The sequence below is a fragment of the Synechococcus sp. CS-205 genome (genome assembly GCF_025128255.1).
Lineage (GTDB): Bacteria > Cyanobacteriota > Cyanobacteriia > PCC-6307 > Cyanobiaceae > Regnicoccus_A.
The window spans coordinates 1-55,893 of sequence record NZ_JAHLZB010000024.1; the positions used below are offsets into that span (position 1 = coordinate 1).

52 protein-coding genes and 2 tRNA genes (1 of these 54 only partly in view) are annotated in these 55,893 nt (G+C 68.2%); 23 read left to right on the plus strand and 31 right to left on the minus strand.

The genetic code is table 11. From position 1 onward, the window contains the following. Positions 1-341: 341 nt before the first annotated feature. A complete protein-coding gene (locus KQ297_RS05195; protein WP_259738483.1) occupies positions 342-1,565 on the minus strand; it encodes a tyrosine-protein kinase domain-containing protein in 1,224 nt (407 codons plus the stop codon). A gap of 11 nt (positions 1,566-1,576) precedes the next feature. Between KQ297_RS05195 and KQ297_RS05200 the strand changes: the two genes are divergently transcribed. Further along, positions 1,577-3,295, plus strand: a complete 1,719-nt coding sequence (locus KQ297_RS05200; RefSeq protein ID WP_259738484.1) for a nucleoside-diphosphate sugar epimerase/dehydratase — start codon at positions 1,577-1,579, stop codon at positions 3,293-3,295. Here the strand turns inward: KQ297_RS05200 and KQ297_RS05205 are convergent. Next, positions 3,225-3,677 (minus strand): hypothetical protein, encoded by a 453-nt coding sequence (locus KQ297_RS05205; RefSeq protein WP_259738485.1) that lies wholly within the window; start codon positions 3,675-3,677, stop codon positions 3,225-3,227. The genes KQ297_RS05200 and KQ297_RS05205 overlap by 71 nt on opposite strands. Positions 3,678-3,766: 89 nt before the next feature. After that, the gene (gene polA / locus KQ297_RS05210) at positions 3,767-6,646 is read right to left on the minus strand and encodes a DNA polymerase I (RefSeq protein ID WP_259738486.1); all 2,880 of its coding nucleotides are present in this window, start codon (positions 6,644-6,646) and stop codon (positions 3,767-3,769) included. A 57-nt stretch (positions 6,647-6,703) separates the two neighbouring features. On the opposite strand from polA, the gene KQ297_RS05215 reads away from it, so the two are divergent. Together KQ297_RS05215 and KQ297_RS05220 are read left to right on the plus strand one after the other, a co-directional pair. Next, complete coding sequence (locus tag KQ297_RS05215; protein WP_185466126.1) at positions 6,704-6,946, plus strand: hypothetical protein; 243 nt, start codon at positions 6,704-6,706, stop codon at positions 6,944-6,946. A gap of 23 nt (positions 6,947-6,969) precedes the next feature. After that, entirely contained in the window at positions 6,970-8,295 is a 1,326-nt protein-coding gene (locus KQ297_RS05220; RefSeq protein ID WP_259738487.1) for a sodium:proton antiporter, read from the plus strand. Here the strand turns inward: KQ297_RS05220 and gltX are convergent. The 6 genes from gltX to KQ297_RS05250 form a co-directional block, all read right to left on the minus strand. Next, on the minus strand, positions 8,286-9,752 hold the full coding sequence (gene gltX, locus KQ297_RS05225; RefSeq protein WP_259738488.1) for a glutamate--tRNA ligase: 1,467 nt from the start codon (positions 9,750-9,752) through the stop codon (positions 8,286-8,288). The two genes, KQ297_RS05220 and gltX, sit on opposite strands and share 10 nt — an antisense overlap. A gap of 24 nt (positions 9,753-9,776) precedes the next feature. Continuing rightward, positions 9,777-9,850 (minus strand) — tRNA-Asp (locus tag KQ297_RS05230). Positions 9,851-9,973: 123 nt separating this feature from the next. Beyond that, positions 9,974-10,162: a hyperconserved protein Hcp gene (locus KQ297_RS05235; protein ID WP_006043540.1), complete on the minus strand. Its 189-nt coding sequence runs from the start codon at positions 10,160-10,162 to the stop codon at positions 9,974-9,976. Between the two features lie 36 nt (positions 10,163-10,198). Continuing rightward, positions 10,199-10,271 (minus strand) — tRNA-Trp (locus KQ297_RS05240). 64 nt (positions 10,272-10,335) lie between these two features. Beyond that, positions 10,336-10,866: a 50S ribosomal protein L19 gene (gene rplS, locus KQ297_RS05245; RefSeq protein WP_259738489.1), complete on the minus strand. Its 531-nt coding sequence runs from the start codon at positions 10,864-10,866 to the stop codon at positions 10,336-10,338. Positions 10,867-10,908: 42 nt separating this feature from the next. Beyond that, positions 10,909-11,232 (minus strand): peptidase, encoded by a 324-nt coding sequence (locus KQ297_RS05250; protein WP_259738490.1) that lies wholly within the window; start codon positions 11,230-11,232, stop codon positions 10,909-10,911. A gap of 60 nt (positions 11,233-11,292) precedes the next feature. Between KQ297_RS05250 and map the strand changes: the two genes are divergently transcribed. Beyond that, positions 11,293-12,156, plus strand: coding sequence for a type I methionyl aminopeptidase (map, locus tag KQ297_RS05255; protein WP_259738491.1), 864 nt, complete (start codon positions 11,293-11,295; stop codon positions 12,154-12,156). Between the two features lie 25 nt (positions 12,157-12,181). On the opposite strand, the gene KQ297_RS05260 is transcribed toward map, so the two are convergent. Beyond that, positions 12,182-12,934, minus strand: a complete 753-nt coding sequence (locus KQ297_RS05260; RefSeq protein WP_259738492.1) for an NAD-dependent epimerase/dehydratase family protein — start codon at positions 12,932-12,934, stop codon at positions 12,182-12,184. A gap of 89 nt (positions 12,935-13,023) precedes the next feature. Between KQ297_RS05260 and ebsA the strand changes: the two genes are divergently transcribed. From ebsA to KQ297_RS05275, 3 genes are read left to right on the plus strand one after another with little or no spacing between them, the layout of a single operon-like run. After that, positions 13,024-13,461: a type IV pilus biogenesis protein EbsA gene (gene ebsA / locus KQ297_RS05265; RefSeq protein ID WP_259738493.1), complete on the plus strand. Its 438-nt coding sequence runs from the start codon at positions 13,024-13,026 to the stop codon at positions 13,459-13,461. Positions 13,462-13,495: 34 nt separating this feature from the next. Beyond that, the gene (locus tag KQ297_RS05270; RefSeq protein WP_259738494.1) at positions 13,496-14,593 is read left to right on the plus strand and encodes a phosphotransacetylase family protein; all 1,098 of its coding nucleotides are present in this window, start codon (positions 13,496-13,498) and stop codon (positions 14,591-14,593) included. A gap of 55 nt (positions 14,594-14,648) precedes the next feature. Further along, entirely contained in the window at positions 14,649-15,161 is a 513-nt protein-coding gene (locus tag KQ297_RS05275) for a DNA recombination-mediator protein A (protein ID WP_185474803.1), read from the plus strand. On the opposite strand, the gene KQ297_RS05280 is transcribed toward KQ297_RS05275, so the two are convergent. Then, on the minus strand, positions 15,139-15,588 hold the full coding sequence (locus KQ297_RS05280) for an NfeD family protein (protein WP_259738495.1): 450 nt from the start codon (positions 15,586-15,588) through the stop codon (positions 15,139-15,141). The two genes, KQ297_RS05275 and KQ297_RS05280, sit on opposite strands and share 23 nt — an antisense overlap. Positions 15,589-15,691: 103 nt before the next feature. Here KQ297_RS05280 and KQ297_RS05285 point away from each other — a divergent pair, with 103 nt between their 5' ends. Beyond that, positions 15,692-16,600: an SPFH domain-containing protein gene (locus KQ297_RS05285; protein ID WP_185466144.1), complete on the plus strand. Its 909-nt coding sequence runs from the start codon at positions 15,692-15,694 to the stop codon at positions 16,598-16,600. 12 nt (positions 16,601-16,612) lie between these two features. On the opposite strand, the gene KQ297_RS05290 is transcribed toward KQ297_RS05285, so the two are convergent. Next, on the minus strand, positions 16,613-17,044 hold the full coding sequence (locus KQ297_RS05290) for an MAPEG family protein (protein ID WP_259738496.1): 432 nt from the start codon (positions 17,042-17,044) through the stop codon (positions 16,613-16,615). A 65-nt stretch (positions 17,045-17,109) separates the two neighbouring features. Here KQ297_RS05290 and KQ297_RS05295 point away from each other — a divergent pair, with 65 nt between their 5' ends. From KQ297_RS05295 to ggt, 3 genes are read left to right on the plus strand one after another with little or no spacing between them, the layout of a single operon-like run. Further along, a complete protein-coding gene (locus KQ297_RS05295; protein WP_259738497.1) occupies positions 17,110-17,601 on the plus strand; it encodes a YajQ family cyclic di-GMP-binding protein in 492 nt (163 codons plus the stop codon). A 9-nt stretch (positions 17,602-17,610) separates the two neighbouring features. After that, entirely contained in the window at positions 17,611-21,354 is a 3,744-nt protein-coding gene (locus KQ297_RS05300; RefSeq protein WP_259738498.1) for a hydantoinase B/oxoprolinase family protein, read from the plus strand. After that, a complete protein-coding gene (gene ggt, locus KQ297_RS05305) occupies positions 21,341-23,116 on the plus strand; it encodes a gamma-glutamyltransferase (RefSeq protein WP_259738499.1) in 1,776 nt (591 codons plus the stop codon). The genes KQ297_RS05300 and ggt overlap by 14 nt, the downstream gene beginning before the upstream one ends. A 60-nt stretch (positions 23,117-23,176) precedes the next feature. Here ggt and KQ297_RS05310 read toward each other — a convergent pair whose 3' ends face one another. Next, entirely contained in the window at positions 23,177-23,695 is a 519-nt protein-coding gene (locus KQ297_RS05310; RefSeq protein WP_259738500.1) for an HdeD family acid-resistance protein, read from the minus strand. Positions 23,696-23,837: 142 nt separating this feature from the next. Here KQ297_RS05310 and KQ297_RS05315 point away from each other — a divergent pair, with 142 nt between their 5' ends. The 8 genes from KQ297_RS05315 to ilvD are packed head-to-tail and all read left to right on the plus strand — an operon-like array spanning position 23,838 to position 31,670. Beyond that, complete coding sequence (locus KQ297_RS05315) at positions 23,838-24,335, plus strand: DUF2231 domain-containing protein (protein WP_259738501.1); 498 nt, start codon at positions 23,838-23,840, stop codon at positions 24,333-24,335. Then, a complete protein-coding gene (locus KQ297_RS05320) occupies positions 24,335-24,910 on the plus strand; it encodes a DUF2231 domain-containing protein (protein ID WP_259738502.1) in 576 nt (191 codons plus the stop codon). The genes KQ297_RS05315 and KQ297_RS05320 overlap by 1 nt, the downstream gene beginning before the upstream one ends. Further along, on the plus strand, positions 24,907-25,809 hold the full coding sequence (locus tag KQ297_RS05325) for a cytochrome c oxidase subunit II (RefSeq protein ID WP_185466160.1): 903 nt from the start codon (positions 24,907-24,909) through the stop codon (positions 25,807-25,809). Before KQ297_RS05320 ends, KQ297_RS05325 begins: the two co-directional genes overlap by 4 nt. A 4-nt stretch (positions 25,810-25,813) precedes the next feature. Continuing rightward, a complete protein-coding gene (locus tag KQ297_RS05330) occupies positions 25,814-27,505 on the plus strand; it encodes a cbb3-type cytochrome c oxidase subunit I (protein WP_185466162.1) in 1,692 nt (563 codons plus the stop codon). Between the two features lie 3 nt (positions 27,506-27,508). Next, a complete protein-coding gene (locus KQ297_RS05335) occupies positions 27,509-28,108 on the plus strand; it encodes a heme-copper oxidase subunit III (RefSeq protein WP_259738503.1) in 600 nt (199 codons plus the stop codon). Further along, positions 28,105-29,607 carry a GMC oxidoreductase gene (locus KQ297_RS05340; RefSeq protein ID WP_259738504.1) on the plus strand — a complete coding sequence of 501 codons (1,503 nt, stop codon included), beginning with the start codon at positions 28,105-28,107 and terminating at the stop codon, positions 29,605-29,607. Before KQ297_RS05335 ends, KQ297_RS05340 begins: the two co-directional genes overlap by 4 nt. 36 nt (positions 29,608-29,643) lie before the next feature. After that, on the plus strand, positions 29,644-29,937 hold the full coding sequence (locus tag KQ297_RS05345) for a hypothetical protein (protein WP_259738505.1): 294 nt from the start codon (positions 29,644-29,646) through the stop codon (positions 29,935-29,937). Between the two features lie 50 nt (positions 29,938-29,987). Continuing rightward, on the plus strand, positions 29,988-31,670 hold the full coding sequence (gene ilvD, locus KQ297_RS05350; protein ID WP_259738506.1) for a dihydroxy-acid dehydratase: 1,683 nt from the start codon (positions 29,988-29,990) through the stop codon (positions 31,668-31,670). Here ilvD and KQ297_RS05355 read toward each other — a convergent pair. The 7 genes from KQ297_RS05355 to glpX form a co-directional block, all read right to left on the minus strand. Then, positions 31,654-32,052 carry a hypothetical protein gene (locus KQ297_RS05355; protein ID WP_259738507.1) on the minus strand — a complete coding sequence of 133 codons (399 nt, stop codon included), beginning with the start codon at positions 32,050-32,052 and terminating at the stop codon, positions 31,654-31,656. The two genes, ilvD and KQ297_RS05355, sit on opposite strands and share 17 nt — an antisense overlap. Position 32,053: 1 nt before the next feature. Next, positions 32,054-32,608, minus strand: a complete 555-nt coding sequence (locus KQ297_RS05360; RefSeq protein ID WP_259738702.1) for a CIA30 family protein — start codon at positions 32,606-32,608, stop codon at positions 32,054-32,056. A gap of 14 nt (positions 32,609-32,622) precedes the next feature. Next, positions 32,623-33,354, minus strand: coding sequence for a 6-phosphogluconolactonase (gene pgl / locus KQ297_RS05365; RefSeq protein WP_259738508.1), 732 nt, complete (start codon positions 33,352-33,354; stop codon positions 32,623-32,625). Next, positions 33,354-34,769 carry an NADP-dependent phosphogluconate dehydrogenase gene (gene gndA / locus KQ297_RS05370; RefSeq protein ID WP_259738509.1) on the minus strand — a complete coding sequence of 472 codons (1,416 nt, stop codon included), beginning with the start codon at positions 34,767-34,769 and terminating at the stop codon, positions 33,354-33,356. The genes pgl and gndA overlap by 1 nt, the downstream gene beginning before the upstream one ends. Before the next feature lie 87 nt (positions 34,770-34,856). Further along, the gene (locus tag KQ297_RS05375) at positions 34,857-36,152 is read right to left on the minus strand and encodes a glucose-1-phosphate adenylyltransferase (protein WP_259738510.1); all 1,296 of its coding nucleotides are present in this window, start codon (positions 36,150-36,152) and stop codon (positions 34,857-34,859) included. 121 nt (positions 36,153-36,273) lie between these two features. Next, entirely contained in the window at positions 36,274-37,584 is a 1,311-nt protein-coding gene (locus KQ297_RS05380) for a glutamyl-tRNA reductase (protein ID WP_259738511.1), read from the minus strand. A gap of 10 nt (positions 37,585-37,594) precedes the next feature. After that, the gene (glpX, locus tag KQ297_RS05385) at positions 37,595-38,599 is read right to left on the minus strand and encodes a class II fructose-bisphosphatase (protein ID WP_185466184.1); all 1,005 of its coding nucleotides are present in this window, start codon (positions 38,597-38,599) and stop codon (positions 37,595-37,597) included. Positions 38,600-38,764: 165 nt separating this feature from the next. Here glpX and rpe point away from each other — a divergent pair, with 165 nt between their 5' ends. Beyond that, complete coding sequence (rpe, locus tag KQ297_RS05390) at positions 38,765-39,448, plus strand: ribulose-phosphate 3-epimerase (RefSeq protein WP_185466186.1); 684 nt, start codon at positions 38,765-38,767, stop codon at positions 39,446-39,448. Between the two features lie 84 nt (positions 39,449-39,532). Here the strand turns inward: rpe and ccsB are convergent, their stop codons facing one another. From ccsB to KQ297_RS05425, 7 genes are all read right to left on the minus strand, one after another. Then, the gene (gene ccsB / locus KQ297_RS05395; RefSeq protein ID WP_185466188.1) at positions 39,533-40,447 is read right to left on the minus strand and encodes a c-type cytochrome biogenesis protein CcsB; all 915 of its coding nucleotides are present in this window, start codon (positions 40,445-40,447) and stop codon (positions 39,533-39,535) included. 55 nt (positions 40,448-40,502) lie between these two features. Further along, positions 40,503-41,621 carry an LptF/LptG family permease gene (locus KQ297_RS05400; RefSeq protein ID WP_259738703.1) on the minus strand — a complete coding sequence of 373 codons (1,119 nt, stop codon included), beginning with the start codon at positions 41,619-41,621 and terminating at the stop codon, positions 40,503-40,505. A gap of 83 nt (positions 41,622-41,704) precedes the next feature. After that, positions 41,705-42,433 (minus strand): LPS export ABC transporter ATP-binding protein, encoded by a 729-nt coding sequence (gene lptB, locus KQ297_RS05405; protein ID WP_259738512.1) that lies wholly within the window; start codon positions 42,431-42,433, stop codon positions 41,705-41,707. Further along, entirely contained in the window at positions 42,430-42,966 is a 537-nt protein-coding gene (locus KQ297_RS05410; protein WP_259738513.1) for an LptA/OstA family protein, read from the minus strand. The genes lptB and KQ297_RS05410 overlap by 4 nt, the downstream gene beginning before the upstream one ends. A gap of 8 nt (positions 42,967-42,974) precedes the next feature. Beyond that, positions 42,975-43,352, minus strand: coding sequence for a DUF309 domain-containing protein (locus KQ297_RS05415; protein ID WP_399251351.1), 378 nt, complete (start codon positions 43,350-43,352; stop codon positions 42,975-42,977). A 5-nt stretch (positions 43,353-43,357) separates the two neighbouring features. Continuing rightward, a complete protein-coding gene (typA, locus tag KQ297_RS05420; protein ID WP_259738515.1) occupies positions 43,358-45,163 on the minus strand; it encodes a translational GTPase TypA in 1,806 nt (601 codons plus the stop codon). Between the two features lie 172 nt (positions 45,164-45,335). Beyond that, positions 45,336-46,082, minus strand: coding sequence for a D-alanyl-D-alanine carboxypeptidase family protein (locus KQ297_RS05425; RefSeq protein ID WP_259738516.1), 747 nt, complete (start codon positions 46,080-46,082; stop codon positions 45,336-45,338). A 119-nt stretch (positions 46,083-46,201) separates the two neighbouring features. Between KQ297_RS05425 and chlP the strand changes: the two genes are divergently transcribed. Continuing rightward, a complete protein-coding gene (gene chlP / locus KQ297_RS05430; protein ID WP_259738517.1) occupies positions 46,202-47,611 on the plus strand; it encodes a geranylgeranyl reductase in 1,410 nt (469 codons plus the stop codon). Positions 47,612-47,644: 33 nt separating this feature from the next. On the opposite strand, the gene glyS is transcribed toward chlP, so the two are convergent. Further along, complete coding sequence (glyS, locus tag KQ297_RS05435) at positions 47,645-49,813, minus strand: glycine--tRNA ligase subunit beta (protein WP_259738518.1); 2,169 nt, start codon at positions 49,811-49,813, stop codon at positions 47,645-47,647. Between the two features lie 88 nt (positions 49,814-49,901). Here glyS and sir point away from each other — a divergent pair, with 88 nt between their 5' ends. Both sir and KQ297_RS05445 read left to right on the plus strand, forming a co-directional pair. Continuing rightward, positions 49,902-51,764 (plus strand): sulfite reductase, ferredoxin dependent, encoded by a 1,863-nt coding sequence (gene sir, locus KQ297_RS05440; protein WP_259738519.1) that lies wholly within the window; start codon positions 49,902-49,904, stop codon positions 51,762-51,764. After that, a complete protein-coding gene (locus KQ297_RS05445) occupies positions 51,764-52,141 on the plus strand; it encodes a hypothetical protein (protein ID WP_259738520.1) in 378 nt (125 codons plus the stop codon). The genes sir and KQ297_RS05445 overlap by 1 nt, the downstream gene beginning before the upstream one ends. Here the strand turns inward: KQ297_RS05445 and KQ297_RS05450 are convergent. The 3 genes in view from KQ297_RS05450 to KQ297_RS05460 are tightly spaced (at most 22 nt apart) and all read right to left on the minus strand, a layout consistent with a single transcriptional unit that may run on beyond the window. Continuing rightward, on the minus strand, positions 52,111-52,857 hold the full coding sequence (locus KQ297_RS05450; RefSeq protein WP_259738521.1) for a M15 family metallopeptidase: 747 nt from the start codon (positions 52,855-52,857) through the stop codon (positions 52,111-52,113). The genes KQ297_RS05445 and KQ297_RS05450 overlap by 31 nt on opposite strands. 22 nt (positions 52,858-52,879) lie before the next feature. Next, the gene (gene recG / locus KQ297_RS05455) at positions 52,880-55,450 is read right to left on the minus strand and encodes an ATP-dependent DNA helicase RecG (protein ID WP_259738522.1); all 2,571 of its coding nucleotides are present in this window, start codon (positions 55,448-55,450) and stop codon (positions 52,880-52,882) included. Beyond that, a protein-coding gene (locus KQ297_RS05460) for a hypothetical protein (protein WP_259738523.1) crosses the window boundary here: on the minus strand, positions 55,408-55,893 show its end. It continues 750 nt past the right edge of the window; 486 of the gene's 1,236 nt are visible here — the last part of the coding sequence; its start codon lies off the right edge, out of view — the gene reads right to left on this strand; it ends in the stop codon at positions 55,408-55,410. Before KQ297_RS05460 ends, recG begins: the two co-directional genes overlap by 43 nt.

Below are 55,893 nucleotides of genomic sequence, written 5' to 3' on the forward strand. Positions count from 1 at the left end.
CCGGCTGCCAGGGACGGAAGGACTTGGGCTTCTGCATGCCCCATTGTCTCAGCCAGAACCATTGCAGTCACTGGGATCTGGGCAGATTCAGGGGCGTCTGTGGAGAGATCGGGGCGGGATCTACGCGCGACAGGCTCCTAGCCCATCGGTTCCCGAAAAATTCGGAGGTGAAGACGGAATTGAGATCCAAGGGTCGGAAAACTTTCTCAACCTAATGAAACGTCTCAAGGTGTTTTTGTGCTATGCTCTGTATGCAGGTTCATGAACTGGTTCCTAGACATTCGCTTGGGATTGTCTTTTGAGGACGTTCCGTAAGATCTGTACCTACGGGAAGCCGATGGTTAGCCCCGGAGCCAGTTCTTCAGTGCTTTCTTCCAGCGCTTTCTGTTCTCCTTGCTGGGCAGGATGGTTGCTACTCCCTTCGCCTCGACTGCTTCGGCATCGCTGTCCGAGTTGTAGTAGTTGTAAGCCGTACTTGGATCCAAGGCTGAGGCCCCATCGGTGTAGCTGCCGTAGCCATACTTGCTATAGCCGTAGATACTGCTCTTCTCGCCGGTAGCGCTGCGGGCATTGGTCACTACCCCCAGCAAAGGAGCACCAGCGGAGCGGATCCGATCAATGGCCTGTTGCGGCAGTTGCCTGTCCACCTTGTTCAGGCCCACCACCAGCAGAATGCCGTCAAGGTTTTCCGCCAGCAGGGAGGCATCGGCCAGGCCCAGGGCAGGCGGGGTGTCGTAGAGGATCAGGTCGTAGGCGCCGGAGGCGGCGATGTCCTGCACCAGCTGCCCCATCCGTGCGGAGCTCAGCAGACGCGGCGGGTCGGGCACACGACGGCCGGCGGTGAGCACCTGCCAGCTGGTGTGGTCGGGCAAAGTCTGCAACAACGAGCGCCAGTCGGACCCCTCCTCGGTGAGCAGGTTCGAGAGCCCGCTGAGATTGTTCAGGCCGAGGCGGTGGTGCACCTGCGGCTGGCGCATGTCGGCATCCACCAGCAGCACACGCTTTCCCAGTTCACTCAGGGTTTTGGCCAGCAGAACGATCAGCAAACTCTTGCCCTCCGAGGGTACCGAGCTGCTTACCGCTACCGATTTCACCGGACGGTCGCTGTTCAGGAAGCGCAGGCTGGTGTAGAGATTCCGGAACGCCTCCTGGTAGGTGAAGCGCTGGTAGCCGGCCATGCCGGTCTGCTGGGCATCAAGGTCCGCCAGCAGGAAGCGCTTGTCCCGTCGCACCCCTTCGAAGAAGGAGATGTAGGGGATGTGCCCCAGCAGGGGCACCTTCAGATCCTCACGCACTTCACCCGGCGTGTGGAACACATGATCGAGGCGATCCCGCACCAAGGCCACACCACCTCCGGCCACCACACCCAGCAGCAGGCCCTGCAGCAGTCCTCGGCCCAGGCGGGGTTCCACAGGAATGGGATTGACTTCCGCCGGGCTGATCACCTTCCAGGGCACGTTGTTCTGGGCGATCTCCAGTTGGAACTGGTCGCGGGTGCTCTGGTAGCTGGCCAGGTTGCCCTGGGCGATCTCCAGTTTCCTCTGCAGGTCTTCGTACTGGCGCAACAGGGCTGGCGGTGCTGTTGCTGCTGTTGGTCTCCACCCTCTTCGGAACGGGCGAACTCCCGTTCCGCGGTTTCTGGCTGCTGTTCTGGCTGCTGCTCTCCGCGAGCCTGATCATCAGCCGCATCGTCATGCGCGACCTGCTGCGGCTCTGGCTGGCCAGGCGATCCTTCGCCATCAGTCCGGATCAGGGTCCAGGACGGAACCAGCGGCTGCCCACCCTGGTGTATGGGGCCGGTCAGGCGGCGGCTCAGCTGCTGGCCGACCTGCGGTATCAGAGCCGGTACGAGCTACAAGGCATTCTCGACGACGACCCGGCCCTGTGGGGGCGCCGCCTGGAGGGGTTGCCCATTCACTCACCCGACCAGCTGAGCCAGCTGATCAAGCACCATGGCATTCAGCAGATACTGTTGGCGATCCCTTCGGCCACGCGCCGCCGCCGTCGGGAGCTGGTGGATCAGTGCACCGCCTTTGGGCTGTCGGTGCTCTCGATTCCTTCCCTGGCCCGCATCGCTGCCGGGGAGGAGGTGGTCACCGACCTGCGGCCAGTGGCGATCGAGGATCTGCTCGGTCGCGAGACCTGCAAGCCTGACCCGTCCCTGCTGCGTGCCGCCGTGGCCGGGAAGGTGGTGCTGGTCACCGGCGCCGGTGGCTCGATCGGCTCGGAGCTCTGCCGCCAGATCCACCGCCAGCAGCCTCGTCGCCTGGTGCTGCTGGAGCGCAGTGAGCTGGCCCTCTACGAGCTCGAGCAGGAGCTCAGCAGCCTTCGCCAGGTCCTAAGGCACCCCCTGCCCGGCCTTGTCCCGGTCCTGGGGGACGTGGGCGATCGCCGGCGCCTGGCGAAGCTTTGCCATGACCATGGCGTGCAGGTGCTCTTCCATGCCGCCGCCTACAAGCATGTGCCCCTGGTGGAGGCGAACCCCTGCGCCGGGGTCGCCAACAACGTGCATGGCACCAGGGCGGCCCTGGAGGTGGCCTTCAGCTGCGGCCTGGAGCGCTTCGTCCTGATCTCCACCGACAAGGCCGTCCGTCCCACCAACGTGATGGGCGCCAGCAAGCGGGTCTGCGAACTGCTCGTGCAGGCCGCCGCCGCCCGCATGGCGGCCGCGGGGAAAGGGCCCATCTGCTCGATGGTGCGCTTCGGCAACGTGCTGGGCTCCTCGGGGTCTGTGGTGCCCCACTTCCGCCGCGAGATCGCCGCCGGTGGGCCGCTCACCGTGACCCATCCGCAGATCACCCGCTACTTCATGACGATTCCCGAGGCGGTCGAGCTCGTGCTGCAGTCCAGTGGCATGGCCCGTGGCGGGGAGGTGTTCGTGCTCGACATGGGCGAACCCGTGCGGATCCTGGATCTGGCCCGCCAGATGATCCGTCTCTCGGGCTTCACGATCCGCGACGACGCCCATCCCGATGGGGAGATCGCCATCGCCTTCACCGGCCTGCGTCCGGGCGAGAAGCTCTATGAGGAGCTGCTGATCCAGGAGAGCGATCAGCCCACCGACCATCCCCTGATCCGCAAGGCCAACGAGGACTTCCTTGCTCCCGAGCAGCTGGAACCCCTGGTCGAGGAGCTGCAGCACGTCCTGGAGGAATGGGACGACCTGCGCCTGATTCCTGCCCTGCGGGCTCTGGTGAGGGACTACCAGCCCCTGACCGGCCCCGTCAGCAAGAGTCGTACCACCTCCTGCCATCCTGCCGGCGAGTCCGGGATCGCCCTGCTTCCCGCCGGCTGAACTCACCCACGCTCGGGTTGGCCACCACCGGATCCACATGGGCCACCTGCTGCCAGAGCTCGCGCTCCGCCCAGCGCACTGTGTGGCTGATCCGATCTTGCTTCGACACATGGCACCAGCGGTTGCCGCCGCAGGCCGGGCAGAACAGCTCCTCCAGCCATTCGTTGCTGAGCACCAGCACCGGGTAGGCCTGGATCACCAGCCGCGCTTTCTTGTCGCTCATGCCCCGCTGCTTGAGCTGCTCGGGGCTGAGCAGGTGCAGAAAGTACTTGCGGCCGTTGCCAAGGAGGCGCTGCTCGGGGTGGGCTGGGCAGAACAGCTCTCTCCGTTTCGGTCGGCGGTTGCGCTGTGGCGATTCAGGCTCCGGAAGCGCTGATGGCATCGAAGGCGGCATCGGGGACTGGTGGACTCACCTGAATCTGATTATCAACGGAATCCGGCGTGACCGGCACGGACCGGCTGCCGCTCCCCTCACTTCGCCTCCATCCAGTTCGGCCCCACCCCCGTGTCCACCAGCAGTGGCACCCGCAGGCGCACGGCGTTCTCCATCACCTGCTTCACCGCCGCCAGCACCGGCTCGAGCGCCTCGGGGGCGGCCTCCAGCACCAGTTCGTCGTGCACCTGCAGCAGCAGCCGCGCCGGCAGGCCCGAGGTCCGCAGCTGCCGGTCGAGCTGCACCATCGCCAGCTTGATGATGTCGGCGCTGGAGCCCTGGATCGGGGCATTGGCCGCCGCCCGCAGCTGCTGGGCCTCCATCCCGGCCCGGCGGGCCACCTCCAGCTCGATCTCCTCCGGCGGCTTGCCCTTCAGCCGCCCCAGGCCGCCTGGGTCGAAGGCGAACGGGCGCCGCCGCCCCAGGATCGTCTCCACGTAGCCGCGGCTGAGGGCCAGCCGCTCCTGCAGCTCCAGGAAGGCGAACACCTTCGGGTAGCGCTGCTTGTACTTGGCCAGGAACTCCTTGGCCTCGGCCTGGCTGACGCCGGTTTCGCGCGCGAAGCGCTGGGCGCCCATGCCGTAGATCACACCGAAGTTGATCGTCTTGCCCAGGCGCCGCTCCTCGGGCGTCACCTCGTCCTTGTCCAGCAGCAGCCGGGCCGTGAGGGCGTGCACGTCGTCGCCGCTGGCGTAGGCCGCCACCAGCACCTCCTCGCCCGAGAGGTGGGTGAGGATGCGCAGCTCGATCTGGGAGTAGTCGGCACTGATCAGCTGCCAGCCCTCCTGGGGGAGGAACGCCTGGCGGATGCGGCGGCTGAACTCGGTGCGGATGGGGATGTTCTGCAGGTTCGGGTTGCTGCTCGACAGGCGGCCGGTGGCCGTCACGGCCTGGTTGAAGTCGGTGTGCACCCGCCCGGTTTCGGGCTCCACCAGGGCCGGCAGGGCATCCACGTAGGTGCTCTTGAGCTTGCTGAGGGTGCGGTGCTCCAGCACCAGTGGCACCACCGGATGGTCGCCGGCAAGCTTCTCGAGCACGGCGGCATCGGTGCTCCAGCCGGTCTTGGTCCTGCGCGATTTCTTGCGCTCGAGACCAAGCGTCTCGAACAGCAGCTCACCCAGCTGCTTGGGGGAGGCCAGGTTGAAGTCGACCCCGGCGGCCTCGCGGGCACCGGCCTCGAGGCTGGCGAGGGTGCCCGCCAGTTCTTCGCTCAGGGTCGCCAGATAGGGCTTGTCGATGCGGATGCCGGTGGCCTCCATCCGCGCCAGCACCGGCTCCAGCGGCAGTTCCACCTGATCGAGCAGTTTCGGCAGAGCTTCCCCCAGCTCCTGCAGTTGGCCGCGCAGCAGCGGCGTCAGCCGCCAGGTGAGATGCACATCCATGGCGCAGTAGCGGGCGGCGGCCTCGATCGGCACCGCCGCGAAGGTCTCCCCCTTGGCCACCAGCGCGCTGAAGCCGGTGGGCGTGAAGCCGAAATTGCGCTCCGCCAACACCTCCAGCCCGTGCTTGGCATTGGCATCGCGCAGGTAATCCGCCAGCAGGGTGTCCATCACCACCCCCTCCAGGCTGAGGCCGTGGCGCAGCAGGATCAGCCGGTCGTATTTGGCGTTCTGCAGGGTCTTCGGGTGCCGGGCGCTCTCGAGCCAGGGGGCCAGGGCTCCAATGACCTGATCAAGCGGCAACTGGGGCAGTGGTGGCTGGTGCGCGATCGGGATGTAGGCCAGCTCGCTGACCCCTTCGCCCCAGCAGAGCCCCACCCCCACCAGCTCGGCCTGGAAGGGGTTCAGCGAGGTGGTCTCGGTGTCGAGGGCGATCGGCCGGGCGGGATCGGTGGCGGCCATCAGTCGCACCAGCAGGGCTTTGAGCTGCGCCGGGGTCTGGATGATCTCGGGCTCCAGGGTTGGCGGGGCGTCGTCTGGAGCCGCCGCTGAGGGCTCGGTGGATTCAGCCGGCTGCTCGGGACTGGCGGGGGAGGCAGATGGCTCCTGGGCCCGGTGGTCGGCGGAGAAGGCCCGCTCGAAGGCCCCCAGCTGCCGGGCCAGGCTGTGCAGCTCCAGCTCCTCCAGCCGCTGGGCCAGGGCCGCGGCGTCCACGTCGCCGAGGGTCAGCCGCGGTTCGGCCGGCAGGGGGATGTCCACCAGGATCTCGGCGAGCATGCGCGAGCGGTAGGCGTTGTCGCGGTCGGTTTCGAGCTTCGTCTTGAGGGCGCCCTTCTGCTGATCCAGCGCCGCGTAGATGCCATCGAGGTTGAGGTGGGCCTTCAGCAGCGTGATCGCGGTCTTGGGGCCCACGCCCTTCACCCCGGGGATGTTGTCGCTGGCATCGCCGGTGAGGGCCTTGAGGTCCACCACCTCCTCCGGCGGCACCCCGAGCTTGGCGATCACGCCCTCGCGGCGGATCGTCAGCGGGCCTGAGCTCTTGGCATAAGGGCCGCCGCCCATGTACAGCACGGCGATGTCGCGGGCGTCGTCCACCAGCTGGAAGAGGTCGCGATCACCCGAGAGGATCCGCACCCGCCAGCCCGCGTCGGCGGCCCGGTTGGCCAGGGTGCCGAGCACGTCATCGGCCTCATAGCCGGGGGCCATGCACAGGGGCAGATCCATCGCCCCCGCCAGGATCTCCTGCAGGTTGGCCAGATCAGCGAAGAACTGCTCCGGCGCCTCATCCCGGTGGGCCTTGTAGCTGGCGTCGGCCTCGTGGCGGAAGGTGGGCTCGGCCGTGTCGAAGGCGATCACCACCCCCTGGGGGGTCAGCCCCTTCACGTTCTCCAGCAGGGCCTTCAGGAAGCCGTAGGTGACGCTGGTGGGCACCCCCTCCCTAGTGCTCAGGCCCCCCTCGCCCCCCTTGGCGAAGGCATAGAAGCTGCGGAAGGCCAGGGAATGGCCATCCACGAGCAGCAGCATCGGTGCTTCGGCCATCCCCGTCCCAATCCCCATGCCGGCTGGGGCATTCTGGGGGGCAACGGTCGTGCCGCCATGACGCGCCAACCCCGCCGCTATGCCATCCACCTGCTCCTGGCCGGAGGGCACCGGGAACTGGTGCACTTCCCCACGCTCGAAGCCTTTCAGCAGTGGTACGGCACCGTGCTCAACGCCGGTCCGCCCGAGGCCTTCATCAATGTGCCGATCAACGACCTGGAGGGGGAATACCTGGTGCTGCGTCCGAGCAGCGTGATCGGCATCCGGGTCGAGCCGAGGTACACCGCCCTCGACGACTGAGTCCATGGTGGTTGAATCGTGCCATGACTGATGCCCCCGAGAGGCTCCAGCTGCTCTGGGGGATCACCGTCTTCTCCGGTGCCCTGGCCCAGCTCGCCTCCCTGCTCACCGGCCTGCCGTCGGTGGTGCTGCTGCTGGCCTCCGGTCTGTTGATCGGCCGCTCGGGGCTGGGGCTGGTGGACCCCTTCGCCCTGGGCAGTGGCCTGGAAACCATCGTGGGGCTGCTGGTCAGCCTGGTGCTGTTCGACGGGGGGCTCAAGCTCAGCCTCCCCGGCACCACCACCCGCCAGGCGGTGCTGCGGATCGTGCTGGTGCGGCTGCTGGTGGCCCTTCCCGCCGGCCTGCTGGCGGCCCACTGGCTCGCCGGTCTGAGCTGGCAGCTGGCGGCGGTGTACAGCGCGATCGTGCTGGGCACGGGCCCCACCGTGGTCACCCCCCTGATTCAGCAGATGCGTCTGGCGCCTCCCCTGGGCGATGTGCTGGAGGGGGAGGGGCTGGTGCTGGAGCCCGTCGGCGCCGTTCTGGCCCTGCTGCTGCTGGAGCTGGTGCTCACCGACCGCTACGACTGGCAGGATCTCGCCCTGGAGCTGCTGCAGCGGCTCGGCTTCGGCGTAGCGGTGGGTGCCCTGAGCGGCTTCCTGCTGGCGGTGCTGCTGCGGCGGCTGCCCGTGGATCCTGAGAGCGGTCTGCGCCTGCAGCTCACCCTGGGGGTGATGTTCCTGATGTTCACCGGTTGTGAGGTGGTGATGCCCGAATCGGGCCTGCCCGCCGCCGTGATGGCCGGGGTGCTGGTGGGCCGCTTCGCCGACACCGACGCCGCCATGCTCGACGACCTGATCCGCCAGCTGGCCCAGCTGGCGATCAGCATCCTCTTCCCGCTGCTGGCCGCCGACGTGGCCTGGGCGGATCTCAGCCCCCTCGGCTGGGGTGGCGTGGCCTGCGTGCTCACCCTGATGCTGCTGGTGCGGCCCGTGGCCATGCAGATCGCCACCTTCGGTCTGCCCCTGAGTGGCGCCCAGAAGGTGCTGCTGAGCTGGCTGGCCCCGCGCGGAATCGTCACCGCCGCTGTGGCCAGCCTGTTTGCCCTGCGGCTCTATGAAGCGGGCGTGGAAGGGGCCGGAGCGCTGCAGGGTCTGGTGTTCCTCACGATCCTGATGACCGTGGGCCTTCAGGGATTTACCGCGACTCCCTTGGCGGGCCTGCTGGGCCTGCGCCTCACCGTGGAGGAGATGGAGGAGGAGGAGCGCCAGCGGGAGGAAGCCAAGGATCAACAGCTATCTGCTGCTGGGGTCATCCCCGCAACGGCTGCGGCCAGTCAGGCCTTGCCCATGGAGAACCCTCAGCCCTGAGCGAGGGCCTGGCGCAGCCTTGCCCGGTCTTCACCGCTGGCGTGCAGCAGCCGCCAGGTGGTGATCAGATCCGGACCCTGCAGGCTGCCCAGCAGGCCCGCCCGCAGGCTCTTCATCAGCACCCCCTTCTTCACCCCGGCGGCGCTGGCCGCCTCGGCCAGCAGGCTTTTGGCCTGCTCAACGCTCAGCTCCGGGGAGTCGGCGGAGTCGCTGGCGTCGCGTCCCTCAAGCCGCTCGAGCACAGCCGTGAGGGCCGCGGTGGCTCCATCGGCCTGCAGCTGCTGGCGGGCGCCCTCGTCGGGCTCGGGCCGCTCGAAGAACGGCCGGGCCTGCTCGACCCCATCGCGCAGCGTGGTGAGGGAGGGGCCGAGCAGCTCGCAGAGCTCCTGCTCCCAGGCCTCAGGGCTGGCGCCTGGCGCACTCCAGCCTTCTGCCTGCCAGAGCGGAACCAGGGCCTCGCGCAGCTCAGTGGGGGCCAGCTCATGCAGCACCTGGGCGTTCAGCCAGTTGAGCTTGTCCCAGTCGAAGCGAGCACCGGCCCGGTTGACCCGATCGAAGTCGAACGCCGCGGCGGCCTGCTCGAGCGTGAACCGCTCCCCCATGCCCTCCGGCGGCGACCAGCCCAGCAGGGTCATGTAGTTGGCGAGGGCCTCGGCGGTGTAGCCCATGGCGCGGAACTCACCCACCGAGGTGACACCATCGCGCTTGGAGAGCTTGCGGCCCTCCTGGTTGAGGATCAGGGGCGTGTGGGCGAAGACGGGCAGCGGCAGGCCGAGGGCCTCGTAGAGCAGCAGCTGCTTGGCCGTGTTGGCGATGTGGTCCTCGCCGCGGATCACGTGGCTGATGGCCATGGCGGCATCGTCGACCACCACCACCAGGTTGTAGAGCGGGTCGCCGATGCGATCGGCTGGCGCCCGCCGGGCGATCACCATGTCGCCCCCCAGGTCGCTGCCGCTCCAGCGCATCTCCCCGCGCACCAGGTCGCTCCAGCCGATCGTGGCGCCGTCGTCGATGCGGAAGCGCACCACCGCGTCGCGGCCTTCGGCGATGAACGCCTGCTGCTGCTCGGGCGTCAGATGCCGGTGCCGGTTGTCGTAGCGGGGGGCCGAGCCGCTGGCCTTCTGCCGCTCACGCATCTGCTCCAGCTCGGCTTCCGAGGCATAGCAGCGGTAGGCGTGCCCCGAGGCGAGCAGCTGGGCGATGGCAGCGCGGTGGACCTCGATCCGCTCGCTCTGGATCACCGGGTCGTCGTCCCAGCTGAGGCCCAGCCAGGCCAGACCATCGAGGATGTTGGCGGTGTAGTCCGGTCTGGAGCGCTCCCGGTCGGTGTCTTCGATGCGCAGCAGGAACGCTCCACCGTGATGGCGGGCGAACAGCCAGTTGAAGACCGCCGTGCGGGCGGTGCCGATGTGCAGGGTTCCCGTGGGGCTGGGAGCCAGACGAACCCGAACCGTCACCGGCAGATGCTCATGAGAGTGAAACGGGACTGACGGGATTCGAACCCGCAACTTCCGCCGTGACAGGGCGGTGCTCTAACCGGTTGAACTACAGTCCCAGATGGCCAGGGGCTGAAGGGCGAAAACCCTGGCCTGATCTGGCTTCTGGCGTCGTGACGACGACCAGAGAAGTATCCACTGCCGCTAGCCCCGCCGTCAACCGGCTGGCAAGCAGGCGAGCTCTAAGGGCGGAAGCCGGCGGGTTCGATCAGGCGCACCTGATTGCCCCTGGCGGTGAATTCCCGGCCCTGATCGCTCTGGACCACCACGCGGCCCCCGGATTTGACCCGGATGACCCTCGCGCGCACCCAGCCGAGAGCCGCAGACTCCAGCACCTTGACCACATCACCGGGTTGTAGATCCAACTCCATGTCCGGAACCAGGAAAGAGCAGGAAGGGGCATCGAGCGCGCCGTGGAGGACTTGAACCCCCGACATCAGGTTTTGGAGACCTGCGTTCTACCAGCTGAACTAACGGCGCATGACGATGCCCCTTCAGCCGGTGCACGAAGTGGCACCGGCATGGGCCAATGAACGATGAAGCTTCAGCGATCGAAGCGTTGCTTCACGCGGGTAGCTTTCCCCACACGGTCGCGCAGGTAGAAAAGTTTGGCTCGCCTCACTTTACCGCGACGCTCCACCTTGACGGTGGCGACCTGGGGGCTGTGCAGCAGGAAGACCCGCTCCACACCCACACCCTGGAAGATCCGGCGCACGGTGATGGTTTCGTTCATCCCGCCGTGGCGCTTGGCGATCACCACCCCTTCGTAGGGCTGGATGCGCTGCTTGTTGCCCTCGCTGATGCGCACGCCGACGCGCACCGTGTCGCCCACGTAGATCTCGGGCAGATCGCTCTTGAGCTGCTCGGCTTCAAGGGCCTTGATCAGGTCCTGGGCGCTCAGCTTGCCGGTGCGAGCCGGGGTCACGGCGGGCTTCTCCTCCACGGCCGTGGCGGCGACGGCCTCGACCACGTCCGTCTGATCAACGTCCGTCTGATCCACGCTCGTCTCATCCATGTTGGTGTCGTCCTTCAGTGCGGCCTTCGGTTCGGCGCTGTCGTTCAAATCGGCTGCCATCCCAGAATTGCGATCGCCCGGCCAAACAACCACTGTAACGGCTCATGTTCCCCCATCCTCCCGGGTCTCGGTCCTCTCTGCCCGGCTGCGCTGGCGGCTCCAGCCCTGCAGGGCCAGGCCGCTGCCGGTGATCAGCATCCAGAGCAACCCCAGGCCATTGAGCGCCACATAGAGCGTTTCGCCCGCAGGAGAGAGCCATTCGCCTTCGTGCAGCACCATCAGCACGTGCACCTGATCGCGGCTGAGCCCGCCCCAGTCGCGCAGCAGGCGGTAGCCCATGCCGCTGGTCACGGTGATCAGCAGGGGCAGCACCACCACCGGCCCGATCAGGGCATGCCAGCGGCGCAGCCGGGCCAGGACCTGCATGGTGCTCAGCAGCGATCAGGAAAGTTGATAGCTTGAATCCTGGAATGCCCGGCACCGTCAATGAATCTGTTCGCTGACCTGCTGGCGAGTACCCCGGGCCGCGCCGCCACCAGTGCTGCCTCATCCGTCACCAGCACCGGTCCGCGCATCCAGAAGGGACGACGGGGCGTGGAGATCAAATCGGCCCGCGAAATCCAGGTGATGCGCCAGGCCAGCCGCATCGTGGCCACGGTGCTGCGGGAGATCATGGAGATGGCCGCTCCGGGCCTGACCACCGCCGACCTCGACCGCCACGCCGAGCAACGCATCCGCGAGATGGGCGCCACCCCGAGCTTCAAGGGCTACCACGGTTTTCCAGCCAGCATCTGCGCCAGCATCAACAACCAGGTGGTGCATGGCATCCCCAGCGCCAGGCAGCTGATCAAGGAGGGTGACCTGGTCAAGATCGACACCGGCGCCTACTTCGAGGGCTACCACGGCGACAGTTGCGTGAGCATCTGCGTGGGTGCCTGCTCCGAGGACACCACCCGCCTCAGCCGCGTGGCCCAGGAATCGCTGATGCGTGGCCTCGGCAAGATCAAGGCGGGCAACACTCTGCTCGACATCGCCGGCGCCGTGCAGGACCACGTCGAGGCCCACGGCTACAGCGTGGTGGAGGACTACACCGGCCATGGCGTGGGCCGCAACCTGCACGAGGAGCCGTCGGTGTTCAACTTCCGCACCAGCGACCTGCCCAACCTCAAGCTCCGCGCCGGCATGACCCTGGCTGTCGAGCCGATCCTCAATGCCGGCAGCAAGAAGTGCCGCACCCTGCGCGACCAATGGACGGTGGTCACCGTGGATGGTTCGCTCTCGGCCCAGTGGGAGCACACGATCGTGGTCACCTCCGACGGCTGCGAGATCCTCACCGACCGCGACTTCTGAGCCCGTGACTCAGGATCCTTGATCCTCAGACAGCGGCCCTGCTGAACAGGCTTCCGTACACGTGGCGCAGGGCCATCTGCAGCGGCACCAGCACCAGCGTGAGCGGATTGGGGGTCACGATGATCAGGCCGAAGCCCCGCCGGGCCTGGGCGATCACCTGGCCGGCCACGAAGCCCGGGCTCATCACTCCGAAGGGATTGAGGGCGGAGCGGAACGGTCCGAGCACCAGGCGCCGGATCCGGCAGGGATTCTCCCCCTGATGGTCGAGGACCCGCAGGCTGATCAGCTGGCCGAGCAGGCGCTTGCTGATCTCATAAAGCGGGCTGAGGGCCGGCAGCAGCTCCGCTTCCGAGGTGTTCACCCACACCTCCCGGCAGGGGCCGCCGGCGGGCGCTTCGCCCAGCCCCAGGAACAGCTCCAGCAGCCGCCAGGCGCTGAGGGCGTTCACCTCCAGGCTGCGCGCCATCGCCGCGGCGCTGCGGTCGCCGTAGACGTTCACGCCGTGGTTGATCACCAGGATCTCGACCTCGCGCAGCAGTGGTTCCAGCTGCTGCTCCTCACCGCAGCACCAGACCACGCTGCGCAGGGCGATCGGCCTGCCCTCCCCGTCCTGCAGAACCACGGGCTCCGTGGCGGTGGTCAGGGCGATCAGCTCGGCCCCCTGGTCATGCAGAGCCCGCAGCAGGGCCGTGCCCAGGGCGCCGCTGGCCCCGGTCACCGCCACCCTGCGTCCCCGCAGGGGCAGCAGCACTGAGGCGGTCTGACCAGGTCCAGGCAAGGTGGGGATGGGGCATTCTTTGCAGGGGAATCATCCGTGATCTCGGAGCTTCCCGGCTTGCCTGATCGTTGTTCCCCCTCTCGCCTCCCTTGGGTCAGTTCTTCCGCTTCGGTGCCGCCCCCTCCAGTGCCACCACCGCCAGCCAGGACCCGGGACTGGTGGCTCTCTATGCGCCCTACTGCGGCGGCGTGACGCGTGAGGCCTGGTTGATCCAGGCGCTTGATCGCCTCACCCTCGGGGAACTCGATGGGGTGCGGCGTCTGCGGCCGGAAGGGGAGCATCCCTTCCAGCTGCGCTGGCAGGCGGGGCTCGCTCCCCAGGAGACCAGCCACTGTGAGCTCGGCTTCCCGGCCTCGCCTGAGCTCAGCTACCGCTTCGAACTGCCCACCCACCAGCTGGTGCGCTGGCTGATGGACCTGCTGGAGCAGCAGAGCGGCCAGGTGTTCGAGGCGTCGGCCTGCGATCTGCCCGAGAGCTTCTGGCGCTGGCTGCTGCTGGGGGAGTCCCCGCAGGCCACCGCCGCATAGATTGACGGCCCAGCGCCCAGCCCGAGGTCATTCCATGAGCAGCACCCTGCTGATCGGATCCTGTGATCCCTTCAGCGGCAAGTCCGCCCTGGTGCTCGGCCTGACCCGGACCCTGGCGCAGAAGGGCTTCCCGGTCCGCTACGGCAAGCCCCTGGCCACCAGCGTGCGTGCCGCCCGCCCGGGGGAGGCTCTCTCCCAGGGCTGTCTCGACGACGACGTCCGCTTCATCGGCAACATCCTCGGCCTGCCCGAGGCGCATCTGCTGCCCTCCCTGCATCTGCTCGAGGCCTCCACGGCCCAGGACCGGCTGCTGCGCGGCGACCTGGATCCCGGTGAGGGCTTCGCCCGTCTGCGTGACCAGCTGGCGGCCTACCCCGATGGCCTCACCCTGCTGGAGGGCACCGGCACCCTCAGCGAAGGCCTGCTCTATGGCCTCAGCCTGCCCCAGCTGGCCCGGGGACTGGACGCTCCCGTGGTGCTGGTTCACCTCTGGGACGACAGCCGCAGCGTTGATCCGCTGCTCGCGGCCCGCCAGCAGCTGCAGGACCAGCTGGCCGGCGTGGTGCTCAACGCCGTCGACCCCGACGCCGCGGAGCGCCTGCGGGCCGACGTGGTGCCGGCCCTCGAGCAGCTGGGCCTGCCGGTGTTCGGTGTGATGCCCCGCAGTCCGCTGCTGCGCAGCGTCACCGTGGAGGAGCTGGTGGAGCGCCTCGAGGCCCGGGTGCTCTGCTGCCACGAGCGGCTCGATCTGCTGGTGGAAACCCTTTCGATCGGTGCGATGAACGTCAACTCCGCCATGGAGTTCTTCCGCCGTCGCCGCAACATGGCCGTGGTCACCGGTGCCGACCGCACCGACATCCAGCTGGCGGCCCTGGAGGCCTCCACCCAGTGCCTGATCCTCACCGGGGCCGGTGAACCGCTCCCCCAGCTGATCAGCCGCGCCGAGGAGCTCGAGGTGCCGATCCTCAAGGTGGAACAGGACACCCTGACCACGGTGGAAGTGATCGAGCGCGCCTTCGGTCATGTGCGCCTGCACGAGACCGTCAAGGCCAGTTACGCCATTCGCCTGGTGGAGGAGCACTGCCGTTTCGATCGCCTCTACGCGCGACTCGGACTGGCGGTGCAGGGCTGAACCATGGGCCCCGCAAGGGCGCTGCTAGTTTCCCCCCATCGGATGCATTCACGAGGTGACCCGGTCCCTTGATCTGCCGGCCCTCGACCGGATCGACACGCTGGCGCAGGAGCTGGCCCTGCTCCAGGATCGCGGCAAGCGCCGCATCGCCATCCTCGGCAGCCGCCATGTCCCGGCCGTCTCGATCCACCTGGTGGAGCTGGTGGCCCGCTCCCTGGCCCAGGAGGGTCACAACCTGATCACCTCCGGCTCCCAGGGGGTGAATGCGGCGGTGATCCGTGGGGTGATCAGTGTCGATCCGGCCCGGCTCACCGTGCTCCTGCCCCAGAGCCTCGAGCGCCAGCCCAGAGAGTCACGGGAGCAGATCGAGCGGGTGCTGCATCTGGTCGAGAAGCCCGAGCACGACGAGCTGCCCCTGCCGATGGCCAGCAGCCTCTGCAACCAGGAGATCATCGGTCGCTGCGACCAACTCATCTGCTACGCCTTCCACGACAGTGAGACCCTGCTCTCCAGCTGCCGCACCGCCGAAGACATGAACAAGGTGGTCAGCCTGATGTTCTTCGACTGAGGGCCGCGAGCACCTGCAGGCGGGTCCCCTCCCGCCGCAGCACGGTCACCTCCTCCCCTGCCTGGGGGGCCGGCCCCCGGCCGTTCTCCAGCAGCTCTGCCGCCCAGCTCTGGCCCTGCCAGCGCACACGACCCCGCCCGCGCCCGTCGAAGGGCTGGATCACCTCCGCCCGCTCGCTGCCGGGCTCACTGAGGGCATCGGGTGCCGGCCGGCCCCGCAGCGACCAGCGTCTCAGCCCCACGTAGCCCCCCAGGAAGATCAGGCTGAACAGCGCCAGCTGGATCCCGGCAGCGAGGGGCAGCAGCGCCGAGATGGCCGAGAGCAGCAGCGCCGCCACCCCACCGATCACGAATCCATCCACGCTGGGGAAGATCAGCTCCAGCAGCAGCAACACCCCGCCACCGGCCAGCCAGATCAGGGGATGCATCACAACAGCGCGGGGGTCTCCAGTCTGCGGCGGAGGGTCTTCCTAGGCTGAAGCCGGCTCCGATCGGGCCGCTGTTCCGTTCTGCGCTGCGGCGCCTGCTGCCATGGAAGGTCTGTTCTCCATCCCCGCCCTGGTGCTTCTGGCCGTGCTCGGCGCCAGCGGGGTGAAGGTCACCAGCGGGGGGCGCTCCCGGCTGGTGGAGCGGCTCGGCCGCTACGACCGCGAGCTGCAGCCGGGCCTCTCCTTCGTGCTGCCGGGTCTGGAGCGGGTGGTCAGCAACCAGTCGCTGAAGGAGCGGGTGCTCGACATCCCCCCCCAGCAGTGCATCACCCGCGACAACGTCTCGATCACCGTCGATGCGGTGGTCTACTGGCAGCTGCTGCAGCACGCCAAGGCCCACTACGGCGTGGATGATCTGCAGGCGGCGATGGTGAACCTGGTGCTCACCCAGATCCGCGCCGAGATGGGCAAGCTCGACCTCGATCAGACCTTCACCACCCGCCAGGACGTCAATGAGATGCTGCTGCGGGAGCTCGACCAGGCCACCGACCCCTGGGGCGTGAAGGTGACCCGGGTGGAGCTGCGCGACATCATGCCCTCGCCGGGCGTGCAGCAGGCGATGGAGATGCAGATGAGCGCCGAGCGGGAGAAGCGGGCGGCGGTGCTGCGCTCGGAAGGGCAGCGGGAAGCGGAGGTGAATGCCGCCAAGGGCCGCGCCGAGGCCCTGGTGCTCGATGCCAAGGCCCAGCAGGAGGCGCTGCTGCTCGATGCCGAGGCCCAGGCCAAGCAGCAGGAGATGCTGGCCATGGCCCGCGGCCACGCCGCCGCCGAGCTGGCCCGGCTGATCGAGGCCAGCCCGTCGGGTTCCGAAGCGCTGCGGCTGCTGCTCGCCCAGGACTGGATGGAGATGGGCGAGCAGCTGGGCAAGGCTCCCGGCGGCAGTGTGCTGATGGTGGATCCCCAGAGTCCTGCCGCCCTGCTGGCGGCCCTGCGGGGGTTGCAGAAGGGCTGAGGCGTTCCGGGTTCAGGCTGCCAGCACGGCCCTGAGGCCTTCCAGGTAGAGCAGGGCCGTGCTGAGCAGGGCCCCCGCCCAGCAGAGGGAGCGCAGCAGCGGCACATCGCCCACGTAGGCGCCGATGTAGGCCAGCCGCAGCAGCGGTTGCAGCAGGGCCGCCACGGTCACCGGCAGGCCGCCCGCCCCCGCCTGCAGGCAGAGCAGGCAGGCCGGCGCGTGCAGGGTGAAGGCCTCGAAGCTGTTCTGGTGCGCCCAGCTGGCCCGCTGACCCCAGGCCGGCAGCCGCTCGAACATCGCCCGCGGCGCCGCCAGATCGGCCGGGGTGAAGTCGGCGCTGGCCCGCCCGGCCCCCAGGGGCACCAGGCTGAGGACCACCACCGCCCCCGAGAGCAACAGCGACCAGGCCAGGGCGGGGGCGGCGGCGAAGAGGGCGGCGGGCATCGGCAGCGGAGCGCAGCAGGGCCTCTTTTCTAGGATTGAGCCCGATCCGAGCGCAGCCGCTGCCCATGGCCGACACCTACTCCTTCGACGTGGTTTCCGATTTCGACCGGCAGGAACTCGTGAATGCCGTGGACCAGGTGCGACGCGAGGTGGGCCAGCGCTACGACCTCAAGGACTCCAAGACCGAGATCGAGCTGGAGGAGGGCAGCCTCACCATCACCACCGCCAGTGACATGACCCTCGAGGCGGTGGCCGACGTGCTGCGCCAGAAGGCCACCAAACGCCAGCTCTCGCTGAAGATCTTCGATTTCCAGACCCCTGAGCCCGTGGGCGGCAACCGCCTCCAGCAGGTGGTGAAGTTGCGCAAGGGGCTCAGCCAGGAGCTGGCCAAGTCGCTCAGCAAGACCGTCCGCGACCGGATCAAGAAGGTGACGGTGGCGATCCAGGGCGAGAGCCTGCGGGTCACCGGCAAGAACAAGGACGACCTGCAGCAGGTGATCCAGATCCTGCGCGCCGAAGACCCGGAGGTGCCGCTCCAGTTCGAGAACTACCGCTGAGGCCCCTGGGTGAGCGCAGTTGAGAGCCCTCAGCAGCCGGGCACCCAGCGGGGCTGGAGCTTCTGGATCGACCGCGGCGGCACCTTCACCGATCTGGTCGGCCTGGGACCCAGCGGCGAACTGGTGGTGCGCAAGGTGCTCTCCCAGCAGCCTGCGCTGGCTGGTGAGCCGGCGGTGGTCGCCATCCGTGAACTGCTGGGGGTGGCCCCCGGCCAACGGCTGCCGGCGGGGGCGGTGAGCGAGGTGCGGCTGGGAACCACGGTGGCCACCAATGCGCTGCTGGAAGACCGGGGGGCTCCCACCCTGTTGCTGATCAGCAGCGGTTTCGCCGACGCCCCCTGGATCGGGGACCAGCATCGCCCGGATCTGTTTGCCCTCCATGTCCAGCGCCCGGCTCCCCGCTACGGGCGGGTGCTGGAGGTGGAGGGGCGCCTGGCGGCGGATGGCAGCGAACTCCAGCCCCTGGGCCTTGATGCCGCCCTGGAGAAGGCCCTGCTGGAGGCGCGCGCCGAGGGCTTCAGCAGTTGCGCGGTGGCGCTGCTCCACGGCGCCCGTCACCCCCAGCATGAGCGCCGGCTGGGCACCTGGTTGCAGCCCTTCGGCTTTGAGCCCGTGGTGCTCTCCCATCAGGTGGGGTTGCGTCCCCGTCTCGTGCCCCGCGCCCAGACGGCCGTGGTGGAGGCCACCGTGGCGCCGGCCCTGGCCGATTACCTCGAGCGGTTGCGGCGGGAGCTGGGCCCCGAGTGCCGTCTGCGGGTGATGCAGTCGAGCGGCGGCCTGGTGGCCCCCGAACTGCTCAAGGCCAAGGACACGATCCTCTCCGGTCCGGCCGGTGGCATGGTCGCCGCCGTTCGGCTGGCGGGGGGGAGCACCCCCATCGTGGGGTTCGACATGGGGGGCACCTCCACCGATGTCTTCCATGTGCAGGCCGGCGGACCCGGCCCGGGCTGGGATCGGCGGGATGAAACGGAGATTGCCGGCCTCACCCTTCAGGCGGAGATGTTGCCGATTCACACCGTGGCCGCCGGCGGTGGGTCGGTGCTGCACTTCGATGGCCAGCGCCTGCAGGTGGGCCCCGCCTCGGCCGGGGCCGATCCCGGGCCGGCCTGTTACCGGCGCGGCGGGCCGCTCACGATCACCGACGCGAACCTGCTGCTGGGTCGGCTGCAGGCGCAGGCCTTCCCCGCGGTCTTCGGGCCGGCCGCCGATCAGGGGCCCGATCCGCAGGTGGTGCGGCGGGGCTTTCAGGAGCTGGCTGAGCGGGTGGCGATGGCCGGCGGCGGGCAACCCACAGCCGAGGAGCTGGCGGAAGGAGCCCTGGCGATCGCGATCGATCGCATGGCCGAGGCGATCCGGCGGATCTCGATTCAGCGGGGCCATGACGTCCGCGGCGCCACCCTGGTCTGCTTCGGCGGAGCGGGCGGCCAGCACGCCTGCGGCCTGGCCGAGCGGCTGGGCATCACCAGGGTGCTGCTTCATCCCCTGGCCGGGGTGCTCTCGGCCTACGGCATCGGCCTGGCCGATCAGCGCCTGCTGCTGGAGGAGGTGGTGCGACGTCCCCTGGATCAGCCCCTGGTGGAGCGGCTCCACCGCCAGGCCAGCAGCCTGATCGAGCAGGGCCGGCAGGCCCTGCTGGGGCCGGCGGGTGCTCCCTGCGCTGCTGATCACGCCGCTGTTCAGGCCGCAGTTCACGCCGAGGTGAGTGTCGGCGTTCGGCTCCGGGCCAGCGAAGTGACGCTCCCCCTGCCTCTGCAGGAGGCCAGCGCCTTGCGGCGGGAGTTCGAGCGTGCCCACCAGCGCCGTTTCGGTCACCGGCCTGAAAGCCCCGACCTCACGCTGGAGTGGCTGCTGGTGGAGGTGGTGGCCCCGGGCCCTGATCCGGCCCCATGGCGGCCCGAGCCGGGGGCGGGCTGTGCTCCATCCGCCCCGAACCAGCCGATCCAGCTCTACTGGGACGGCGCCTGGCGGGCCGTTCCCCTGCTGCAGCGCGACGGCCTGGCGGCCGGTGCCCGGCTCGAGGGCCCGGCGCTGGTGGTGGAGGCCACCGGCACCACCTGGCTGGCTCCGGGCTGGCGGGCCGAGTGCCGCCCCGATGGCGCTCTCCTGCTCAGCCACCGGCCTTCGGGAGCCGCGGCCGGACCGTCGCAGGCGGCCACGGCTGCGGTGGATCCGGTGAGCCTGGAGTTGTTCAACCACCGCTTCAGCGCCATCGCCGAGCAGATGGGCGTGCGCCTGCAGCAGAGCGCCCGCTCGGTGAACATCCGCGAGCGCCTCGATTTTTCCTGTGCGCTGTTCGATGCCCATGGCGGGCTGGTGGCCAATGCGCCCCACATCCCGGTCCATCTCGGCTCGATGGGGGCCAGTGTGCAGGGCCTGCTTGAGGCGGTGCGCCGGGGTGAGCGCCCTCCCCTGCGGCCCGGCGACGCGATCGTCTCCAACGACCCCTGCAACGGCGGCACCCATCTCCCCGATCTGACGGTGATCTCGCCGGTGTTCGTGCCCCGGCGGGGTTCACGGCCGGTCCACGGCTCAGTCGGCGAGGCAGCTCCGGATTTCTTCGTGGCCTCCAGGGGGCACCACGCCGATGTGGGCGGCATCACCCCCGGCTCGATGCCTCCCTTCAGCCGCTGCCTCGCTGAGGAGGGGGTGCTGCTCGACAACGTCCCCCTGCTGCGCGAGGGCGAGCTGCTGGCCGCCGACTGGCGGCAGCGGCTCGCGGCCGGTCCCCATCCCGTGCGCAACCCCGAGCAGCTGCTGGCCGATCTGCAGGCCCAGGTGGCGGCCAACCAGCTGGGTGCCCAGCTGCTGCTGGAACTGGCAGGGCGCGAGGGGCTCCAGCGGGTGACGGCCTACATGGCCCATGTGCAGGACAACGGAGCCGAGGTGGTGCGGCGGGTGATCGATCGGCTCGAGCCCGGTTGCTTCAGCCTCCCCCTCGATGGGGGCCTGCATCTTCAGGTGGCCGTGCGTCTCGACCGCGCCTCCCGCCGGGCAGTGATCGATTTCACGGGCACCTCCCCCCAGGACCCAGGCAACCGCAATGCCCCCCTGGCGATCACCCGGGCGGTGGTGCTCTACGTGTTCCGCTGCCTGGTGGGCGAGGCGGTACCGCTCAACGCCGGCTGCTTCCGGCCCCTGGAGCTGGTGGTGCCGCCGGGTTGCCTGCTCCGTCCCAGCCCTTCGGCCGCGGTGGTGGCCGGCAACGTGGAAACGTCCCAGGCGATCGCCAATGCCCTGTTCGCGGCCCTGGGGGTGCTGGCCGCCGCCCAGGGCACCATGAACAACCTCAGCTTCGGCAATGCGCGCTACCAGTACTACGAGACGATCTGCGGTGGCTGCGGCGCTGGTCGCTCCCTCGATGGCCAGGGATTCGAAGGGGCCTCGGCGGTGCAGAGCCACATGACCAACTCCCGCCTCACCGATCCTGAAATCCTCGAGGAGCGCTTTCCGGTGCGGCTGGAGGCCTTCGTGCTGCGCCGCGGCAGCGGTGGCGCCGGCCGGTGGCGGGGCGGGGATGGGGTGGTGCGGCGGATCCGCTTCCTCGAGCCGATGACCGCCGCGATCCTCTCCGGCTCCCGCCAGGTCGCCCCCTTCGGACTGGCGGGCGGCGGCCCCGGCCTGACGGGCCGCAACCGCCTGATCCGCGCGAATGGCACGGAACTGGAGCTGGGGGGAGGCGTGGAGCTGACGCTGGAGGCCGGTGAGGCCCTCGTGATCGAAACCCCAGGAGGGGGCGGTTATGGCGCTGGCTGAACGTCGGTGCCTGCTGGGCCTCGCTGTCGTGCTGCTGCCGCTGGCGGCGGCGGCGAATGTGCTCCAGGAGGCCGGCCAACGGTTCCAGCCGCTCTGGTCGGCGGGGGGCATGGTGGCCAGTCAGGAGGCGGAGGCGTCCCGGGTCGGCCGCGATGCGCTGCGGGCGGGGGGCAATGCCGTGGATGCGGCGGTGGCGGCTTCCTTTGCTTTGGCGGTCACCCACCCCCAGGCGGGGAACCTTGGCGGCGGTGGCTTCCTGGTGCTCTGGCAGCCCGAGCGGCTCAGCCGAGGGCAGCCGCTGGCGCCCCAGGAGCTGCGGGTGGGCCAGGGCCGGGCGGTGACGATCAACTTCCGGGAGCGCGCGCCCCTGGCGGCCGGCCCCGACCTGCTGCTCGATGCCAGCGGCGCGGTGGACCGTCGCAAGGCCACCCGCAGCCTGCTCAGCACCGGGGTGCCCGGCACGGTGGCCGGGCTGCTGCTGGCCCACCGCCACTACGGCCGGCTCCCCCTGGGCCGCCTGATCGCCCCCTCGATTCGCCTGGCCGATGAGGGCGTGGTGGTGAGCAAGGCCCTGGCGGATTCCCTGCAGGCCGCGGCACCGCTGCTGCGCGCCGATCCCGAATCGGCGCGGTTGTTCTTACGCCCCGGGGGGAAGCCCTACCGACCCGGTGATCACCTGCGCCAGCCGGAGCTTGCCGGCACCCTGCGCCGCATCGCGGCTGAGGGGGAGCAGGGGTTCTACGCAGGGCCGGTGGCCCAGCAGCTGGTGGCGTTGATGCGCCGCCGCGGAGGCCTGATCAGCGCCGACGACCTCCGCGGCTACCGGGCCCGCCTCCAGGCTCCGCTGCTGGGCGACTGGCGGGGCCATCCCGTGATCGCCATGCCCCCGCCCAGCTCCGGCGGGGTCACCCTGATCCAGCTGCTCAACATCCTCGAAGGCTTCGACCTGGCAGCCCTGGGGCTGAACAGTGCCGCGGCCCTGCATCCGATGGTGGAGGCGATGAACCTGGCCTATCGCGACCGCAACCGCTGGCTGGGGGATCCACGCTTCGTTGAGATGCCCCTGAAGCGCCTGCTGAGCCAGGGCTATGCCGATCAGCTGCGCCGCACGATCCGGCCCGAGAGCCACCGGCCGGCCGGCGAGCTGGATCCACCCCCCGCTGGCCGCGCCGTTGAAAGTACCAACACCACCCACCTCTCGGTGATCGATCGCGACGGCACGATGGTGGCCACCACCACCACCTTGAATTTCCCCTACGGCAATGGCGTGAGCGTGCCCGGCGCCGGGTTCCTGCTCAACAACGAGATGGACGACTTCACCGCCCTGCCGGGGGCGCCCAATGCCTTCGGCCTGGTGCAGGGGAAAGCCAATGCCATCGCCCCCGGCAAGCAGCCGCTGAGCTCGATGGCGCCCACCCTGGTGCTCAGCCCCGAGGGGCTGCCGCTGCTGGCCACCGGCAGCCCGGGTGGCAGCCGCATCATCACCACCGTGCTGCAGGTGCTGCTCAACCGGCTCGAGCATGGCCTGAACCTGGCTTCCGCCGTGGCGGCCAGCCGGATCCACAGCCAGCACTGGCCCGATCAGCTGGCGGTGGAGGAGGGCCTCAGCCCCGACACCCTCAGGATCCTGGAGGCGATGGGACACCGCTGGCGGCTGGTGCCTGCCATGGGGGCGGCCCACTCGCTCGAGGCCCTGCCCGGCGGCGGCACCCTGGGCGCTGTGGATCCCCGGCGCGCCGAAGCGGCGCTCTCGGGTGAGTGAAACCGGGCTACTCCCGGAGTCCGGCTCGTGCCCACCGCCTCTCTGTCAGCCTGCTCCGCATCAGCCTGGTGACGAGCTGGACGGGGCCACCAGCAGGTTCACAGCCGAGAAGACCAGGGCGATGCCCAGCAGGGTGCCGATGGCCCAGACGCTGTCGCTGGGCCACTCGTCGATCAGCAGAACGCCCAGGCCAGCCGTCACCAGTCCGTCGGCGAGCACCAGACCCTTGGCGGGGATCTCGGAGGCGGCGGCGGCGGCCAGCTCCATCAGTCCCTCGATCACCAGCAGCAGGCCGGCGAACAGGGTGAGGCTCACTTCGCTGATCACCGGATTGATCAGGATCCAGAGGCCACCCGCCACGTAGAGCAGGCCACTGAGGCCGCGGAAAATCTGGCTGCGCAGGTCAGTCGCTCCGGTGATCCGGATCAGCTGGGAGATGCCGCTGGCGATGGCCACCCCCCCGATCGCGATCGTGAGCAGGGTCGCCGAGACGAACGGCAGGGCCAGCGCCAGCACCGCCGCCGCCAGGACCAGCCCTGCCGCCAGCCAGCGCAGGGGACGGGAGGCGGGAATCGACATGCCAGGGTCTCGACTGCGGCCACGTTAAGGACCCGATCCAAATCACAGAGAACCTGATTCGCTGACCAGGCCAGCGGCTGCCGGCTCCGGCGCCGCAAGCTGAATTGAGCTGTGGCCAACCCGCCAGGCCGGACCTCTGTCCATGCTCGAGCTTCTTCCTCCTCTCAACGATCGCAACCTGCCCTGGATGGACACGATCCATCCGATCGTGGTGCACTTCGTGATCGCGATGGCCCTGATCGCCTTTGTCTTCGATCTGATCGGCCGCCTGGCTGGCAAGCCGTCGCTCTACGAGGTGAGCTTCTGGAACCTGCTCTTCGCCACCGTCGCGATCTTCATCGCGATCATCTTCGGCCAGGTGGAGGCCGGTCTGGCCAACCCCTACGGCGCCTCCCGCGAGATCCTCAACCTGCACAGCACCCTGGGCTGGGTGCTGGCCGGGGTGCTCTCGGTGCTCACCGCCTGGCGCTATGTGATCCGCAGCCGTGATCCCCGGCAGCTGCCCCTGGCCTTCCTCGGGGCGGGCAGCCTGCTCAGTGCGCTGGTGGTGGTGCAGGTGGTGCTCGGCAACCAGCTGATCTGGGTCTACGGCCTGCACACCGTCAAGGTGGTGGAGGCCATGCGCCAGGGACTGGTCTGATGGAACTCGGAGCCAATGGGCTGCCCTACCGGCTGCCGATTCACCCCAACCTGGTGCATCTCACGATCGGCCTGTTCGTGATCGCGATCGCCTTCGACATCGCCGGGGCCCTCTTCCCCTTCGAGAAGCGCCTGTTCCGCTTTCTGGCCCTGCCCGTCACCCGCGCCGGCCTGCACGACGTGGGTTGGTACAACCTGCTGGCCTGTTGCCTGATCAGTTTCTTCACCGTGGCGGCCGGCTTTGTGGAGATGCAGCTCGCTGACCCGTTGCCCGGAGTCACCAGCAGCTTCGCCATGGGCAGCACCGCCACCATGCTCTGGCATGGGGCCGTGGGCGTGGGCCTGCTGTTCGCCATCGTGCTGATGACCCTCTGGCGTGGCTTCCAGCGCTTCCGCTGGCGCTGGGAGATGGGCCGCCAGGTGCAGTGGAGCTACCTGCTGGTGGGCCTGCTGGTGTTCGCTCTGATGGCCTGGCACGGCACCCTCGGCGCCCAGCTGGGAGTGGAGTTCGGGGTGCATGTCACCGCCAGCCAGCTGCTGGCCGACGGCGCCAGCCTGCGGGAGGCCTTGCCATGACCAGCACCCCCAGGCGCTTCCCCCTGCCCCGGCTGATCGGCCTGGCCCTCTGGCTGGTGCTCCTGACCCTGCTCAGTGTCTGGATGGGGGCTCAGGTGCCCCGCTGGTTGCCGGTGTCGGCTTCCTCGGCGGCCCCACTGGTGGATGGCCTCTTCGGCTTCGAGACCGCCGTCGCCACCTTCGTGTTCGTGGGTGTGGTCTCGGTGATGGTCTGGGTGGTGCTGTTCAACCGGGCCGAGAAGTACGACATCAGCGATGCGGAGCCAATCGAAGGCAACACCACCCTCGAGATCACCTGGACCGTGATTCCCCTGGTGCTGGTGATGGCGATCGCCGCCTACACCATCCAGGTCAACCGCCAGATCGGTCTGATCGGCCCCATGGACCATGCCCATGGCCCGGCGCTGGGAGGCGGCGAGGTGCAGGTGATTGCCCGCCAGTGGTCGTGGGAGTTCCGCTATCCAGTGGCGGGGGTGTCCTCCACTGAGCTGCACCTGCCCCTCGACCGGCGCCTCGGCCTGCAGCTGGAGAGCGACGACGTGATCCATGGCTTCTACGTGCCCGCCTTCCGGCTCAAGCAGCAGGTGATCCCCGGCCGCTCGATCACTCTCTTCATCACACCCACCCGGGCGGGGCGCTACCGCCTGCGCGACTCCGAGTACAGCGGCACCTGGTTCGCGGCCAACCAGGCCGATGTGGTGGTGGAGAGCGAAGAGGCCTACCAGAGCTGGCTGAGCCGCGCGGCCCGCCTGCCGCTCCAGCCCGGTCTGAGCGACGCCGCCCGCGAATTCGCCCAGCAGCGCAGTGGCGAACGCCCCAGCGGCTACGCCACCATCCAGCCGGCCCCACCACCGCTGGTCAACGTGCCCGGCTCCAACACCCTTCCCCACGACGGCTGATCCCATGACCTCCTCCGCCGGCGTTGATGCGCGCATCCTCAGGGCCCCCCATCCGGTGCCCGGTGCTCCGGACAACTGGAAGCGCTTCTTCACCTTCAACACCGATGCCAAGGTGATCGGCATCCAGTACATCGCCACCGCTCTCTTCTTTCTGCTGGTGGGCGGCCTGCTGGCCATGATCATGCGCGGAGAGCTGATCACACCGGCGGCGGATCTGGTTGATCGCACCGTGTACAACGGCCTCTACACGATGCACGGGACGATCATGTTGTTCCTGTTCATCTTTCCGGTGCTCAACGGGCTCAACAACCTGCTGATCCCCTGCATGATCGGCGCCCCCGACATGGCTTTCCCCAAGCTCAATGCCGCCGCCTTCTGGCTGGTGCCGGTGTTCGGGGTCATCCTGATGGCCAGTTTTCTGGTGCCGGGAGGTCCGGCCTCCTCAGGCTGGTGGTCGTACCCGCCGGTGAGCCTGCAGAACCCCCTCGGCCATCTGATCAATGGCGAAGCTCTCTGGATCCTGGCGGTGGCCCTCTCCGGCATTTCATCGATTATGGGGGCCGTCAACTTCGTGACCACAATCCTGCGCATGCGGGCCCCGGGCATGACCCTCAGCCGGATGCCGATCTTCTGCTGGACGGCCTTCTCGGCCCAGACGATCCAGTTGATCGGCCTGCCGGCGCTCACCGGTGGGGCGGTGATGCTGCTGTTCGATCTTGTGGTGGGCACCTCCTTCTACCGGCCGGAAGGGGGCGGTGATCCGGTGCTCTATCAGCACTTCTTCTGGTTCTATTCACACCCGGCCGTGTATGTGATCATCCTGCCGGTGTTCGGGGTGTTCTCCGAGCTGTTTCCCGTCTATGCCCGCAAGCCCCTGTTCGGCTATCCCTTCGTGGCCGGGGCCTCCCTGGTGATCGTGGGGCTCAGCCTGATCGTCTGGGTGCACCACATGTTCCCGAGCGGGGTGCCCCAGTGGATGCGCGATGCCTTCATGGTCACCACCATGCTGATCGCGGTGCCCACCGGCATCAAGGTGTTCGCCTGGCTGGCCACCCTCTGGGGCGGCAAGTTGCGGTTGAACACGGCGATGCTGTTCGCCCTCGGAGGCCTGTTCAACTTCGTGTTCGCCGGGGTGACCGGCATCATGCTGGCCACCGTACCGGTGGACATTCACGTCAACAACACCTATTTCGTGGTGGGTCATTTCCATTATGTGATTTATGGCGCCGCCACCATGGGCGTCTACGCGGCGATCTACCACTGGTTTCCGAAGTTCACCGGTCACATGTATTACGAGGGTCTGGGGAAGCTCCACTTCCTGCTCACCTTCATCGGCACCAACCTCAACTTCTTCCCGATGCATCCGCTCGGCCTGATGGGAATGCCCCGCCGCGTTTCCTCCTACGACCCCGAATTCGCTTTCTGGAATGTGATCGCCAGCCTCGGTGCCTTCCTGCTGGGGGTCTCGATCATTCCCTTCCTGCTCAACCTGGTGAGCTCCTGGGTGCGGGGCGCCAAGGCGCCGGCCAATCCCTGGAATGCCATCGGTCTGGAGTGGCTGCTGCCCTCACCGCCGCCGGCGGAGAACTTCGAGGAGCATGTGCCCACCGTGATCAGCGGCCCCTACGGCTACGGCACCGGCCGGCCCCTGGTGGAGCACCAGGCCGAGATCGAACGTGCCCTCCAGCAGGCCTGAGCGATGACCATCAGCACCTCTCACGATGCCGCCGCCGCCCCCCAGGGTCATGGGGAGGCCCATGCCAACCACAGCCTCACCGGCTTCATCATCTTTCTCTGCTCCGAGAGCGTCATCTTTCTGGCCTTCTTCAGTGGCTATGCCGTGCTGAAGCTCTCGGCCCTGCAGTGGCTGCCGCCGGGAGTGGAGGGGCTGGAGTGGCGCACGCCCCTGCTCTACACGGTGGTGCTCGTCTCCAGCAGCGGCACCGTGGCTCTGGCGGAGCGCTGCCTCTCCAGGGGCCAGCTCTGGGGATTCCGCGCCTTCTGGCTGCTGAGCATGGCGATGGGGGCGGTGTTCCTCTACGGCCAGGCGATCGAGTGGCGCTCGCTGGGCTTCGGCATCACCAGCGGCAGTTTCGGTGGTTGCTTCTACCTGCTCACCGGCTTCCACGGCCTGCATGTGCTCAGCGGGATCCTGCTAATGGCCCTGATGCTCCAGCGCTCCTTCCGCCCCGCTAACTACGCCGCCGGTGAGCAGGGGGTGATCGCCACCTCCCTGTTCTGGCATTTCGTGGATGTGATCTGGGTGCTGCTCTTTCTTCTGCTCTACGCCTGGTCATGATCGTCGACGACCGGCACCACGATGTGATCGTGATCGGCTCAGGCGCCGCCGGTGGCACCCTGGCCGGGGCCCTCGCGGCCAGGGGCCGCTCGGTGCTGCTGCTGGAGCGCGGCGGGGCGATGGACCTGGCCGATCAGAACGTGGCCAGCGTCGATCTGTTCCGCAAGGACCGCTATCACCCCAGTGAGGCCTGGTTCGGCCCCGACGGCGATCCCTTCGCTCCCCAGACCATCTATGCCCTGGGCGGCAACACCAAGATCTGGGGCGGGGTGCTGGAGCGCATGTGGCCCCGGGAGTTCGAGGGTCTGCCCCTGCAGGAGGGGGTGGCTCCCGCCTGGCCCCTCAGCTACGACGAGCTCGCCCCCTGGTACGAGCGGGCCGAGGCGCTCTACCGGGTCCATGGCCGTGCCGGCCTCGACCCCCAGGAGCCCCCCCGCAGCGGCGCCTATCCCCATGCCCCCCTGCCGCTCGATCCGCTCTTCGAGCCCCTGCGCCAGGGGCTGCTGCGCCAGGGCTGCCACCCCTACGACCTGCCCCTGAGCTGGTCTGAGGCCCCCGAGGATCCCAGCGGCGATGCCGAGCTGTTCGGGGTGCAGCCGGCCCTGACCCACCCCGGAACCCGGCTGATCGGCAACGCCCGGGTCACCCAGCTGCACGTCGATCCCAGCGGCCGCGAGGTCAAGGGGGTGGAAGCCGAGATCGATGGCCAGTGCTGGATGTTCCACGGCGATCAGGTGGTGCTGGCCGCCGGAGCGGTGAACACTCCGGCACTGCTGCTGCGTTCCCGCAGCGCGCTCCATCCCGATGGCCTGGCCAACGGTTCAGATCAGGTGGGCCGCCACCTGATGAAGCCCCAGCTCACGGCGATCCTGCAGCTGGCCCGCGAGCCCCACAGCGGCCGCTTCCCCCGCAGCCTCGGCGTCAACGACTACGCCTGGGGGGATCAGAACGTCAGCTTTCCCCTCGGCCACATCGAAACCGGTGGCGGGGTGCTGCAGGACGCCCAGTTCGCCGAGTCGCCGCCCGTGCTGTCGCTGGTCACCCGGCTGCTTCCCAACGCGGCCCTGGAGCAGCTGGCGGTCCGCTCGATCTGCTGGTGGGCGATGAGCCCGGTGCTGCCCGATTCCGAGAACCGCATCGAGCTTCGTGGGCAGAGGCTGAGCATCCAGTACCTGGCCAACAACCTCGAGGCCCACGACCGGCTCGTGTACCGCTGGCTCTCCGTGCTCAGGGCGGTGGATGCCGATCCGCTCACCCCCCAGGTGCGCCCGGCCCCCTTCTATCCCCGCGGCGAGGCTCCCCTGGCCGTGATCGGCCACGCCTGCGGCACCTGCCGCATGGGCGACGATCCGGCCACCTCTGTGGTCGATCGCGACGGCCGCGTCCACGGCCTGGCCAACCTGACCATCGCCGATGCCAGCGTCTTCCCCAGCTGCCCGATGGTGTCGCCCGGTCTCACCGTGATCGCCAACGCCCTGCGGGTGGCGGAGCGGCTCTAGGCTGCCCCCATCCGGGGTTTGGAGGATCGAACACCCATGGCCCAACGCGGATCCGCTGGCAGCCCCATCCTGGCCAGCGCCATCGCCGGTGCGGTGATCGGCGCGGCGGGCCTGGCCTGGTGGTTGCTGGCGCAGGCCGAACGTCGCCGCCTGGCCCTGCGTCAGCGGCGCACCCTCACCCTCTCGCGCTTGCAGGGGGGGTCCCGCGAGGGTGACGACGGCGAGCGCCGGCCCCTGCTGGAGCGGGAGCTGCAACACAAGGTGAACGAGCTGAACCGGGCGATCGAAGACGTGCGCCGCCAGCTGGAGACTCTCACCCCCGAAGCCTGAGCGGGCGGGGCACGCCTCGGTAGGTTGCTTGCGCTGCCACTGCAGGGATCATGCTCCGTTCCGCCGCCATCACCGCCGCCATCACCGCAGGCGTTCAGCGTTCTCCCAACCGGGCCATGTTGCGGGCCGTCGGCTTCGGCGACGGTGATTTCAGCAAGCCGATCATCGGCATCGCCAACGGCTACAGCACGATCACGCCCTGCAACATCGGTCTGAACGATCTGGCCCGCTGCGCCGAGGAGGCCGCCCGCCTGGCTGGGGCCATGCCCCAGATGTTCGGCACGATCACCGTCAGCGACGGCATCTCGATGGGCACCGAGGGGATGAAGTATTCCCTGGTGTCGCGGGAGGTGATCGCCGATTCGATCGAAACCGCCTGCAACGCCCAGAGCATGGATGGCCTGCTGGCCATCGGCGGCTGCGACAAGAACATGCCTGGCGCCATGCTCGCCATGGCACGCATGAACATTCCGGCGATCTTCGTCTACGGCGGCACGATCAAACCCGGCCGGCTCGGCCCCTGCGACCTCACCGTGGTGAGTGCCTTCGAGGCGGTGGGCCAGTTCTCGGGTGGGCGCATCGACGAGGAGGAGCTGCTGGCGATCGAGAAGAACGCCTGCCCAGGCGCAGGCAGCTGCGGTGGCATGTTCACCGCCAACACGATGAGCTCCGCCTTCGAGGCCATGGGACTGAGCCTTCCCGGCAGCTCCACCATGGCAGCCGAGGATCCGGAGAAGGCCGAGAGCGCTGCCCGCTCCGCCGAGGTGCTGGTGCGGGCCATCGAGGCGAACATCCGCCCCCGTGATCTGATCACCCGCGAGGCGATCGAAAACGCCATCAGCGTGATCATGGCGGTGGGGGGCTCCACCAACTCGGTGCTGCACCTGCTGGCGATCGCCCGCACCGCCGAAGTTCCCCTCACGATCGATGATTTCGAAACCATCCGGCAGCGGGTGCCGGTGATCTGCGATCTCAAGCCCAGCGGCCGCTTCGTGACGGTGGATCTGCACCGGGCCGGTGGCATCCCCCAGGTGATGAAGCTGCTGCTGGATGCCGGCCTGCTGCACGGCGATTGCCGCACCATCGAAGGCCTCACCCTCAAGCAGGTGCTGGCGGAGGTGCCCAGCGAGCCCCCCGCCGATCAGGAGGTGATCCGGCGCCTCTCCAATCCCCTCTATGCCAAGGGGCACCTGGCGATTCTCAAGGGCAACCTGGCCGAAGAAGGGGCCGTCGCCAAGATCAGTGGGGTCAAGACCCCGGTGATCACCGGCCCGGCCCGGGTGTTCGAGAGCGAGGAAAGCGCCCTTGAGGCGATCCTCACCGGCGGGGTCCATGCCGGTGACGTGGTGGTGGTCCGCTACGAGGGCCCGGTGGGTGGGCCCGGCATGCGCGAGATGCTTTCACCCACGGCCGCGATCGTGGGCCAGGGGCTGGGGGAATCGGTGGCCCTGATCACCGACGGTCGCTTCAGCGGCGGCTCCTATGGCCTGGTGGTGGGCCATGTGGCGCCTGAGGCCGCCGTGGGCGGCACCATCGCCCTGGTGCAGGAAGGCGACAGCATCACCGTCGATGCCCACCAGCTGCTGATCCAGCTGAATGTGGAGCCGGCCGAGCTCGAGCGCCGCCGCGCGGCCTGGGTGGCACCTGAGCCCCGCTACCGCACGGGGGTGCTCGGCAAGTACGCCCGGCTGGTGAGCAGCAGCAGCCTGGGGGCGGTCACCGATCAGGGCTGAGCAGGGCCCGCAGCCGTCGGGCCAGGGCCTCCAGCCCTGCACCGGTGGCCGGTCGCTCGCAGCGCTGGCCACTGTCGCCGTCCATCCAGACCGGGTGGTTGCCCTGCCAGAGCAAGGGTTGATCGGGTTGCTCCGGCCAGCTCAGCATCAGGTGCAGATCCCCTCCGCTGCGGTAGATCTCCAGCTCGATGTCGTGCTGTTCCGCCCGTTCGCCATCGGCCCTGCGGCAGAGCAGCCGCAGGGTGCACTCCTCACCGGCCTGGCCGGCCTCCGACTCCAGGGAGATCAGATCAGGTGAACCTGAGCGGAGCACCGCCGCATGCCGGTGGGGTTTCAGGCAGAGGTCGGCGGCAGCGGCCACCCGCCTCAGCAGCTCGCTCATCTCAGGGAACGGCCCGGATCGCCTCCACGCCCAGGCGCAGGGCACCGGCGCGGAAGCCGGGGTTGGGCCGGCCATCGTCGCCGAATTTCGAGTGCAGGATCTGCAGCCGGGTGATCCGGGAGGGATCAAAGCGCAGCAGGGGCAGGGTCATCGGCTGAGCCCGCACCGAGGCCTTGAGTTGCTCGAAGGGGATCTCCACCGTGGTGAGGCCCTCGGGGCTGGTGGCGAACTCGCTCACCCAGCGCAGCCCCCCCGGGATCAGCTCGGTGAGGCCGGCCACCCGATCAGCGCAGGCCACCGCCAGCTTGTAGCGCCGCCCGTCGCCGCGCAGGTCGAGCTGGAGCGCCCGGTAGGCACTCAGATCCAGGGGCGGTGAGAACAGGGGGGAGCGGCAGCTCACGAAGCCGCCCCCGGCTTCGATCACCTCCGCCTCCAGCACCAGCCCTGATGGTCCGCTGCGGCAGACGCCGCTGCTGCGGCCCCCCATGATCGTGTCGTTCAGGGCCAGCCAGCCGCTGAAGCCATCACCGCTCACCACCAGCAGGGGTGCCACCATCAGGGCCAGCTCGATCACTCCTCCAAGCCTGCCGCAGCGGCGGCATCGGCGAGGATCAGCACCGGCTGGCGGGGGCTGACCAGCCGTGCCGGCGTGCGCTCGGGCGATTCATCGGGATCGAGCAGGCGCCGCAGGGCCTCCTGCTTGCCAGCGCCGCTCACCAGAAACAGCACCTGGCGCGCGGCGCTCAGCACCGGAGCGGTGAGGGTGACCCTGGGCAGCCCCTTGCCTTCGCTGACCGTGGCCTCCCGATCGATCACCCTGGTGGCCGGGGTGCCGGGAAACAGGGAGGCCGTGTGGCCGTCTTCCCCCAGCCCCAGCAACACCAGATCGAAGATCGGGGGATCGCCCGGGCAGAGCCTGGCCACCATGGCGGCGTAGGCCTCGGCGCTGGCCTCCGGGCTCTCCAGCTCGGTGGGCACCGGCCGGAAGCAGGCCTCGGAGCCCGGGGCCTCCGCCAGCAGGCTCTGGTGCAGCATCAGGGCATTGCTGGAGGGGTCGTCGGCCGCCACCCAGCGCTCATCGCCCAGCAGCACATCCACCCGTGGCCAGGGCAGCCGCTCCCGGCCCAGCAGGCGGTAGGCCGCCGCCGGGGTGCCGCCACCGGCCAGGGCGATCTGGGCCCGATCCCGCTGGGCCAGGGCCAGATCGATGCAGGCGGCGATGGTCTCCGCGGTGCGCCGGGCCAGCTCCTCACCGTCGGCGGCCACTTCGATCCGGTAGCTGGCCGGGGGCTGGCTGCGCATCACAGCCACTCGGTGTGGAAGCTGCCCTCACGGTCCACCCGTTGGTAGGTGTGGGCGCCGAAGCAGTCGCGCATGGCCTGGAGCAGGTTCTGGGGCAGCCGCGCCGTGCGGTAGCTGTCGATGTAGTCGAGGGTGCTGCTCAGGCAGGGCACGGGAATGCCGGCCAGGGCCGCACCGGCCACCACCTGGCGCAGGCCGGGCAACCGGGCGTTCACCTGCTCGGCGAACCAGGGGTCCACCATCAGGTTGGGCAGGCCCGGGTTGGCGTCGTAGGCGTTCTGGATGCGCTGCAGCAGCTTGGCGCGAATGATGCAGCCCCCCTTCCAGATCTGGGCGATGGCGGAGAGGTTGAGGTTGTAGTCGTGCAGGGAGGAGGCTTCCACCATCAGGGCCATGCCCTGGGCATAGCTGGCGATGCAGGCCAGGGTGATGGCATCGCGCAGGGCAGGCATCCCCTCGCTGGGCTCGCCCAGGTCCACCGCCACCGCCTCGGGGCCGGGAATGATGCCTTCCGCTGCCTGGCGCTCGCCGTGCAGGGAGCTCATCACCCGGCCATTGAGTGCCGCATAGATCGTGGGCACCGGCACCCCCATCTCCAGGGCGCTGACCACGGTCCAGAGGCCGGTTCCCTTCTGTCCGGCCACATCGAGGATCTTCTCCACCAGGTCGCCGCCATCCTCAGGATCGCGGGTGCGCAGACAAACCTCGGTGATCTCCACCAGGTAGGAGGAGAGCTCCTCCAGCTGGTTCCAGCCGTCGAACACCTGGGCCATGGCCAGGCCATCCATGCCGGCCGAGCGCTTCATCAGGTCGTAGGCCTCCACAAGGATCTGCTCGATCCCGTACTCGATGCCGTTGTGGACCGTCTTGACGAAATGGCCGGCACCGCCGGGGCCGATGTAGGTGACGCAGGGACCGTCGTCCACCTGGGCGGCCATCTTGCGCACGAGCCCCTCGATGGCGTCGTAGGCGGCCTTGGTGCCACCGGGCATCATGCTCGGCCCCTCCAGGGCCCCCTTGGCACCGCCGGAGACCCCCATGCCGATGTAGCCGAAGCTCTGGCTTTCCAGCTCCTTCACCCGCCGCTCGGTGTCGGTGTAGAGGGAGTTGCCGCCATCGATCAGCAGATCGCCGTCTTCCAGCAGGGGGGAGATCGAGGCGATCATGGCGTCGATCGGAGCGCCCGCCTTGATCATCATCAGAATCCGGCGGGGGCGTTCCAGGGCCCCGACGAACTCCTCGAGCGTGTGGGCACCGATGATGTTCAGCCCGGCAGCCCGGCCGTTCAGAAAGTCTTCGGTCTTGGCGTAGGTGCGGTTGTAGACGACGCTGGAGTAGCCGTTGCGTTCGGCGTTTAGGACCAGGTTTTCGCCCATCACTCCGAGGCCGATCAGGCCGAAGTGCGCTTTGCTCATGAGGGTTTGGCGTGCAGGCCGTGCGGCCTCAGTGTGGCCGCGAGCCTGCCGGAACGCCGCCGGGCCAGGCCCTGTGTCAGCAAGCGCTCAGATCACGGTGCCGTCGGCAATGGTGGCGTTCTTCTCCACCACCACGATGCCGTTGCGGATGTAGAAGCCCAGTTCCGGCCGGTCGGCCTCCTCGATCCGATCCTTGTTCACGATCGTGACGTTGCGCCCGATGCGCACGTTCTTGTCGAGGATCGCCCGGCGCACGGTGGTGCCCCGGCCCACGCCAACGGGAATGCCGCCCCGTTCGCGCAGCACCGCCCGCTCCTCGGCGGACTCGAAGAAGTCGGCCCCCATCACGAGGGTGTCCTGCAGCACCACTTCCCCTTCGATGCGCGAGCGCACGCCGAGCACGCAGTGGTGAATGCTGCATTCCTGCAACAGGGAGCCCTCTCCGACGATCGATTGGGTGACCTGCGCATCCAGAAGCTTGCTGGGGGGGAGGTAGCGGGGCCGGGTGTAGATCGGGAACTGTTCGTCGTAGAAGGAAAAGGCCGGCCGGGGTTGGTCGGTGAGGGCCAGGTTGGCTTCGTAGAAGGCCCCGATCGTGCCGATGTCCTCCCAGTAGTCGTCAAACAGGTAGGCCCGCAGGTTGTCACCCCGCCCGAGCGCCGTGGGGATGATCTCCTTGCCGAAATCGGTCGAGCCGGGGTTCTGCGCCAGCAGATCGAACAGGGTGTCGCGGCTGAAGACGTAGATCCCCATCGAGGCCAGATAAGGCCGCCGGGCCGCCTCGGCTTCCGCCAGTCCCAGGCGGGCCGTGTCCACCTTCATGGCCTCAAGCGCGGCGCCCTTGGGTTTTTCCGAGAACTCCCGGATGCGTCCATCGAGGTCAGTGCGCATCAGTCCGAAGGCTTCGGCCTGCTGCGCGTCCACCGGCAGGGCTCCCACCGTGAGGTCAGCGCCGGTCTGGATGTGGTGATCCACGAAACGGCTGTAATCCATCCGGTAGAGCTGATCACCGGAGAGGATCAGATACTGATCCACATCCCATTCCTGGAACAGCCACTGGTACTTGCGCACGGCATCGGCAGTGCCCTCGAACCAACTGGGGCTGTCGGGGGTCTGCTGGGCAGCCAGCACTTCCACGAAGCCCTGCCCGAAGCCGGCGGAAAGGTTGTAACTCTGGGTGAGGTGGCGGTTCAGCGACGCGCTGTTGAACTGCGTGAGCACGTAGATCTTGTTGATCCCCGAGTTGATGCAGTTGCTGACGGGGATATCAATCAGGCGATATTTACCGGCGAGCGGTACAGCGGGCTTGGCCCGCATCTTCGTGAGGGGATAGAGCCTGGTACCGGCGCCACCGCCGAGAATGATCGCCAGAACCCGCTTCATCCATTCCCTCCGAAACTGCTGCCATCAGCGTGCGAGCACCGTACCGGATCGGGTGCCTCCAGAACCTTGCCTGGAGCGGCCAAGAACAAAAACGTGGCAAGCCGCTGTAGCCCCGGTGACATCAGGACTCCTCGCTCTCTCCATCGAGGGCAAACAGCTGGTGCAGCGCCTGCATGGCCTGATGGCGCTGCTGACGCGGCTGGGGTGCCCGAAGATTGGTGACCGGGCTGTGCAGGATCTTGTTGATGATGCCCTTGCTGAGGGCTTCCACCACCTTGCGCTCCCGCACCGAAAGGTCGGGACCCATGCGGCTGAGCGCTTTCTGCAGTTCCTGCTCGCGGATCTGCTCGAGCTGCTGACGCAGGCGGTTGAGGGTGGGCACCGCCTCGAGGCCGTCCCACCATTCCAGAAACTGGCGGGCCTCCTCCTGCAGCAGCCCTTCGGCTTCGGCGGCGATCTCCCGGCGGGCCTCCTGGTTGCGGGTCACCACCTCCTGAAGATCGTCGACATCGAAGGCGTCGACGCCGCTGAGCTGGTCCACGTCGGCGCTGATGTTGCGCGGCACACCGATGTCGATGAGCATCAGTGAGGAACGACGGTTCAGGCCTTTGAGCCGTTCGGCCGCGATGATCGGCTCCTCGGCGCCGGTGCTGGTGAACACCAGCGAGCAGGTGCTCAGGCAGTGATCCAGGTCGCTCAGGGGGCGGCACTGGACGGGAAAATCAGGAAAATCAGCCGCCAGGGCCTCGGCGCGTTCGGTTGTTCGGTTGAGCAGCACCAGGCCACGGCAGCCCTTGGCCTGCAGGTGCTGCAGCAGCAGCCGAGCCATCCGCCCGGCTCCCACCACGGCCACCTGCTCCTGATCCAGGGGGACCAGCTCGTCGAGGCCCCGGGCCTGGCCCACCTTGAGCTGGGCCAGCTCCACGGCGGCCGAGCTGATCGAGACCGCCCCGGTGCCCAGGTTGGTCTCGCTGCGCACCCGTTTGCCCGTGCTCACCGCCTGGTTGAGCAGGCGGTTGAGGATCGGTCCGATCGAGCCGTGTTCCTGGCCCAGCCGCACCATCTTCTTGACCTGGGAGAGGATCTGGCCCTCGCCCAGCACCAGGCTGTCGAGGCCGGCGGCCACCCGCAGCAGGTGGGCCACCGCCTCCTCGTGGTGGTAGGTGAACAGGTGGGGGGTGAGATCCCCGAAGGCCAGGCCGGAGTGCTGACTCAGGAACGAGCCCACCGCATGGATTCCCTGCTCCGGGCTGCGCACCAGGGTGTAGATCTCGAGCCGGTTGCAGGTGCTGAGGATCGACGCCTCAAGCACCTGGGCGTCCCCGCGCAGGTTCTGGAGTGACTCCTCCATCGTCTGCTCGGGGATGCTCAGTCGCTCCCGGATCTCGACCGGAGCCGTGCGATGGCTGAGGCCGACGACGGCGATGTGCATGGGGAGGGACTCAGCGCAGGGCGACGCTCTGGGCGCCGGGCTTGATGTGCACCGTATCGGTGAAGCGCGCCGAGGAATCGAGCGAGCTGATGATCAGGCTGCTGGTGCGGGTGCAGTCGCGCTCGAAGACCACCCCCTTGAACAGCAGACCGGGCGTGATGCCGCTGCCGGCGAAAACCACATTCTCACCGGAGGCCAGCTCTTCGGCCTCGTAGACCTTGTCGATGTCGGTGATGCCCATCGAGTTGAGGCGCTCGATGTTGCCCTCCTTGGTGTAGTCAGCCCACTCGCTGGTCTGGGCGATGGCCGGGTCGTACACCAGCTGACCCTGGAAATGGGCCCCGAGGCAGCGCAGGGCTGCTGCCGAGATCACGCCCTCGGGGGCGGCGCCGATGCCCATCAGGGCATGGGTGCCGGTGCCGGCGAAGCCGCAGGCGATCGCGGCCTGCACGTCACCGTCGCTGATCGGCTTCACCCGGGCGCCGGTGGCGCGGATCTCGGCGATCAGGTCCTTGTGGCGGGCGCGGTCCATCACCACGATCACCAGATCGCTGGCGGGCATGCCCAGGCACTCGCTCAGGATGGCGATGTTCTCGGTGGCACTCTTGCGGATGTCCACCTTGCCCTTGGCGGCCGGAGGTGCGGCCAGCTTCTTCATGTAGAAGTCGGGGGCGTTGAACAGGCCACCGCGGTCGGAGGCGGCCAGCACGGCCATCGATCCATCCTGGGCGTTGGCGCAGAGGTTGGTGCCCTCGCAGGGATCGACGGCGAAATCAACGCCCGGGCCGGTGCCGCTGCCCACTTCCTCGCCGATGTAGAGCATCGGGGCCTCATCGCGCTCGCCCTCGCCGATCACGATCCGGCCCTGCATGGCGATGGATCCCATCCGGGTGCGCATCGCTTCGACGGCGGCGGCGTCGGCCTCATCTTTTTTGCCGAGCCCGGTGAGATGGGCGGAGGCGATGGCGGCCTGCTCGACGACTTCGAGCAGTTCCTGAATGAGGGTGCGATCCACGACGGTCCGGCAGGGGGGAGAGAAGGCGTCAGCGAAAAGACAGGCAGACCAGCTGCGGCAAGGTCTTTCCGACACGAAGCGGGCGTCACTGTATCAGCGCCACGTGAGCCCCCCCACCGCCACTTCCTACAATCAATTGGCTCCTTTGCCCCGGTGGCCCCAACCATGAGCACGAAGCCTCTGGTGATCGCCCCGTCGATCCTTTCCGCAGATTTCGCCCGCCTCGGTGACGAGGTGAGAGCCGTCGACGAGGCAGGAGCCGACTGGATCCATGTCGACGTCATGGACGGCCGTTTCGTCCCCAACATCACGATCGGCCCTCTGATCGTCGAGGCCCTGCGTCCCGTCACCCGCAAGCCCCTCGATGTCCACCTGATGATCGTGGAGCCCGAGCGTTATGTGGGTGACTTCGCCAAGGCCGGTGCCGATCACATCTACGTGCAGGTGGAAGCCTGCCCGCACCTGCACCGCAACCTGGGGCAGATCAAGGACCTGGGCAAGAAAGCCGGAGCTGTGCTCAATCCCGGCACTCCCCTGGAAACCCTGGAGTACTGCCTCGAGCTCTGCGATCTGGTCCTGATCATGAGCGTCAATCCCGGCTTCGGGGGCCAGAGCTTCATCCCCTCGGCCGTGGAGAAGGTCCGCCGCCTGCGCCGCATGTGCGACGAGCGCGGACTCGATCCCTGGATCGAAGTGGATGGGGGCCTCAAGGCCAACAACACCTGGCAGGTGGTGGAAGCCGGAGCCAACGCCATCGTGGCCGGTTCGGCCGTGTTCAACGCTCCCGACTACCGGGCCGCGATCGAGGGCATCCGCCACAGTCGCCGTCCCGAGGCGGTGCTCGTCTGAACGGCTGAACGGCCCAGCGGCTGAACTGCAACCGCCGTCAACGGGAACCGGGCGTGGGCTGCGGTTCCCGTTCTGCCGCTGGGTTCAGGCCCCCAGGAACCAGCCGTAGCTGTGCAGACCGATGCCCAGCAGGTTCACGCCGATGTAGCAGACGACAATCACCAGCAGGCCGGCCACCGCCACCAGGGCGGGCCGTCGTCCCTGCCAACCCCGGCTCAGACGGCTGTGCAGGTAGGCGGCGTAGACCAGCCAGCAGATCAACGCCCAGGTTTCCTTGGGATCCCAGCTCCACCAGCTGCCCCAGGCTTCATTCGCCCAGACGGCTCCGCTCACCAGGCCCACCGAGAGCAGCAGGAACCCCACGGAGATGGTGCGGTAGCTGAGGCTGTCGAGCTGCTCGCTCACCCCGATCGACACACTGCTCAGCTGCAGGTTTCCGGCATCACCGGCCCCGGCCAGCTTGGCCTGGCGATAGCCGCCGCTGCCGATGGAGCTGCTGCGCAGTTGCAGGTCCTGGCCGCGATCGGTGAACAGCACCGCCACCGAGAGCAGTGAACCCACAAGCAGGGCGGCATAGCTCACCATGATCACGCTCACGTGCATCACCAGCCAGCTGGAACGCAGGGCAGGCACCAGTGGCGAGGCCTCCTGCAGGCGATCCGGCAGCGCGAAACTGGCGAAGGCCAGGCAGCCCAGGCCCATGGGTGTGGCCGCCGCGGGCACCAGCGGGCTGGGCCAGGAGCGCTCCACCAGCAGCTGGGTGAGGGTGCAGGCCCAGGCCAGGAAGCAGAGGGATTCGTAGAGGTTGCTGATCGGGAAATGGCCCGACTCCCACCAGCGCAGGGTGAGCTGGGCCGTGAGACTCAGGTTGGCGGCCGCCACCATCAGACGGACCAGGCTGTTGGAGCGCCCGCCACTGAGGCTCCAGAAGGCCAGGGGCAGGGCCACCAGCAGCAGCGCGAAGGCCAGCAGGCCCAGGGAGAGAACCGGATCGTTCACAGAAGCTCGCTCGGGGCGGGGCGAATCAGTGGACCAGTCTGCCTGCAGGCCCGGCTCAGCGGCTGGCCTGACGTAACAGCACCAGGCCCAGGGCCAGGCCGATCAGCACGGGCGACCAGGCCGCCAGCACAGGGGCGAGGGTGCCCTTGACCCCCAGGGAGCTGAAGATGAAGGACATCAGGTAATAGGAGAAGATCAGCAGAACGCTGATGCCGAACCCCTGGCTGCGACTGGTGCGGGCATTGGGTCTGACCCCGAGGCTGCTGCCGATCAGGCCGAAGACCAGGCAGATGGCCGGGAAGGCGAATTTCTCCTGGATCCGCACCCGCAGCCGCCGGGCCTCCTTCTGATCGCCGGCCTCCCGCAACAGCACCTCAGCCCGCAGGGCCTGGGAGACCGACATGCTGGCCGCATCCTTGGGCAGGGCCGCCAGCTTGAGAGGACCCTGGTCAAGCGGGTAGAGATAACGATCGAACTTGGCCGAGGTGGTGGTCTCGTTCTCACCCACCAAAACGATCTGACCATCGCGGAATTCCCACATCCCAACGGAATCGTTCCACGTGCCCTGTCTGGCCTTGAGGATCTGGGTACCGCTGGCACGGCTGAAATCCAGCACCGTCACGTCCTTCATCTCTCCATCCTTGAACTGACGGGAATAGAACAGCTGGGAGAGATAGCGCTCGCTGCCGGTGTCATCGCGGTCGCTGGGGCGGCGGCTGAAGCGGGAATAGATGATGTTGCTGCCCTTCTCCGCTGCGATCGCCTTGCCCAGGGCCTGGTTGAGGGTGTTGGTGGCCTCCAGGTTGGCGCTGGGAACGATCAGGTCGTTGAACACGAAGGTGAGCAGGCTCATCAGCACCGCCACGATCAGGGCGGGCATCACCATCCGCCAGGTGCTCACCCCCACGCTGCGCAGGGCGATCAGTTCGCTGTTGCTCGAGAGGGTGCTGTAGGCCAGCAGGGTGGCCATCAGGGTGGCCATGGGGAACGAGAGCACCAGGAAGCCGGGCATCCTCAGACCGAGCACCTGCAGGGCGGTCAGCATCGGCAGGCCCGATTCGGCCACCCGCCGCACCAGCTCGAAGACCACACCCACCGAGAGCGACACCGCGGTGAAGGCTGCGACGCCGAACAGCAGGGGCCCCAGCAGCTCGTTGGTGAGCCAGCGATCCATCAGCGGCAGGCGCTGCCAGGAGAGCGTGAAGGGCCGCAGCAGGCGCTTGACCCGTGGATTGGCCGGGTGGTTCGTCAACACGCTCACAGCTGAAATCCCTCCCCCAGGTAGTGACGTCGGACCAGGGAGTCGCTGGCCACCTCGGAAGAGGGGCCCGACGCGAGAATGCTGCCCTCGGTGAGGATGTAGGCCCGATCGGTGATCGCCAGGGTTTCGCGCACGTTGTGGTCGGTGATCAGCAGGCCCATGCCCCGCTGGCGCAGGGTGCCGATCAGAGCCTGAAGGTCGGCCACCGCCAGGGGATCGACGCCCGCGAAGGGTTCATCCAGCAGGAGATAGCGCGGTCCCTCATGGCCCACCGCCAACGCCCTGGCCACCTCGCAGCGACGACGCTCTCCGCCCGAAAGTTGGTAGCCGCGGCGGTGCTGGAACTTGCTCAGGTGGAATTCCTCGATCAGTTGCTCCAGCCTCTGGCGCCGCACCCGCAGCGGTGTCCCGCTCTGCTGCAGGGCCAATTGCAGGTTCTCGCGGGTGGTGAGCTGCCGGAACACGCTGGCTTCCTGAGGCAGGTAGCCGATGCCGAGCCGTGCCCGTTTGGGCATCGGCAGACCTTCGACCCGGCGCCCATCCAGCAGCACCTGACCCCTGTCGGGCCTGAGCAGACCCGTCACCAGATTGAAGGTGGTGGTCTTGCCGGCACCGTTGGGGCCGAGCAGGCCCACAACTTCTCCTGGCTCAAGCTCCAGGCTCACCTCCTTCACCAGGGGACGGCCGCCCAGGCTCAGGGCCACGCTCTCCAGGGAGAGGCTCATCGAAGCGGCTGGCTGGGGGTCTGCTGGGGCACGCCGGCTGGCTGGATCTGGGGGGTGGTCTGGATCAGGAGCGTGCTGAACACCTGCTGGCCTTCCAGGGGCTGGGCAAGGGCCCGTTCCCGATTCACCAGGTAGGTGACCCGGTCGGCCTGAAGGGTGTTGCCGTCGTCCTGGATGACGTCCACATCGCCGCTGAGGATGATCATCTCCTCACGGGTGAAGTACTGGGCCTGGCGGGAGGTGGCCACCACCCCTCGATCGGGATAGACGATCCTGACGTTGCCGATGGCCGTGATGATGCCGGTGACGTTGTCCGCCTGCTGGCGATCGGATTCGATCGTGACCAGGCCGGTCGGGGCCGGAGCGACCTCGGGAGTGACCTCGGCAGTCGCCTCCTGGGGGGCGGGGCCGACCTGCTCCCCGGGCTGGATCGGCCTGGCGCAGGCGGGCCCCACCGATCCCAGCATCAGCAGCACGGCTGCCAGGGCCTGAGGGGGGGATGGGCGAAGGGCCGCAAACCTGGGGCACCCCATCCGCACACTCACAAACTGACAGGGCAATCTACGGGCCAGCGCCGCAGGCTGGGAAGGGGCAGGGCGGCTGGATCGCCTCCCACCTGAAGACACGCGAGTCGCGCCGCGCTGGCCTGGCGCAGGTGGTCGAGGTCAAGACCCAGCGCCTCAGGACCGCTGCGGGCCAGCCTGCCCAGTCCTTCACCCAGCAGCACCGTGGCGCCGCGCTGGTTGCCGCGCTCCAGATGGAGATGGGCCACGGCGATCTGCAGCAGACCCTGGAGAACGGGCCGGTCGGGCCCCTGGGTTTCATGCCAGAGCTCCTCGAAGCTGTCGTGGCAGGAATACCACTCGCCGGCATTGAAGAGGTCGACAGCCCGCTGCAAGCGGGGGTCGGCGTCGAGCAGCTCGTTCACCGTTTGGCGGGCTTCTTCGCCGGCAGCTTGCGCAGCCGGATCGACTCCGGGGTGACTTCCAGCATTTCGTCGGGGCCGATGTATTCGAGTGCCCGCTCCAGGGTCATCTGGATCGGCGACTGAAGGGTGTCAAGCACCTCAGCGCCGGCTGAGCGGATGTTGGTGACCTGCTTGGCCTTGCAGACATTGAGCTCGAGGTCGGGCGGACGGTTGTGCTCGCCGACGATCATGCCCTTGTACACCTTGGTGCCAGGGGTGATGAAGAACTGGCCACGGTCTTCGGCGCCCTTGAGGGCATAGAAAGTGGCGGTCCCCTCTTCGTAGGCGATCAGCACCCCGTTGCGACGGGCATCGAAATCACCCTGCATCGGGCGGTATTCGAAGAAGGAGTGGCTCATGATTCCCTCGCCCCTGGTGGCGCGCACGAACTCCCCGCGGAATCCGATCAGCCCCCGTGCCGGAACCACGAACTCCAGCTGGGTACGGCCATCGCTGCCGGTTTCCATGTTCTGCATCTCGCCCTTGCGCATGCCCAGCTTCTCGATGCAGCTGCCGACGGCCTCCTCGGGGACATCCATCACCAGGGTCTCCACAGGTTCGCAGGGAGTGCCGTCGATGGTGCGGAAGATCACCTGGGGCTGGGACACCTGAAATTCAAAGCCTTCCCGGCGCATGGTCTCGATCAGGATGCCCAGGTGAAGCTCACCGCGGCCGCTGACGGCGAAGCGGTCCGGGGAATCGGTGTCCTCGACCCGCAGGGCCACATTGGTCAGCAGCTCCTTCTGCAGCCGGTCGCGCAGCTGGCGGCTGGTGACGAACTTGCCTTCCTTGCCGGCGAAGGGGGAATCGTTGACCACGAAGGTCATCTGCAGGGTGGGTTCATCCACCCGGATCAGCGGCAGGGCCTCGGGATGCTCGGGACAGGCGATGGTCTCGCCGATGTTCACCTCGTCGAAGCCGGCCACGGCCACCAGATCACCGGCACGGGCTTCGGCGATCTCAACTCGGGCCAGGCCTTCGAAACCCAGCAGCTTGCTGATCCGGCCGCGCTTGATGCTGCCGTCGTCGCGGATGAGGGCCGCCGGCTGGCCCGACTTGATCGTGCCGTTGTGCACCCTCCCGATCATGATCCGCCCGAGGAAGTCGGAGTAATCGAGGGTGGTGACCTGCAACTGCAGGGGCTTGGTGGCATCGCCGACCGGCGGTGGCACGTGGCGCAGGATGGCATCAAAGAGCGGCTTCATCGTCTCGCTCTCCGTGGCCATGTCCGGCTTGGCGTAGCCGCCCATGCCGCTGCCGAAGAGGTAGGGGAAGTCGCACTGGTCGTCGTCGGCGCCCAGTTCGAGGAAGAGATCCAGCACCTTGTCGACAGCCTGTTCGGGATCCACCCGGGCCCGGTCGATCTTGTTGACGAACACGATCGGTCGCAGACCCTGTTCCAGAGCCTTCTTCAGCACGAAACGGGTCTGGGGCATCGGCCCCTCGTTGGCATCCACGATCAGCAGCGCCCCGTCGACCATGCCCAGAACCCGCTCCACCTCACCGCCGAAATCGGCGTGGCCAGGGGTGTCGACGATGTTGATGCGGGTGTCGCCGTAGGTGACGGCGGTGTTCTTGGAGAGGATCGTGATGCCGCGCTCGCGCTCCAGGTCGTTGGAGTCCATCACACAGGTGGGCACGGCCTCCCCTTCACGGAAAATGCCCGACTGCTGAAGCAGGGCATCCACCAGGGTGGTCTTGCCATGGTCCACATGGGCAATGATCGCGATGTTGCGAATCGGTGCGCTCTGATTGGCGCTCATACGGGATCTCTCGCTTAATCTTGTCGGCAGCAACCGAAACGGTTGCAACAATCCATCACCTTATCCCAGCACCACCGAAGAGCCTCCGGTTTGATCAGTTAAAGGAGCCGATGCGCCAGATCCAGATGCGCCAGGTGCGCTTCCCGGCTCAGCCGCTGGTCTGCCAGGCCGCTCAACCTCCCAGCTGGCGGGCCGGTTCGAACAGGCGCAGGGCCTCGAGCGATCCCTCATAGCGCCAGTGCCACGGCTCGTAGCTCACCCCCTGGCTGTTGCCCCTGGGGAAGGAGAGCTGGAAATGAAAACGATTGGCATTGGCGTCGAGCCAGCGGAACGCTGCCGTGCGATCGAAGCTTTCACTCAGGTCGCTCTGGGGGTTGGCGCCGTCCCCGAGGTCGACCGCGTAGCCGGTGCTGTGCTCGGAGAACCCTGGTGGTGCACTGACCTCGGCCCGCTCCTGGGCGCTCTGGTTCCGCTCCGCCTTGACATCGAAGAAGATCCCCTGCTGCAGTTCGATCGAGCGAAAAGCGCTCAGCAGGCGCAGGTCCACACCATCGTCGGCGGCAGCCCGCTGCATCGCCAGCAGGGCGTCAGCGGCCTCGGGCCGCAGCTTCAGCCCCGGGGCCACCGCCACCAGCAGGCTGCTGCCCGCTTCGGGGTAGGGAAAGTGGCCCAGCAGGCGGCCGTCCAGGCTCTGGCGCGCCTCCAGGCCAGGCACCGGGGGCGGCGCCAGCCAGCGCCGCAGCGGCTGAAGGAACAGCACCACCCCGGCGCCCGCCACCGCCAGCAGGACGCCGATCGTGGTGGCCACGGGCTTGAGCAGACCTCTGCGGCCACGGCCCTCGGGCAGGGAGCGGCGTGCCACCGGCAGATCCTCGCGCTGCTGATCGCGCTTCAGGCGCTGCGGCCTTTGCGGGGGCACGCAACCTCGTAACAAACTTCGACACAATCGTAGGTCTCAGCCCTGGCCTGACCAGCATCGAACTGGGCGTGGGTGTTAGCTTCGCGCCCAAGGATCATTCCCGCGGAGCAGGTTTCAAGATGTTGCGAGTCGCAGTGGTGGGTGGCGGCCCGAGCGGTTCCTGCGCAGCCGAAGTGCTAGCGAAGGCTGGAATTGAGACCTGGCTCTTCGAGCGAAAGCTTGACAACGCCAAGCCGTGTGGTGGGGCCATTCCGCTCTGCATGGTCGAGGAATTCGACCTGCCCGAGTCGATCATCGACCGGAAGGTGCGCAACATGCGCATGATCTCCCCCTCCAATCGTGAGGTGGATATCCATCTCGACAACAAGGAGGAATACATCGGCATGTGCCGGCGGGAAATCCTCGACGGTTTCCTGCGCAACCGGGCGGCTGATCTGGGGGCCCACCTGATCAATGGTCTCGTTCAGTCCATCGACACCGGCTCATCGCGCCAGGGTCCCTACACCCTGCACTACGCCGACTACTCCGGCGGTGGCCCCACCGGCGAGATCAAGAGCCTCGAGGTGGACCTGATCGTGGGTGCGGATGGAGCCAACAGCCGGGTGGCCAAGGCCATGGATGCGGGCGACTACAACGTGGCCATCGCCTTTCAGGAGCGGATCCGCCTGCCCAAGGAGGAGATGAGCTACTACGAGGATCTGGCCGAGATGTACGTCGGCACCGACGTCTCCCCTGATTTTTATGCCTGGGTCTTCCCCAAGTACGACCACGTGGCCGTGGGAACGGGAACGATGCAGAAAAACCAGGCGCTGATCAAGAGCCTCCAGAAGGGCATCCGCAAGCGGGCCAGTGCAAGGCTGCTGCGTGGTGAGGTGATCAAGGTGGAGGCCCACCCCATTCCTGAGCATCCCAGGCCCCGTCGGGTGGTGGGTCGCATGGCCCTGGTGGGCGATGCCGCCGGCTATGTCACCAAGAGCTCCGGGGAAGGGATCTACTTCGCCGCCAAGAGCGGACGCATGTGCGCCGAGCAGATCGTTGCCGCCAGTGCCTCCGGCAGCAGGATTCCCACCGAATCCGACCTCAAGGTCTACATCCGCAAGTGGGACAAGCAGTACGGGGCCACCTACAAGGTGCTGGAAATTCTCCAGAACATCTTCTACCGCAATGATGCGGCCAGGGAGGCTTTCGTCGAGATGTGCGACGACAAGGACGTGCAGCGGCTCACCTTCGACAGCTACCTCTACAAGCGGGTGGTGATGATGAACCCCTGGCAGCAGATCAAGCTCACCCTGCTCACCCTCGGTGCCGTGCTGCGCGGCAATGCCCTGGCCCCACAGTCCTACAAACCTGTGCCCAGCGTGGTCCGCAGTCCTGAGGAAATGGAAGCCTGGCTGGCCACCCTCGCTCAGGAATCGGAGCAGCAGCAGGGAGTGGGCCGAGCCAAGGGTGAGCCCAAGGCCGGTGCTGTGGCGGCCACCCCTGAGGTGAGCGAGGAGCAGCGGGAACCCGCGCTGGCGGCCAAGGGCTGAGGGGAGGCCTGAGGCTGGTCCCCTCCAGCAGCCTCAGCTGCTGAGCTTGCTGAAATCGGCCAACTCGGCGGCCTGGTTGCGCAACACCCCGAGCAGGTTCAGGCGGTTGCTGCGCACGCCTGGGTCGTCGCACATCACCATCACGCTGGTGGCCCCATCGAAGAAGGCCGAGAGGGCCACGGCCCCTTCGGCCAGCTTGCTGGCCAGCTCGCGGTAGCGCACCTCAGGGTTCTGCACCGCCAGGATCGGCTCAAGCTCCTCCAGCACCTGCAGCATGCCCGCCTCGCTGGCGGAGCTGAACAGCGCCGGATCCACCACTGCTGCCGGGCTCAGCACATCGGCTGGCAGGGTCCCCTTCACCGCCAGCCGTGCCGCCCGTTGCACCACGGCCTGCACCGGCGCCAGCTGGCCGTCACGGCGCAGGTGCGCCAGCAGGGTCAGGCGCTGACGGCCATCGATCGGGTTGCCCAGCAGGCGCTGGGCTGAGACTCCATCCCCCGCCACGGCCTGGACAAGGTCGGGATCGAAGCCTTCCTCATCGAACAGGGAGACCATGCGCTGGCGCAGGGCTTCCACCAGTTCGCCGGCGAGAGCGGGGGCCTCGATCTCCAGCTCGGGCAGTCGCTGGGCCCATTGGGCTGTCGCCTGCTCCAGCAGGCTGACCAGATCCAGGGACCAGCCCCGCTCCCAGAGAATCTGCAACACGCCATTGCCTGCCCGGCGCAGGGCGTAGGGATCCGAGGAGCCGCTCGGTCGTTCTCCTTTGGCATAGATGCTGAGCAGCAGTTCCAGGCGCTCGGCCAGGGCAACCACCGCCCCGGCTCCCGACGCGGGCGGCTGATCCGAGGCGCCCCTGGGCAGGTAATGCTCCAGCACCGCCAGGGCCACTTCCCTGGATTCCCCCTCCGCCAGGGCGTACTTGGCCCCCATCACCCCCTGCAGTTCCGGGAATTCACCCACCATCTGACTGACCAGATCGTGCTTGCAGAGGTGCGCCGCCCGCAGGGCCGCGACCTGGCTCTCCGGCGGCAGGGAGAGGTGCTTCAGCAGCAGTCCGCACAGCCATTGGAGGCGATCACTGCGATCGAGCAGGCTGCCGAGGCCATCCGCGAAGGTGACGCTGGCTAAGCGCTGGCGCCGCTGCTCGCAGGTGATGGCGCGGTCGGCTTCCAGAAAGAACTCCGCATCGGCCAGACGGGCTTTGAGCACCCGTTCATTGCCTCGCCGCACCGTGTCAGCCGCTTCCGGCAGACCATTGCCGATACAGAGAAAGCGGGGCAGCAGGCTGTCCCGGGCTGAGAGGGCGAGGGGATCCTCAGGCGCATCCAGACGCCGCAGTGGAACGTAGCGCTGGTGGCTGCGCATCACCGTGCTCAGCACCTCCGGCGGCAGGGCCAGGAAGCGCGGCTCCACCGATCCCTCGATCAGGCTTGGGCTCTCCACAAGATCCACCAGTTCCTCGAACAGCTCCTCGGGCAGGTCAGGCCGCGCCTGGGCCGCTGTGGCGGCCTCAAGCACCTGCTGGCGGATCCAGTCGGCCCGTTGCTGGCGTTCCACGATCACGCCGGCGGCAGCCAGGCTTGCGCTGTGGCTGTCGGCGTCGGCAATGGCCGGCGTCTGCTCTGACAACCGGTGGCCGCGGCTGATCCGGCCGCTGCGGATCGCTGGATCACTGCCCTCCAGCACCAGGGGAATCACCTGCTGATCGAGCAGGGCCACCAGCCAGCGGATCGGCCGGCTGAAGCGCAGCTCCCCTTCGCCCCAACGCATGAAGCGCCTTCCCTGCAGGCCGGTGATCCAGGCCGGGATGCGCTCCGCCAGCACCTCCGCGCTGGGGCGACCTGGCTGCAGAATCCGGGCGAACACGAACGGGCCCTTGGCGGTCTGGCGCACCTCCAGGCTGGCTGGATCGACCCCGCAGCGGTTGGCGAAACCGATCGCAGCCGGGCCCGGTCGTCCATCCACGAAGGCCTGGGCTGCGGGTGGACCCTTGCGTTCCTCGGCCAGGTCATCCTGTGCCAGGGGCAGATCGGCGACGCGCACCACCATGCGCCGCGGTGTGCCTGTGGCTTGGACAAGGCCATGGGGCAGGCGCTGGGCGGCCAGATCGTGACGCACCTGCTGCTCCAGCTGGGGCAGGGCCAGGCGCGCGAAATCTGCCGGCAGTTCTTCGGTTCCGATTTCCAGCAGGAACGTGGCCACTTGCACAGCTCAGCAGCCTGTGACTGTATTGAAAGCCCGTCAGCTCCACCCTGCTTCGCTACCTTCAAAGGACGCTGGTGCCCCTGTTGTGACCCTGACCCCCGAACGTCATCGCAAGTCGTCGGGGATCAGCCGTTCGCAGACTGAAACCGAGTCCGGGGTTGCCGGGGAACGATCCTCTCCCGCCAAGGCAGGGTCCGCCGGCAACGGCCATGGCGACCCCGCAGCGGCAACAAAGCCCCCCAGCAAGTTTGAGCGGCTGAAGGCGGCCAGCGACTACCTGAAGGAGCCTCTGGCCACCGAACTGGAGAACGAGAAGCCCTTCTTCACCGATGGCGCTGTTCAGATACTCAAGTTCCACGGCAGCTACCAGCAGGACGACCGCGACAACCGTCAGAAGGGCCAGGAGAAGGACTGGCAGATGATGCTGCGCCTGCGCAGCCCCGCCGGTCGCATTCCAGTGCCGCTCTACCTGGCGATGGATGACCTCGCCGATCGCCTCGGCAACGGCACCCTGCGGCTCACCACCCGTCAGGCCTTTCAGATGCATGGCATCGCCAAGGCCGACATCCGTGAGGTGATCGGCACGATCGTGCGCTCGATGGGCTCCACCCTTGCCGCCTGCGGCGACATCAACCGCAACGTGATGGCTCCGGCCGCTCCCTTCGAGAAGGGGGGGTACCCCGTCGCCAGGCGTCTGGCCGATGAGATCGCCGACCTGATCGCTCCGGTGGCGGCCGAGGGGTCGTACCTGGATCTCTGGGTCGATGGTGACCACAGCTACCGCTTCAAACCGACCGCGGCGGTGAAACGCGCCCGCCGGCGGCAGCAGGAGGGGGCCGGATACAGCGGCGACCCCAACGAGCCGCTCTACGGAGGCACCTACCTCCCACGCAAATTCAAGGTGGCCGTGACGGTGCCAGGGGACAACTCCGTGGATCTGCTCACTCAGGACATCGGCCTGGTGGCGTTCACCGATCCCTCGGGCCGCCTGCGCGGTTGCAACGTCTACGTGGGTGGTGGCATGGGCCGCACCCACAACAAGGAGGAAACCTTCGCCCGCACCGCCGACCCACTCGGCTACGTGGCGGCTGACGATGTGCTCGATCTGGTGCAGGCCATCGTGGCCCTCCAGCGCGACCATGGCGACCGGGACCAGCGGCGTCACGCCCGCATGAAGTACCTGATCCACGACCGCGGGGTCGATTGGTTCCGCCAGGAGCTCAGCCGCTACCTGAAGGCTCCGATCAAGCCCCTGCGGGCGGAACCGAAGCCTCGCCTGGACGACTACCTCGGTTGGCACCGCCAGAGCCGTGGTCTCTGGTTCGTGGGGCTGCCCCTGCTCTGCGGACGGCTGGAGGGTGAGCGCAAGCGCGGCTTGCGGCGGCTGATCGAGACCTACCAGCTGGAAGTGCGGCTCACGCCCAACCAGGATCTTCTGCTCTGCTCGATCGGCACCTCCCAGCGCAGCAGCGTGAAGGAGGCCCTGGCCGCCCTTGGCTTCGAGGCCCCGGAATCGCCCTCCCTGCTGGCACGCCATGCCATCGCCTGCCCGGCGCTGCCGACCTGCGGCCTGGCGATCACCGAATCGGAGCGGATCCTGCCCTCCGTGCTCGAGCGCCTCGAGGCGCAGCTGCAGCGGCTCGGCATCGAGCGTCCGGTGCTCGTGCGCATGACCGGCTGCCCGAACGGTTGCGCCAGGCCCTACATGGCCGAAGTCGGCCTGGTGGGCAGCGGCGTCGAGCAGTACCAGCTCTGGTTGGGGGGTACTCCCAACCTCACCCAGCTGGCGGCTCCCTACCTGGAACGCATGCCCCTGGCTGAGCTGGAGTCCACCCTGGAGCCGCTGCTTCTGCGCTGGAAGAGCGAGGGTGGTCGCCAGAGTTTCGGCCAGTTCGTCTCCGGCCTCGGGGCCGAGCGGATTCACGACCTGCTCCCCACCGCCAGCTGATGGCGGCGCCGTGCCGACCCGGCCCTGCCGCTCTGCTGGCGGGCTTCGCCAGCCTGGCCCTGCTGGCCAGCGGTCCAGGGATCCCGTCGTTCGAGGCGCGCACGATGCCCCCACGACCGAAAACTCCCGTCAGGCTTTATCAGCCCGACGGTGACACCTGCCGGGAGGAGCACCTGCTCAAGGCCTACCGGAACCAGTTGCAGCAATTTGCGGATCAACCACCGCAGGTGCTGCAGCGCCTGCGTCAGATGCAGCTGGAGCTGGGGGAGGCCAGCTTGAAGCGCTGCGCCAACGAGGGGCTGATCAGCCGTGAGGAGGCTGACCGCATCTGGAGGGAGCTGCAGCGTCAGCCCCTGCCAGGATCCCAGCCGCCATAGATCGCGACGGCCTCCCCCTGCCGCCAGGCCCAGAGCTGATCACCATGGCTGAAATGCCACCACTCGTTGGGGTGCTGGGCGAAGCCGGCGCCGGTCATCACCTCGCGCAGCAGGCAGCGCCGCCGGTGCCACTCCAGCTCACGCTCGCCTGATCCTCTGGCGCCCTCAAGGCGTTGCTCTCGCTTCGAAGGGTCGTAGTGGTCGGGCTCCGAGACAGCCCCGATCGCATCGATCTCGCCGCCCAGGTCGAGCGGTTCGCCGTCGCGGGTCGCCAGGGTGAGGTCCACGGCCGCACCGGTGCTGTGGGGAGGCGGTGTGGTCGGATTCCGGCTGGGGGGTGCCCAGAAGCGGCCCACCTCTGCCGTCACCGCCTCCAGCGCGGCGCTGCTCTGCCGAGGGTCCACGCCCAGCCGCCGGCATTCGCTGCTGATGGTGTGCTCCACCATGAACTGCTGAACCTGCACGGGCCGCCAGCCGTCGAAGATGGCCAGGCACCAGCTGCTCTGCTGGCGCTGCAGCTCGATCTGGGCCCTGAGCAGGCGTTCCACCACGCTGCGACGCAGCTGGAAAGGGCTGCGGCCCTCCCCGTAGGGGGCCCCCAGCGACGCGTAGGGGTGGGGCTCGAGGCGCAGCAACGCCTCGGGCAGGGGAACCAGCGGTTCGGCGGCCTCCTGGATCGGAATCGGGCTCCAGGGCCTGAGCAGGGAGGAGCTCACGCGCGGGGGTGGCGGGGACGGCTCAATTCAAGCTGCCGGCTTCCGCCTGTCGCTGTCGTTGCTCGAGCAGCGCCTGGCGCAGGCCAGGGTGCTGCTGGAGCTCGGGATCGAGCTCAAGCAGCCGCCGCGCCAGCGCTCGCGCTTCCTCCAGCACCTCCCCGTCGTCGCTGAGGCTGGCCAGGGCCAGATCGGGCAGCCCCGACTGCCGGGTTCCCAGCACCTGCCCGGGGCCCCGCAGCTGCAGATCCATCTCGGCGATCTCGAAGCCGTCGCTGGAGCGCACCAGCAGCTCCAGCCGCTGCTGGGCCTGCCCGGCCTTGCCGTCGTTGATCAGCAGGCAGTGGGAGGCGGCCGCCCCGCGGCCCACCCGCCCCCGCAGCTGATGAAGCTGGGCCAGCCCGAAGCGCTCGGCGTGCTCGATCACCATCACGCTGGCCTCGGGCACATCGACCCCCACCTCCACCACGGTGGTGGACACCAGCACATCGCAATGGCCGCTGGAAAAGGCACCGATTGCCTCCTGCTTGCGGGGGCTCGGCATGCGCCCGTGCAGCAGGCCCACCCGCAGCTCCGGGAACACCTCCTCCTGCAACTGGCGGTGGACGGCCACGGCCGAACGCAGGTCCAGGGTCTCCGACTCCTCCACGAGGGGCAGCACCACATAGGCCCGCTGGCCCCGGGCCACCTCCTCGCGGATCAGCTCGTAGGCCTCCTGGCGCTGGCCGCCCCGCAGCAGGCGGGTGCGGATGGGGGTGCGTCCCGGTGGCAGGCCATCGATCTGACTCACCTCCAGGTCGCCGTGCACCGAGAGGGCCAGGGTGCGCGGGATCGGTGTGGCGGTCATGGTCAGCAGGTGAGGCTGCAGGCCCTTGCCCATCAGCCGGTCACGCTGGCGCACGCCGAAGCGGTGTTGTTCATCCACCACCACCAGCCCCAGCCGGGCAAAGGCCACCGGATCCTCGAGCAGCGCATGGGTGCCCACCAGCAGCTGCAGCTGACCATTGGCCAGGTCCTGGAGCAGCTGGCGGCGACGCCCTGCCGGGGTTGATCCCGTCAGCAGGGCCGTGCTCACGTGCAGCTGGCTGAGCCATTCCCCCAGCTTGCGGGCATGCTGCTCGGCGAGCACTTCCGTGGGGGCCATCAGGGCCCCCTGGCAACCGGCTTCGATGGCCACGAGCAGGGCCGCGATGGCCACCACGGTCTTGCCGCTGCCCACATCCCCCTGCAGCAGGCGCGCCATCGGCTGCTCCTGCTCCAGATCGGCCTGGATGTCGGAGAGCACCCGCCGCTGGGCCTGGGTCAGCTGGAAGGGCAGCAACTCGAGAAAGGAGGCCATCAGGCTCGACTGCCCCCTGGGCATTCGAAGGGGCCGGGCCGGGCGCCGGGCCAGCTGCCGGCGCCGTTGCAGCAGGCTGAGCTGCAGCAGCAGGAATTCATCGAAGACCAGCCGGTGGCGGCTGGCCCTGAGTGCCTCGCGATCAGCGGGATCGTGCAACCCGCGCAGGGCCGTGGCTCGATCCAGCAGACCCTCCTGCCGCCGCAGGGCGGCCGGCAGGGGATCACCCCAGTGCGCCGCGGCGGAGAGCACCGTCTGGATGGCCTGGCGCAGACGTTCGGCGCCGAGCCCCTCGGTGAGGGCATAGACCGGCACCAGCCGTCCGATCTGGCGCGAGCGCACAGGGGTGCCCGGGGAGTCGAGCACTTCCAGCAGGGGATCCTGCAGGGTGGGGCCGTAGGGGGTCTGCCTTACCAGGCCGCTGGCGGCCACGCTGCAGCCTGGGGGGAACTGCCGCTGCTGGGCCTTGAGCCAGCCCGGGGAACTGAACCGCTTGCCGGCGAAGAACTTGCTCAGCCGCAACCGTCCGGTGATGTCGTGCACCTGCAGTTCCAGGATCACCAGCCTGGGGTTGCGGGGGCTGGCGAAGGCATGGCAGCGCTTCACCGTGGCCACGATCGTGGCGGTGCTGCCGGGAACCAGCTCCTGGATCCGCACCAGATTGGCGTAATCGAGATAGTCGCGGGGGTAGTGGCGCAGCAGGTCCCGGGCCAGCAGCAATCCCAGGCTGGCCAGGCGCGTGGCGGTTTTCGGCCCGATCCCCGGCACCTCGCCCAGGGGGGTGTCGGGTTGGAGGAGACCGGCCGTCCTGCGGCCTGCCGTGCCCCCGCAGCCGGAGGGCGCTGGCGAGGAGGCCAGCCTCAGTCGAGGGGGTCCGGGTGGGCGCGGAGGATTCAGGCTTCGGCGCAGGCCATGCAGCCGCTCCCGGCAACGTCGAAGCAGCGACTGGCGCTGGGCCTGGGACAGGTCGTCGTAGCGCCTGAACAGGTCGGCCAGGGTGGCCAGGGCGGCCGCTGCCTCTGGCAACCGCTGGATCAGACCTTCAGGGGGCCGGCGGCACTCGCGCTCGAGAAACACGCTGAACCGTTCCCGACGGCCCTGAAGGTTCTCGAAGCCGCGCTCCACCTCCAGCTGCAGCGCCTGCTGGAGGGTGGTGATCCAGGTCCCATGGTCCTCGGAGGCCCCAGCGGCGGGACCAGGCGACTCGCCCGGGTTCAGGCCGGGGCCTCGGGGCTGGACTGGCTGTCCTGCATCCACTGCTGTTCCGCTTCCAGGGCCCGGGCCCGCCGCTGCCAGTGGCGGTACTGCTGAGCCATTTTGCGCACGCTGGCCCGTCGCTGCTCCAGGCGCTTGCGGCAGGTGCGCAGGCGGGGTTGCTCGTATTCGATGTCGCCTGTGCGCAGCAGTACCCCAAGGGCCTGCACCTGCGCGGGTGTGTCGGGGGTGCCGAAGGGCAACTGGATCTTCAGCAGGTTGGCCGGGGCCGGCAGGGCCTCCAGCTGTCCCTGCAGGACAGCGTCGAGCAGGCTCAGGGGCAGCAGGCTGCGGGTGAGCCCCAGTTTGATCAGATCCAGGTTGATGGCGTGGGAGAGGTTGCGCAGGCGCCGCTGCAGGGCACGGTCCAGGGCCTTCCACCACTCCAGCAGCTCCAGGGGCTGCCTCGGCACCAGGCCCGGTTCGTTCCGGCTGCCTCCGGGCTC

Bases quoted from the DNA above. Each gene is read 5' to 3' on its own strand.
- KQ297_RS05295 (WP_259738497.1), top strand. From the start codon at position 17,110: ATGGCCGACACCTACTCCTTCGACGTGGTTTCCGATTTCGACCGGCAG.
- KQ297_RS05205 (WP_259738485.1), bottom strand. From the start codon at position 3,677: ATGCCATCAGCGCTTCCGGAGCCTGAATCGCCACAGCGCAACCGCCGA.
- map (WP_259738491.1), top strand. From the start codon at position 11,293: ATGAATCTGTTCGCTGACCTGCTGGCGAGTACCCCGGGCCGCGCCGCC.
- typA (WP_259738515.1), bottom strand. From the start codon at position 45,163: ATGAGCGCCAATCAGAGCGCACCGATTCGCAACATCGCGATCATTGCC.
- KQ297_RS05215 (WP_185466126.1), top strand. From the start codon at position 6,704: ATGACGCGCCAACCCCGCCGCTATGCCATCCACCTGCTCCTGGCCGGA.
- KQ297_RS05355 (WP_259738507.1), bottom strand. From the start codon at position 32,052: ATGAGCGAGCTGCTGAGGCGGGTGGCCGCTGCCGCCGACCTCTGCCTG.
- KQ297_RS05340 (WP_259738504.1), top strand. From the start codon at position 28,105: ATGATCGTCGACGACCGGCACCACGATGTGATCGTGATCGGCTCAGGC.
- KQ297_RS05270 (WP_259738494.1), top strand. From the start codon at position 13,496: ATGAGCAGCACCCTGCTGATCGGATCCTGTGATCCCTTCAGCGGCAAG.
- KQ297_RS05280 (WP_259738495.1), bottom strand. From the start codon at position 15,588: ATGCATCCCCTGATCTGGCTGGCCGGTGGCGGGGTGTTGCTGCTGCTG.
- chlP (WP_259738517.1), top strand. From the start codon at position 46,202: ATGTTGCGAGTCGCAGTGGTGGGTGGCGGCCCGAGCGGTTCCTGCGCA.
- KQ297_RS05345 (WP_259738505.1), top strand. From the start codon at position 29,644: ATGGCCCAACGCGGATCCGCTGGCAGCCCCATCCTGGCCAGCGCCATC.
- KQ297_RS05400 (WP_259738703.1), bottom strand. From the start codon at position 41,621: ATGGATCGCTGGCTCACCAACGAGCTGCTGGGGCCCCTGCTGTTCGGC.
- KQ297_RS05285 (WP_185466144.1), top strand. From the start codon at position 15,692: ATGGAAGGTCTGTTCTCCATCCCCGCCCTGGTGCTTCTGGCCGTGCTC.
- pgl (WP_259738508.1), bottom strand. From the start codon at position 33,354: ATGCGCAGCCAGCCCCCGGCCAGCTACCGGATCGAAGTGGCCGCCGAC.
- KQ297_RS05410 (WP_259738513.1), bottom strand. From the start codon at position 42,966: ATGGGGTGCCCCAGGTTTGCGGCCCTTCGCCCATCCCCCCCTCAGGCC.
- rplS (WP_259738489.1), bottom strand. From the start codon at position 10,866: ATGGCAGCCGATTTGAACGACAGCGCCGAACCGAAGGCCGCACTGAAG.
- ilvD (WP_259738506.1), top strand. From the start codon at position 29,988: ATGCTCCGTTCCGCCGCCATCACCGCCGCCATCACCGCAGGCGTTCAG.
- KQ297_RS05250 (WP_259738490.1), bottom strand. From the start codon at position 11,232: ATGCAGGTCCTGGCCCGGCTGCGCCGCTGGCATGCCCTGATCGGGCCG.
- KQ297_RS05360 (WP_259738702.1), bottom strand. From the start codon at position 32,608: ATGGTGGCACCCCTGCTGGTGGTGAGCGGTGATGGCTTCAGCGGCTGG.
- KQ297_RS05290 (WP_259738496.1), bottom strand. From the start codon at position 17,044: ATGCCCGCCGCCCTCTTCGCCGCCGCCCCCGCCCTGGCCTGGTCGCTG.
- KQ297_RS05325 (WP_185466160.1), top strand. From the start codon at position 24,907: ATGACCAGCACCCCCAGGCGCTTCCCCCTGCCCCGGCTGATCGGCCTG.
- gndA (WP_259738509.1), bottom strand. From the start codon at position 34,769: ATGAGCAAAGCGCACTTCGGCCTGATCGGCCTCGGAGTGATGGGCGAA.
- lptB (WP_259738512.1), bottom strand. From the start codon at position 42,433: ATGAGCCTCTCCCTGGAGAGCGTGGCCCTGAGCCTGGGCGGCCGTCCC.
- rpe (WP_185466186.1), top strand. From the start codon at position 38,765: ATGAGCACGAAGCCTCTGGTGATCGCCCCGTCGATCCTTTCCGCAGAT.
- KQ297_RS05445 (WP_259738520.1), top strand. From the start codon at position 51,764: ATGGCGGCGCCGTGCCGACCCGGCCCTGCCGCTCTGCTGGCGGGCTTC.
- KQ297_RS05310 (WP_259738500.1), bottom strand. From the start codon at position 23,695: ATGTCGATTCCCGCCTCCCGTCCCCTGCGCTGGCTGGCGGCAGGGCTG.
- KQ297_RS05220 (WP_259738487.1), top strand. From the start codon at position 6,970: ATGACTGATGCCCCCGAGAGGCTCCAGCTGCTCTGGGGGATCACCGTC.
- KQ297_RS05380 (WP_259738511.1), bottom strand. From the start codon at position 37,584: ATGCACATCGCCGTCGTCGGCCTCAGCCATCGCACGGCTCCGGTCGAG.
- KQ297_RS05235 (WP_006043540.1), bottom strand. From the start codon at position 10,162: ATGGAGTTGGATCTACAACCCGGTGATGTGGTCAAGGTGCTGGAGTCT.
- polA (WP_259738486.1), bottom strand. From the start codon at position 6,646: ATGGCCGAAGCACCGATGCTGCTGCTCGTGGATGGCCATTCCCTGGCC.
- KQ297_RS05330 (WP_185466162.1), top strand. From the start codon at position 25,814: ATGACCTCCTCCGCCGGCGTTGATGCGCGCATCCTCAGGGCCCCCCAT.
- ggt (WP_259738499.1), top strand. From the start codon at position 21,341: ATGGCGCTGGCTGAACGTCGGTGCCTGCTGGGCCTCGCTGTCGTGCTG.
- KQ297_RS05375 (WP_259738510.1), bottom strand. From the start codon at position 36,152: ATGAAGCGGGTTCTGGCGATCATTCTCGGCGGTGGCGCCGGTACCAGG.
- KQ297_RS05335 (WP_259738503.1), top strand. From the start codon at position 27,509: ATGACCATCAGCACCTCTCACGATGCCGCCGCCGCCCCCCAGGGTCAT.
- KQ297_RS05320 (WP_259738502.1), top strand. From the start codon at position 24,335: ATGGAACTCGGAGCCAATGGGCTGCCCTACCGGCTGCCGATTCACCCC.
- KQ297_RS05315 (WP_259738501.1), top strand. From the start codon at position 23,838: ATGCTCGAGCTTCTTCCTCCTCTCAACGATCGCAACCTGCCCTGGATG.